Here is a 57671-nt window from a genome sequence, read left to right as displayed (position 1 = left end):
TAGCTGGTTAACGGCTGAATTTGCCGTGGATATTGATAACCTCGAAGCATTGCAGTCCGTATCAGACTGCTTGTTATCCGCTCGTGGTGAAGGACTCGGTCATGTGTCGAAGCCATTAAAGCCGGTTGCGCCGAGCTGGTTTGTTGATGATTGGACAAATGGTGACTTGTTGCTGTTTGAATTGGGCGAAAACTTGGCAACGTTAATTTTACGTCAAGCACGTGCTCATAAGAATAGAGTCATTATTGCCGACCAAAGTGGTGGGTGCCGAACATGGAAAAAACTGATGACAGGAGTGCTCGCATTACGCCCTGCTATCAAAGCGATGCCCGAAAGTTCGGTCGCAATTATGTTGCCAGCCTCGGGAGCTGCTTGTTTGTGTTGGTTGACCTTGGTGTTGTGTGGAAAAAGACCTGTGATGCTTAACTGGACCACTGGTGAACGCAATATGGCTCATGCTTTAGCGCAAACAGGCGCTAAAACAGTACTGACCTCGTCACTGTTAATTGATAAATTAAAAGGGCGTGGGATTCAACTTGATAGCGTGAACGCCAATTGGTTTGTCCTCGAATCTTTTGCCGCTAATCTATCTCCTTGGGCGAAATTTGTTGCTGCCACAAAAGGGCTAATGTTTTGGTGTTTTCTTAGTGATTCAAAAATTCATGACACCGCGGCTGTATTGTTTACCAGTGGCTCTGAATCGTTACCAAAATCAGTAGCGTTAAGTCATGCAAATATTCTAGCCAATATGCGCGATTTGACAACCGTTATCCCGTTGCGCCATCAAGATCGCTTATTAGGTATGTTGCCACCCTTTCATTCGCTCGGACTATCAGGGACATTGGTCATGCCTTTGTGTCTGGGACTTAAAACAGTTTATTACCCTAATCCGACAGATGGTGCTGTGTTGGCTCAACATGTTGAGAACTATCGGGCTAGTGTCGTGATCGGTACGCCGACATTTTTAGCGGGGATGGCGGGAGCTGCGCAACAAGATCAACTGAGTTCGTTGCGCATGATCTTTACTGGCGCGGAAAAATGTCCAAAATCCACCTATGCGCTCCTTGCCCAGCGTTGTCAACAGGCGACGGTATGTGAGGGCTATGGGGTGACGGAATGCTCGCCATTGATTAGTGTCAATCATCCCCAGCAACCGATTCCGGGGACGATTGGTCGTGTGATGCCATCGATGGATTATGTCCTTATCCATGCTGAGACGGGTGATCCTGTTGGGGACGGCGAGGTTGGGATTTTGCTGGTGCGCGGGCCGAATGTTTTCTCAGGTTATTTGGAGCAGGATGTCGATTCACCCTTTGTCCAACATGATGGTTATGATTGGTATAATACCGGTGATTTAGTGCAGGTGAACGAACATGGAGGACTCACATTTTGCGGACGCTTGAAACGATTTGTGAAAATGGGTGGCGAAATGATCTCATTGCCAGCGATAGAAGCGGTGTTATTGGAGGGGGTAGCAGCGCTGATGGATGGTGTGGTTCAGCACGACGGGCCAATGCTGGCAGTGAAAGCCGCCAATCCTGATAGCCAACCTGAAATCGTTTTGTTTAGCGCTGTTGATGTGACGCGCCAACAGGTGAACGAGATGATACGTGGCGCGGGTCTTTCACCGCTACACAATATTCGTAAGGTGATTGCCATCGATTCGATTCCTGTACTAGGCACTGGAAAGACCGATTACCGTCAACTGCGTGAGCTGTTGCAATAGGGCGAGCTAGGTTAAATATTACCGCTGTGCCAATGTCACTCGATTACGGCCATTCGCTTTTGAACGGTAAAGAGCATCATCGGCAGCTTTAATCAAATCGAGTGCGCGCGTTTCATCGTTAGGTACAATGCTAGAGACGCCAAGGCTTAATGTGACATGGGGGGCGACATCAGATCCGGCATGGGCAATCTTTAAATTTTCAATACCCTTACGGGCTAATTCGGCAATGTCGCACGCCGATTCGAGAGTGGTATTTGGGAGTAAAAAGATAAACTCTTCGCCACCATAGCGTGCCGCGAGTCCGGTGGTGTCAGGGAGGGTGTTGTTGAGGCCCTGAGCCACGGCGACAAGACAATCATCACCCTCTTGATGGCCGTAATGATCATTGTATTTTTTAAAAAAGTCAATATCGCATAGGATGATTGCAAGGGGTTGTTGTGCTGCGCTGAGTTGGTGCCATTGGCTGAGCAATGTCTCATCAAATGTGCGTCGATTGGGAATTTGAGTCAGGCCATCAATCTTAGCGATCCGCTCAAGAGCGGTATGTGCTTCAGCTAAATCACGCTCGGCTTGTTTCCGTTCGGTAATGTCTTTATACTGTGCCAGTGTCCCCGGCGTTCCATCGAGGGTAACGAGGCGTGAGGTGGTCATAATATAGCTGACCTGCTCCCCTTTGTTGTTGATGAGATCAATGTCTGTTTGCGTTGTTTTTCGGCTTGCAGTGGCGAGTTGACACTCTTTTTCTGTGAGGAGTTCTGAACATTCTAGACCGACGACCTGCTCGCGTGTTTTACCTAACAGGGTTAGCATTTGGCCGTTGACTCGGACGATAACACCATCAACACGAATCACAATCATTGGGTCGACACAGGCAGAGAATATTTGCTCTAATTCCATATCTGACATTTCAGATTTCAGGAGTTGTCCATTGACTCGACCGATGAAGTCTTCGAGGGCGGTTGCCATCTCCTCTAGTTCGAGACATTGAGGGCAGGAACTTTTCTCGCTGCTATCATCTTTGGTGGTGGCTGAGGCATGATTGTTATTCACGACACAAATCTCCTTGGTGATCATGGGGGCTTGGCTTCTTGATTAAAGTAAATTCTGCAACTTTTTAGCATAGAATGAAAGAAAATAGATGTTTGATTCAGGTTTGGTCTCTTTTTAATGATTATTTAAACTTGAATTTAATTCAGAACTTTTTGTTATTTTGGCTTAAATGGTATAGTGATTTATTCGATGAATAATGGGGAGTAGATGGAACATTATGGTTAAATTACTATTGTATGTGCATGATCTTGAAATTGCTAAAATATATTTGAAACTCGCTGCTGAAATAAATATTGAGTGCGAAGTGGTTCATTCTTTCGAGGAATTTTATAAGAATCGCAAAGGACAGCACTATAGTGGTCTTTTTGTTGATATTGTTAGCAGTATTCGTGCGAGTGCTTTTGATCGAGCTAAGTTAGTTGACCTTATGGAGGTCTATCCCTCTTTAAGATTACGTTGGGATCCTGTTGAAGAAAATATCCGTACCTATATGACAGGGGCTGGAACGGGGCAACGGATAACATTAAAGCAGTTTGTTGAGTCATATTGTCAGACGTTTAAAGCTCGATCAATACGATTCAACGTTCGTAAAGAGCTTTGTTGTAATGTGCTGTACTCCTCGTATGCCGATGTCGCAGATGAGTTTGTACAGAAGTCGGTAACGATTGATTTGTCCATTGGTGGATGTTTTCTGTTTTCGACTCAGCGACTCCCCCTCGGCTCAATCCTATGGTTACGTTTTATCGACCTTATCGATAATGCACCCATTCAGGTTGAGGTGCTTTGGTGTCGTGAATGGGGGAAAACGATGGATTTACCCGGTGTTGGTGTTCGATTTCTAACGATAAATCCTGAGCAGCTGCAAGAGATCACAGTTATGGTTGGTGGTGGCAGAGTGATTGATTCGCGTTGTTCGTGAAGAAGGTGTTGAGATGTCTGGTGAGGTGGTATGGCAAAAGCAGTATTTTTAGATCGTGATGGAACGATTAATGTCGAACGAGATTACCTCTTTCGTTGTGAAGATTTTGAGTTTATTTCTGGCGTACCTGAGGCGATTAAAAAATTAAATGATGCAGGTTTTTTGGTTGTTGTCGTCACGAATCAATCCGGTGTAGCGCGTGGCTATTATTCGGAAGCTGATGTGAAGTTGTTGCATGGTTTTGTTGAACAGCAGTTAGTTTTGCATGGTGCTCATGTTGACGGTTATTATTATTGTCCTCATCATCCAGATAAAGGGAATGCACCCTATCGCAAGTTATGTCGCTGTCGCAAAGGGGAGCCCGGAATGTTGCTCGACGCTGCGCGAGATTTAAATATTGATTTGACCCAATCTTTTATTGTTGGTGATAAGCTGGCAGATGTCGAAGCGGGATTGGCGGTTGAAAGCACGCCAATTTTGGTGCTTACAGGTCATGGTGAGTGTGAAAAAAGGAAAATATCATCCACCATTCAAGTGTGCGCGGATCTCTCGGCAGCTGTTGATGTCATTTGTGTCGATAATTAATTTTTATCTGTTTGTTGTCGCTATGCCAAAATTAGCTTTGGTGTTGATAATAACGATTATGTGTGAGGAACGATAATGGAGATCAGTTGTTTTAAGGCGTATGATATTCGTGGGCGATTACCTGATGAACTCAATGATGAGATTGCATACCTTATTGGCCGAGCTTATGCGGTTTTCTTGCAACCGAAGCGTGTGGTTGTTGGGCGCGATGTTCGTTTAAGCAGTGCCACTTTGTGTCAGGCCTTAACCAGAGGTTTGCTCGATGCGGGAGTGGATGTCTACGACATTGGGTTGTGCGGCACAGAAGAGGTTTATTTTGCTACGTTCAATGAAAAAATGGATGGTGGCATCATGGTGACTGCAAGTCATAACCCGCTCGACTATAACGGCTTGAAGTTGGTGCGTGAGCAATCGAAGCCTATTAGCGCCGATACCGGATTACAGCAGATTCGAGCTCTTGCTGAACAGGGTGATTTTCCTTCACCACAGCACATGGGTATGCAGCATTCTCTTAATATCCGTCCTGCTTATATCCAACATTTGCTAAGCTATATTGATGAGTGTTCTCTTGCACCTGTTAAGGTTGTCGTCAATGCTGGCAATGGGTGTGCTGGTCCCGTTATTGATCTGTTGCAACAGGCGCTACCCTTTGAATTGATACCGATCCATCATCAGCCTGATGGCACGTTCCCGAATGGAATTCCTAATCCGTTGCTGCCTGAAAATCGGGCTGCAACTGCCGATGCCGTAATTGCTCACAAGGCCGCGGCTGGCATTGCGTGGGACGGTGATTTTGATCGCTGTTTTCTCTTTGATGAAAACGGCCGCTTCATTGAAGGTTATTACATTGTTGGTTTGTTGGCTGCGGCATTTTTGGCCAAGCATCCCGGCGGCAAGATTGTTCATGATCCTCGCTTAGTTTGGAATACCTTCGACGTTGTTCGACAGGCAGGTGGTGAAGCCGTTGAGAGCAAGTCGGGACATTCATTTATCAAGGAAACAATGCGCGAAGTCGATGCTGTATATGGTGGCGAAATGAGTGCTCATCACTATTTCCGCGATTTTTCGTATTGCGATAGCGGAATGATTCCGTGGTTGTTGGTGCTCGAACTCATGGCAACTCGTGGTAAACCATTGTCGGCCTTAGTTGACGACATGATCGCAGCGTATCCATCCAGTGGTGAGATTAACCGTACTCTGGCCAATGCAACGGGGGCGATGGCAGCGTTAGAGCAGCACTATGGTGACAGTGCCGAATCCATTGAACATGTCGATGGCCTCAGTATGTCCTTTGCCGGGTGGCGCTTTAATCTCCGCAGTTCGAATACCGAACCTGTTGTTCGGTTAAATGTTGAATCACGCGGTGATAACCCTTTAATGGAAGAGAAAACAACGGAAATTTTGCACTGGTTGGATCTCTGGCAAAAAAACAATTGTGAGTGATTTAGCCGCAAGTTTTCCGTCACGATTTATGCTATCATAATCGTTTGTTCGCATTAGCAATTAAGGGTGACTTCTTCCCCATTTTTTTCTAAAAAGGTGGTTACGTGACGCGCCCTCTTATTCTTGCATCTACAAGCCCTTATCGTCAGCAATTGCTGCAACAATTGGGGCTTCCATTTACTGCCGTTGCACCGCTCGGTGAAGAATTTATTGATCAGAGTGTTGCGCCCGAACTACTGGTAAAGCATCTCGCGTTACAAAAGGCGAGCAGTTTACGCGGTAACTATGACGATGCATTGATTCTTGGTTCCGATCAGGTGTTTGCCAACCCGCGCGGCACCATTCTTGGCAAGCCGGGGTCGCCTGCTGGAGCAAGACGCCAACTGCAAGCGATGGCTGGGAAAACACACTGCTTCTATACAGGGATTGCTCTGTATGATTGTCGGACTAAGCGCTCTTTGACAGAGTATGTCTCCTATGCTGTCACCCTTCGTGAATTAACTTCTGAGCAAATTGCCTATTATGTTGAACAGGAGAATCCGATCGATTGTGCGGGTTCTTTTAAGATTGAAGGTCTAGGGATCAGTCTGATGGAAAAGATGGCTGGGGAAGATTATACCAGTTTGATCGGTTTACCTTTGATTCGCTTGACGCTGATGTTGCAGGACTTTGGTGTTGATGTTTTGTCTCCTGCTGGGTGTTTGTCACATCGTACCCCTATGTAACGAATACGAATTACTCTTACAACGTCCTTTACTACCTTTGGATCACTACCATTATGGAACATGCAAATTTTGTTCATCTTCATTTACATAGTCAATATAGCCTGCTCGATGGCGCCATTAAAATTCCAGACCTGATCAATCGTGTTAAAGAGTATAAAATGCCCGCTGTTGCTGTGACCGATCACGGTAACATGTTTGGAGCCATGGAATTTTTCACCAAAGCCACTGCTGCAGGGGTTAAGCCTGTTCTCGGGTGTGAAGTTTATGTGGCTCCTGGGAAGCGATTTGAAAAGAAAAATGCCAAGGGTTCTTCCGAAGCGTCCTACCACTTAGTCTTGTTATGTCAAAATAAAATTGGCTATCGTAATCTGTGCTATTTGGTGTCGGCAGCGTTTCGTGAGGGTTTTTATTACAAGCCTCGTATTGATTGGGATCTACTCGAAGAATATAACGAGGGCCTCATTGCCATGAGTGCTTGCCTTGGTGGTGAGATTCCGACTCTTATTAATTTGGGCCGTACTGATGATGCCTCGGCTCGTGTGCAGCAGATGGCTGAAATTTTTGACGATGGCCGGTTCTATCTTGAATTACAAGAGAATGGCATTCCGAAACAAACCGTTGCCAACAATGGCCTGATTCAACTCAGCGGCGATTTAGGCCTGCCCCTCGTTGCCACCAATGATTGCCATTATTTGACTCGTAAAGATGCCTATGCCCATGAGGTGTTGCTGTGTATCCAGACGGGTAAAACCATGGATGACGATAAGCGCATGCGTTTTGCAAACGATGGCTTTTACGTCCGCACCCCCGCAGAGATGTTTGAGTTGTTTAGTCATGTTCCGCAAGCTCTGGATAATACTGTTAAAATTGCCGAACGCTGCAATCTTGATTTTGATTTTAATACGTACCATTTTCCGCAGTATGAAAAACCGAAGGATAAAACCCTCAATGATGTTTTAGAGGAGATGTCGTGGCAGGGTCTTGATGAACGTCTTGTGACGATTCGGGAACTCAATCCTGACTTTAGTGCTGAGGACGAGAAGATCTACCGTGCACGGCTAGAGCGCGAGCTTAAAACCATCTTTGATATGGGATTTCCCGGTTATTTCATCATTGTTGCTGACTTCATCAACTGGGCAAAAAATAATGATATTCCTGTCGGTCCTGGTCGTGGTAGTGCCGCAGGTAGTCTTGTTGCTTTCTCGATGCGGATTACCGATATTGACCCCATCCCTTACGATCTTCTGTTTGAGCGTTTTCTCAACCCCGAGCGGATATCGATGCCTGATATCGACGTCGACTTCTGTATCTATGGTCGTGAAAAGGTGATCCAGTATGTACAAGATAAATATGGCAAACCAAACGTAGCCCAAATTATCACCTTTGGAACCTTGGGGGCAAAAGGGTGTATTAAAGATGTCGGTCGTGCACTCAATATTCCGTATGGCGAAGTCGATAAGTTATCTAAGTTAGTTCCAGCCGTTCTTAACATTACCTTGCAGGATGCGCTCAAGCAAGAGGAGCGCATGGGCGATATGGCCAAAGCTGACGTGCGAATTAAGGAATTATTGAACGTCGCCTTAAGCTTGGAAGGATTAACCCGTCATGCCTCAACGCACGCAGCGGGAGTGGTGGTCACACCGAATCCGCTAACCGATTATTTACCCCTGTATACCGATCAAAAATCGGGTGGACAGGTCACTCAGTTTCCTATGAAGTATGTCGAGGAAATTGGCTTGGTCAAGTTCGATTTTCTTGGACTTAAAACCTTAACCGTTATCAATAATGCTCTGCGCTTAATTCATAGTGCTAAAAATCCAGATTTTGATCTTGACGTGATCTCCACAGCTGATGACGCAACCTATGAATTGCTGGGACACGGTGATACCACAGGCGTTTTTCAGCTTGAATCCTCGGGGATGAAAGAGCTTCTCGTCAAGCTAAAGCCAAACTGTTTTGAAGATATCATTGCGGTCTGCGCACTGTACCGTCCTGGACCGCTCGGTTCGGGTATGGTGGATAACTTTATTTTGCGTAAACATGGCCAGCAAGAGATTGTCTACGATTTTCCAGAGATGGAACCGATCCTGAAGGATACCTATGGCGTAATTGTCTATCAAGAGCAAGTTATGCTGTTGGCGCAGGTGTTGGCCAACTATTCTCTTGGAGGTGCGGACTTGCTCCGCCGTGCCATGGGCAAGAAAAAAGCCGAAGAGATGGATAAGCAGAAAGTGCTGTTTTTGGCTGGTGCGAAGGAAAATAACCATGATGCGAAAAAAGCCGAAGCTGTTTTTGATCTCATGGCGATGTTTGCAGCGTATGGTTTTAATAAATCTCACTCTGCAGCATATGCCTTAGTTGCTTACCATACGGCTTACCTTAAGGCTCACTATCCCGTAGAATTTATGGCTGCATTGTTAACGGAGGATATGGAAAATACCGATAAGGTAATTAAAAATATCGCCGAAGTGCGCTCAATGGGGATCGATGTATTGCCACCTGACATCAACGAATCGATCCGATCGTTTACGGTTCATGATAAGGCTATGCGATTTGGCCTTGGTGCAGTAAAAGGCGTTGGTGCTGCCGCTCTCGAATCAATCATTAAAATTCGTGAAGAGGGGCCTTATCAATCTTTAAACGATTTTTGTGAACGTGTTGACCTGAGTAAGGTCAACAAGAAGGTGGTCGATGCCTTGATTAAATGTGGCGCTTTTGACTCTCTCGGTGGTAAGCGTGCACAATATTCTGCGGTGCTAGAAGGGGCGATGGAGATTGGCCAACAGGTTCAACGTGAACAGAATATTGGCCAAGATTCCCTCTTTGGTATGGAGGAAATGGTCAGTCACGATGGCAATAGTTATGGTGAATTGCCAGATATTGAAGAGTGGGACGACAAGCAGCGGTTGAATTTCGAAAAAGAATCGCTGGGCTTTTATATTACTGGGCATCCGTTGGCTCGCTTTAGCGAAGATATTAAGCGCTTTGCCACCTGTGATACGGCTGGATTATCCGAGTGTAAAGATAAAGAGGATGTCAAGGTCTGTGGAATTATTTCGGGAATTAAAGAGTTGGTTACCAAAAAAGGTGACCGGATGGCTTTTGTCACCCTCGAAGATCTAGCAGGTTCGCTCGAAATTGTGGTGTTCCCAGAAGTTTTTCAGGCCTCAAGTGATTATTTGAAGGGCGATGAACCGTTGATGGTGTATGGAACTCTTGATGCCGGCGGTGAGGCCTGTAAAATTTTAGCTACCGAGGTGATGCTGCTAACAGACGTCAAAGAGCGCCAAACGAAAAAAGTACATATCCGTTTGACAACAACGGGTTTAACAGAAGATCAATTACAACAACTCAAGCATACCATCGTCCGCTATGAGGGCACATGTCGCGTAAATTTACATATGGTGGTGCCGAATCGCAGTGAAACACAAATTATGGCGGCAAAAGAGCTAAGTGTCGCTGCTAGTGACGAATTTGTGGCGGCTGTTGAAAAATTGTTTGGATACAATGTTGTCACATTCGAGTGATTGATATAACATATACAGATTATTTATTTGGTAGCTGGTTATTGAACTTAAAGGTGACATCGATTTGGAGGCATTTAAGGGTAGAATTGTAGCCTACTTTAAATGTGGTGAATTCTTTAAATGGTAACTGCTGCATAGTCTGTTTGAAATAAATGCGAGGCGACGTTTGTTTGACCTTGCCACTAATAGGAAAAAGCCATGCAAGCTGAGGGGATCATTGCATGAGTTAAATTGGGAGAGAAAAATCATGCAAGCATATTTAGATTTTGAAAAACCATTGGTTGATTTAGAGCGAAAAATCCATGAACTCCGTGAATACTCAACCGAGAGTGTTGATTTTAGTAGTGAACTGCAAAAATTAGAAAAAAAGGCAGAGAAATTACGCGAAGAGATCTTTTCTAAATTGACTCGTTGGCAGCGTACACAGTTAGCTCGCCATCCTGGTCGTCCCTTTACCCTCGATTTTGTTGAACATGTGTTTACCGATTGGTTTGAGATGCATGGCGACCGAAACTTTGCTGATGATCCTGCATTAGTTTGTGGCTTTGCACGTCTTGATGGGCAACCCTGTGCGGTAATTGGTCATCAAAAAGGGCGCGACACGAAACAAAAAGTGATCCGTAATTTTGGTATGCCTAACCCTGAAGGTTACCGCAAAGCATTACGTGTTATGAAAATGGCAGAGCAGTTTGGCTTACCTATCTTTACTTTTGTTGATACTCCAGGTGCATATCCTGGAATTGGTGCTGAAGAGCGTGGGCAGGCCGAAGCGATTGCTCGTAATCTCCGTGAGATGGCTGCGCTGAAGGTTCCAGTTATCGTCACTGTAACGGGTGAGGGTGGTTCAGGTGGTGCCTTGGCCGTGGCGGTTGGTAATCGCGTATTGATGATGCAGTATTCAGTTTATGCCGTAATCTCACCAGAAGGTTGTGCTGCTATTTTATGGAATGACGGTGCAAAAGGGCCACAAGCTGCTGAAGCCCTTAAGTTGACCGCAACAGATATTGATGAGTTGGGTTGTATTATTGATGGAGTGATCGAAGAACCCGTCGGTGGTGCTCATAATGATGTTAAGAAAGCTGGCGAAATTGTTAAAGCAACTCTTAAAAAACACCTCGAAGAATTACAGCAACTCTCACCTGAAGAGCTTGTCGAGCAACGTTATCAAAAATTCCGTGCTATGACTGTTATGCAAGAAGAGATTTTGGAGTCTACTGAGGGGTAGTTTGATGCGTTGTCTCTGGCGAATATTTTTGTGTTTCTTGCTCGTGGTTGCTATAGGTTGTACACCAACCAAACCGCCCTTAAAACCAGATTCTGCGCCAGATGGAACACGTCTTAAGGGGTGGCAAAAAACCTATAATGAATTTGGTCAATCATACACCCCACTTTTGGACCATGAAGGCTTTGTTGAAAAAGGGTTAGCTAGCTGGTACGGTAAGAAGTTTCACGGTCGCAAAACCAGTAACGGTGAAACATACGATATGTATGCCATGACTGCAGCTCATAAAACTTTGCCGTTAGGTGTTTTTGTGCGTGTTGAGAATCAAACCAATGGTCGCAGCGAAGTGGTTCGAGTAAATGACCGTGGTCCTTTTGTTGAAGGACGGATTATTGATTTATCGTACACCGCAGCTCATAACCTTGGCGTTGTTGGCCCAGGTACAGCGCCTGTTATCGTAACGGCGTTAGGATATCAAGATCCCGCAGCAGATGGTTCGGTTCACTATCGTTTGCCACAGTCGATTCAGAGTGGTCCTTTTGCGGTTCAGGTTGGAGCTTTTACTCAGCAGTCTAATGCGCAACGACTTCAAGCCGAACTACAGCAGCGTTATGGTGCTGCTGATATCCGTCAGGTAGAGCTAGGAGGGCAAGTCTTTTATCGAGTGCGTTCTGGAAATTATACCTCGATGGCTCAGGCCATGACGGGGCAAGAGAATTTATTGCAAGCTGGTTACGGTTCTGGTTTTATCGTTGCAATTGATTGAAAATCGAATTGAGATCCATCGAAAAAAAAAGGCGATATCACCTCATGGAGATATCGCCTTTTTTTTATTACAGCTCAGACGCGTTAGTGTCTGTCTAGAAAGTCCTGAATCCACTGTTTCTGATTTGTTTTGAGGTGGTTAGAGTGGAGAAGGTTACGAACTTCCATTGTGGGTAAATGTGGGAGAAAATGGATAAACCAGACCTGTGGTGTGTGGTGGCATTTTAATATCGCACGTTGTAGATTTTTACGCCTACTCCAGCGTTGGTGGCGAGCAACCATTGAGATAGTTTCAGGTGACGTAGCGCCGCTGGTTAGGAACTGAAAAACCGCCGATTCTTGAAGGCGGGAGTTCTCTAGGCAAGCTTCAATAATATGCGGGTGCCCCTCTTTGAGTAATGGTAATAAAAGATTGCTTCTCGCCCGTTTCGACAAAGAGATCTTATTTCCTAATGGTTCAGTTGGTAGTCTTTGACAGATTGAACGTTCAGCGGCTATGCGAATATCTGAGGATTGACCAGGAAGGATACACAGGTTGAAGAGCTCAAATAGACGCAGTTTGCTCATTAGTTGTTTGGCTAGGGCAGGGGGGAGCGCTGCATTGCAAATAATTGATACAGTAACTTGGTGGCTTTGGCCTGATTTATGTTTACTGATTGTTTTGAGAATATCCGAACTGAGGTCTTGGCGCTTGAGAAGCAGGAGAAGGTGTTCTTCAGTTAGTGAAATATTTTTAAGTGCAGCATGGAGTACTTCGGCGGATGGGTCATTTAATACATTCTTTAAACCATTAACATCAGTCGTCAACGCCTTTTTAAGACGTTGAACTAGGTCTGTATCAAGCGTTGACGATGACATTGATTCTCCTTTAGTTGGGCGCTAAGCGTTATTTCTTATTGTTGAAAAAACCATACTCTTCAAGGAAGTTTTGTTTATAGTCTGCGTATTGGTCTTGTTCAATCGCTTTACGAGCCCCAGCAACCAAATTCATGTAAAAATGAACATTATGGATTGCCGCTAAAGTTGCCGATAAAATTTCGTTGGCATTGAAAAGATGGTGTAAGTACGCTCTGGTGAAATTGCGACAGCAGTAACAATCGCACGCGGGATCAACGGGATAAAAATCGCGGCGATAGTTTCGATTGGTTAAACGTAGTTTACCGCGTGAGGTAAAGAGCGTGGCGCTACGAGCATAACGAGTTGGGATAACACAATCAAACATATCCATCCCACGATCGATACTTTCTAAAATATCTTCTGGAAGACCAACACCCATGAGGTAACGTGGTTTGTCGACGGGTAAAAACGGTGCGGTATAATCAACTACTTTTTTGAGCAGTTCTAACCCTTCACCGACGCTGACACCGCCAATCGCATAACCTGGGAAATCCATTGCCGTAAGCTGTTCAGCACATTCGCGACGCAGGTCCTCATAAACACTTCCTTGGACTATTGCAAACAGTGCTTGATCTTTACTCGCGTGGTGTTCAAGGCAGGACTCTGCCCAACGCAACGTTTTCTGTACTGATTTTTTTGAGTAATCATGACTCGATGGGTAGGGGATACATTCATCAAAGGCCATGATAATGTCAGCACCTAACGTATTTTGGATATTCATCGCTTCTTTAGGGCCGAGAAAAATTTCATCACCATTTTGTTCATGACGAAAAAACACACCCGTTTCAGTAATTTTTTTCTTTGGTAGCGAAAATACTTGGAATCCACCACTGTCGGTCAAAATCGGCTTATCCCAGTTCATAAACTTGTGCAGTCCGCCCGCTTTCTTAACCAAGGCTTCGCCAGGCTTCAGGTGCAGATGGTAGGTGTTAGACAGGACGATCTGTGCTCCAGTCTCTTCGACCTGAGCCGGTGTTAAGGCTTTTAGTGCTCCGTGAGTCCCTACCGGCATGAAGATAGGCGTTTCTATTGTGCCGTGAGGTGTGTGGATCCGACCACGTCGGGCCTGTGTATTTTTATCAGTATGCAAAAGGTCGAACTTAAACATGAGAGTTGGGGTCTTTTCAGTGAAAGAGTTAGTGTGATTTTGCTACAATATAAGACGATGACTTTATTCAAAGTCTTTTATAACAGTATCAAAAGAGTAGAAAAATTGCAATGTGGGGCGTTTGTCAATATGGAGGGAAGGCTGAAATTATGGCAGGGAATACACAATTTAAACGGGCTGAATTTGTCGGACTTCAATTTCAGTTACGTTTCACAGAGTTGATAGTGGTTGATTTGGCCACATTACTCCGATTACGGCGCTCACTTCGTGCTGCAGCTAATTATTGCTTTATGGGGGACAATTTAAGCACCTGTAACCGCTTTGGTCGGTTATTTTCACCTGAACTCTCCTGTGATCCTGTTGCTAAGCGTCAATTTCAAAAAAGTGGTCCAGCCTTTGTATTTCATTTTGATTGTGGTCAAGTTGCTACGTATCAACGGGGTGATTTGATGATGCTAAATGTCATCGTGTGGGGAGGGAATCTTGAGATTATTAAGGATCTGACGCAGGTCATTGAAGCTTTAGGTCGGGCAGGGTTACGCCACGACACTGGGAGATTTGAGGTTGTTGAAATTTATGCCGAAAATTCTGCATGTCAGCCTCAAAAAATCTGGTCTAGAGGTGAGTCGTTTAATGCCTTAATGGTTCCTGTCCGCGATGGTGATTGGTGGCTTAATAGTTGTGTTCTTGAATGTGATCACCTTCAACTACGATTTATGACGCCATCACGGTTAATTGTAAAACAGCGGCCCATGTTTCATCCAACCTTTAAATTGATTTTTCCATTTATTTTAAGGCGGGTCACTTCGATGCTGTATGCGCATTGTTGTTTAGATTTAGAGGTTGATGCGCAGTCTTTGTTAGCAATGGCTGATTCCGTAGAGACTCAAAAAAATGATCTGAAGTGGAATGATTGGCGTGAACTACAAGGGGTTGATCATACTCTAGCATTGGGTGGTGTCGAGGGTACTATTGATCTGTATGGTTCGGCATTGATTGATCTTGTTCCATACCTATACCTTGGTAGTTTAATGAATTTAGGGAAAAACGCTGGTTATGGAGCTGGCAGCTACCGGGTTGTGCCATATGAGTTTAAGGATTAAGGTGCTGTTGCTAATTAAAAGTGTTCTTGTATACTGTAAATAAATCGGTATTCGTTTATTTCTATAATAGTGGAGGTGCACTATGAACGACGCATGGAAAGAACGTGAAAACGCATTCGAAAATCAGTATATCTATGAATTAGAGAAAAAAAACCGAACTAAAAAAAAAGCTCAAGAGCATGAACTTTTGGTTCGCGAGTTGAGCCATAATCGTTGCCCTAAATGTAGTGAACTGATTCAAGCTATAACCTTTCATGGTGTAGCAATGGATCAATGTCCGTCATGTGGTGGTGTGTGGCTTGGCGAAAATGACTTGAAACAGTTGGCTCAAAAAGACCATAGAACGTGGTTCGAGATGTGGTTTAAGCAGGGTGAAGTGGTCGAAAAATAGGTGATTGATGGTTCCTTAACATGATAAGGTGTGATAACTAGTTTTTAGAGCCATCCTGTTTTTAATCGCTGAGTTTTCTAAATATTAAGATAAATACTATTTTTTGTTTTAAATGAAGTGCAATGATTGCAAGGAGAACATTTATGGGGGATTTTTTGTTTGTTTTTTTAGTAGTTGGGGGCTTAGGTTCTTTTTTCTACTATAAAAGTCGGGATTCTGTTAGTCACTCTTCTGCTGACGAAGTTGTAGCTGACGAAGTTGTAACTGACGAAGTTGTAACTGACGAAGTTGTAACTGACGAGGTTGTAGCTGAAGAGGTTGTAGCTGAAGAGGTTGTAGTTGAAGAAGCTGTAGTTGAAGAAGCTGTAGTTGAAGAGGTTGTAGTTGAAGAAGCTGTAGTTGAAGAAGCTGTAGTTGAAGAATCTGTAGTTGAAGAATCTGTAGTTGAAGAAGCTGTAGCTGAAGAAGCTGTAGTTGAAGAAGCTGTAGTTGAAGAAGCTGAGCATAATGCTTTGGCGTGGCGTGTACTACAGCGTGTGTTGGAAAACCCCGGAATTCTTCAAGTTGAGTTATATAAGTTGTTTCCACATGAGAATCGCAAGCAACTTCAATCAACGTTGTTGCAACTGGATAAGGAAAACGTTTTAAAACGGGAAAAAGTTGGTAATTCGTACCGATTATTTCCAGTTTAGTCTATCAAATATAACAATGTATAAAAAAGAGCAACGAGGTTTCGTTGCTCTTTTTTAGTTTGAACTATTCCCATCTGATGAGTTGGTTTTTGTAGTCGATATTGAAGGGGTGGTGACGTAAGACGTCAAGTCCGAGAAGTCCATCAGTTTCTTCACGTCGGCCCTGATTCTCAATAATGGCTATAGGTGTGTTTAGGAGCTTTATTGGCCCAACTGTTAATTCTGAGACTTTTGCTACATTAATATCGATTGTACTACCATCTGCTAAGCGGGCTCGTTGTGTTCGAACTTTGCCAATTTTTAATTTTTTTATGCTCTGTTCGTGGAGTAGAGTAATAGATGCTCCCGTATCGAGCAGAAGGTTGAGTTGTACTTTTCTCCGCTTTTGTTTAACTCGTACGGGGATGATCACGCGGTTGTTGATAATCCGTACTGGTGTTGTACCTGCGAAATCTTGGTCGGCTGGTTGGCTGTCGATGACAAGTTCCTGCCATCGAGCATCCAAGTCTGTTGAGTTTTGTCGAGCTTTGTCCGGTGTTGAATAGGTAGGTTCATCGTTTTCGGTTTGTTCATCAATAAACTTTTGTCGGTGTTGTGAAGGAACCGAAGCTAAGTTGTCGACATAAACTGAATGACCATTTTTATCAATATAGCGATAAATTTCTGCCTGCACAGTTGTTGAGATGAGTACGATAGGTATTATGATCAATAACAAACTGAATCGCATACTGATACCACTCTTTATTTATTCGGTGTGGATAAATCGCCGCATAGGATAATTGTTCGTCCCTCAAGTTTAATAGAACCTTCAGCCGCCAGTTTTTTTAATAAACGGGAAAATGTTTCGGGTGTCGTTCCCAAAAGTAGAGCAATTTCACCTTTTGGTGCAGGTAGCTCGATTCGATTCGTTGGGCTTTTGTCACGCAAGGCAAGTAGGTAATTAATGAATCGTTGGCGAATGTCCGCAAGGGTTAATTGCTCAACCATTCCAAGTAGGTATTTAATTCGTTGTGATAATGCACCAATGAAATGCATCGCCACATCAGGGTTTTGCTCAATGTGGTGGAGCATTTTTTTTGCATCAATCGCCAGAAGCTGAGAGGGCTCTATGGCAATGGAGCTGACAGGATAGCGACCTTTGAGCTGTAATAAGATCTCAGCAAAATACTCACCAGGGCTGATGAAACGGATTGTGGCTTCTTTGCCGTCACTTGTGGAACGGAAGAGTTTTATTTTACCCGAAGCAAGAAAGTAAAACTCACTCCCCTGTTCCCCTTCTGAAAAAAGAAGTTGCTTCTTACTAATAGTTTCGAAGCGACTAATTTCTTCAATAAAGTTAAAGCGGGGATCTTCCGCATCACCAAAAAAAGTTTGCAGAAAAAGCTTAACAGCGTGTTTTTTTTCCATGTTAGGTTATTAACCTCTTAAGGGATCGTTAAGGTACTGGCTTGCCCTGATTTAGTTATTTTTATTTTCTATGTCAATTGTTTGTGGTTCGAGTAGCTCAACAGCTTGTTCAAGTGATTCGATGAGTGGAATTAGGTTTAATTCTTGTCCAAGAAATTTATCGGGTAACCCTCCGATTGCCGATTGTAGTCGTCGTGCAGCACTGAGGGCGCTTTTAAATTCAGCGCGTTGGCGAACTGCTTGATCTGCAACTTCCATCGACATCTCTTTAAAACGTTTTGCGATGGTAGGGTGGCTAAGTTTTCCTTCAAAAACAGCATTGTGAAGCTCTTGCTGTTGATCCGTGTTGAAGTTTTTGTCGGCATCTGCTTGAAGAAGTAGGTCAATGGAACGAAAGTCGGGCAATGGATTTAGATTGTCGTTTTGTGCAATTAATGCGGGGTTTTTTTGTTCTAAATAGTGGTAAGCCATCGTTAATTTATCGGCAGTTTGGCGACGAATGCGGATTTCTCGGCTGCAATAGTCCTCGAAACATTCGTATCCCCATTGCGCATAGAGGCGGTCGCGACGAACTTCTTGGAGTTGTTGGCCGAGATCGACCCATGATGATTTAAATTGTTTTGCAGAACTTAGGATGCGATAACGTTCACTTCCTGGTGCGAGTTGGCTTAATAGCTGTTCAATTTTTTGTTCGGCTTGTGTTTGTGGTGCTTCGTTCATAGGTGCTCCTTGTTTCTTTTTTGACTTTATCAGGACAATTTTGGTGATAGTATCATTCTTGAGAATTTGTTGAAGTGCTTTTTGTTTAAATTTAATCTGAAGTGAATGGATAATAAATATGGTGAAACAGGGCAAGTTAAGCTGCATTGTTGGTAAACAAACGGTTCAAATGTTGAAATTGAGGCACCCCTGGGTGCTGAAGGATCGTTTTACGCAGCAGTGGCCAGCAGGTGATGTGGGTGATTTAGTATCTTTAGTGTCTGAATCTGGTGAACAAATAGCCACGGCATTACGGGATGAAGATCGAATCGTTGCTCGGGTCGTGGCGACTGATATTGATACGCTTGACTATCAGTGGTTTGAAAAGAAAATTAAGTCAGCCGAAGCATTACGTCGGCAACATGTTGATCTTGATGGAACAACGGCTTATCGCGTGGTGAATGGTGAAGGAGATGGTTTGCCAGGCTTAACAGTTGAACGTTACGATGATTATTTGATGATTCAACTCTATACGGCAAGTTGGGATCGCTATGTTCCGATAATTGTTAAGGCGTTGCAATCGGTTTTCAATCCCGCTGGAATTTATGAAAAGTTCCGTCCGCAAAAAACAAGGGAGCTTGAAAAGAAAGGTTCTAAGCGTTATAGCCGACTACTCTGTGGCGTTGCGGCACCCAATATTTATCATGTATTGGAAAATGATTTGACCTATCAGGTGACCTTGGCGGAGGGACTCAATACTGGTCTGTTCATGGATCAACGTGAAAATCGCCGTGATTTGATGACTCGTGTGGCGGGTAAAAAAGTACTCAATCTTTTCGCTTACACGGGAGCATTCTCTGTTGCTGCTGCAACTGCTGGAGCCAGCAAGGTAACAACGGTTGATGTGTCACCCCATTATTTAGAGTGGGCACGGCAAAATTTTGGTTTAAATCGAATGAACCCCAAGCGTCATCAATTTATAGCTGGAGATTGTTTTGAAGTGTTGGCGCAACAGATTCAGAAACAACGCTATGATATTATATTGATGGATCCGCCAAGCTTTTCAACGACAACTAAAAATAAGTTTACTACAAGCGGTGGAACGTCACGTCTGGTGGCGTTAGCGCTAAAGTTGCTGGAACCTGGTGGTTTACTTATTACGTCATCAAATCACCAGAAAGTTGATTTGGCTGATTATCTTAAAGAGTTGCGTCGCGGTGCATTAGAATCAGGGTGTGAGCTGCAGGTTGTAAAAACAGCAGGGCAGGCAGGCGATTTCCCTTATCCGGTGACGTTTCCAGAGGGGCGATATCTTAAATATGTTATCGCTGCAAAAGGGGAGGCATTTTAAGAAGCTTAGTTCTTTTTGAAGCTATTCCATCTATGAAAAAGGCTGTGTGCATCCAATTTGATGTACACAGCCTTTTTACATTTGAGACAGTGAGAAGAGCTATTATTCTTCTATACGAGTTACCGCTGTAATTATAACGGGCTCAACAGGAACATCTTGATGGTGTCCTTTGTTGCCAGTGGTAACAGATTCAATCTGTTTAACGACATCCATTCCGTCAACTACTTTACCAAATACGGCATAACCAAACGCTTCAGCTCGAGTATCGCGGTGATCGAGAAACTCATTATCGTTTAAGTTAATAAAAAATTGTGAAGTAGCACTGTCAACAATTTGTGTGCGAGCCATAGCAATTGAGCCGCAAACATTTTTCAGGCCATTTGCTGCCTCATTCTTAATCGGTTGCTTACCGCTAGTTTCTTCCATGTCACTATTCATGCCGCCACATTGAACCATGAAATTTTTGATGACACGGTGGAAAATGGTTCCTTCATAGTAGCCACTGTCCACATAGGATAAAAAATTTTCTACAGTAATAGGGGCAAGCTCTTGATTTAGTTCAAGGGTGATGTCACCGAGACTGGTTTGGAATAAGACTTTAGGTGCTGCGCTCATATGGTACTCCTTTAGTTTTGGAAAATTTACTATAGTTACTGAATACAATTTCTAATTTTTTTGGACACTAACATATTTAAAGAGAAAAATTCAAACATTGGACGTTCTATTTAAGAACTCTTTATTTAGTGTTTGACCTGTCTACGTTTCCTGTTATAGTTGCCGCCGCAGTTACAGATTGAAGCTAGTGGGCAGATCGGTTTCTCGCCATAGTTTTTTACGATATATGTAGGGTGACATGCCATGGGACATTCAAGCGGCGAAGATGGTATCGCTAAAAATATTTTCATCGGCTACTTTGTCCTGATATTACATGTACTGCTGTTGGTACTGCTGGGAGTCTTTATCGTCTTTTTCCGTGGCTTGATTGTTTATATGCCTTGGATCGTTGGCGGAGGTCTTTTTTTGTTGACCGTATCAGGGCTATTGTTTTATCGGAAAATGAAAAAGAGTCAGTCAGGCTTAGCCGAAACACTTAATAGTGGGATGCCGAAAGATCGACCCATTGAGATCAGTTTGCTTGGTGGATTAGCATCGGTTCGGCTCGGAACAACCCGATCTGGCTCAGATGGATATGTGGCTGAAGCTCCGCTGCAGTTGGAAGATTCTGAGACCTCACGCTTAAGAAGTCTCGATCGTTTGGTTAAAATGTATAATAATGACCTTATAAGCAAAGAAGAGTTTGCTTTATTGAAGCAAGACGTGTTACAAGGTTCCTCGCTGGCCGTTGAAGAGAACAAAGAGGTCATTGACGTCGATTTTACGAGTCATTGATTTTGGTAATCCAACGAGTCGGTCGAATGAAAAAATAAAAAATAAAATGTGTTTTTAAGTTGCAATTTTGAATCCAGAATGATAGAAAACAGCGTCTTGTATGTCGGGGTGTAGCGCAGCCTGGTAGCGCACCTGCCTTGGGAGCAGGGGGTCGGAGGTTCGAATCCTCTCGCCCCGACCATAACAAGCGCCAGTAGCTCAGCTGGATAGAGCATGTGACTTCTAATCACAGGGTCGAGGGTTCGAGTCCTTCCTGGCGCGCCATTTACTTGGCCGCTTTTAGTTCTTCAATCGGCCACCTATTGTGGTGGGTGTAGCTCAGTTGGTAGAGCGCCGGATTGTGACTCCGGTTGTCGAGGGTTCAATCCCCTTCACTCACCCCATTTTACTTTAATCAAGGCGATTACTTGTTTCATATTCGTTCTTGATTGTTTTAAAGATTTAGAAAAATATTCTCATGACTTTTCGGTTTTGAGATCAAATAGAATTTGCGAGAGTGGCGGAATTGGCAGACGCACTGGTTTTAGGAACCAGCGGGCAACCGTGGGAGTTCGAGTCTCCCCTCTCGCACCAAACAATGACAGGGGCATACGTGCCCCTGTTTTGTTCTATCTTTTTTAATCTAATTATTGGTTTGTCCAGTCTTTCTATTATTTTTATGTTTATCAAGTGAGGTTTATTTAGCATGAACGTTCAAGTTGAAGAAATTAGTTCTGTAAAGAAGAAGATTTGTGTTGAAGTCAGTGCTGACCGTGTATCTGATGAAATTGCAAAAGCTTATAAGAAGATTGCTAAAACAGCTAAGATCAAGGGCTTCCGTCAAGGAAAGATCCCTATGAAAGTGGTTGAGCAATACTATGCAGAACAAATGGAGCAAGAAGTTATTGGCGGCCTAATCAATGAGTCTTATTATAAAGCTTTGATGGATCACAAGGTGCCCGCAATTTCTGACCCATCAATTGAAAACAACAGCGGACTTGAAAAAGGTAAGCCGTTTACATTTGAAGCTCACGTAGAGGTTAAGCCTGAGGTCGTGGCAAAAGACTATACTGGGTTTAAATTACAAAAAGAGATTATCGAATTAGATGATCAGACTGTTGAGGACCGTATTGCTGAAATGATCGGTTCACGTGATTCTCAAGAAGTTGCTGATCGTGATGATGTGCAAAATGGCGATTTTGTAACGATTGATTTTGAAGGATTTGTTGATGGTGTTGCCTTTGCAGGTGGCGCGGCACAAGAGCATGTCCTTGAATTAGGTTCAGGTAGTTTTATCCCAGGATTCGAAGAGCAACTTGTTGGCGCGAACCGTGGTGATGATAAAGAAATTTGTGTTACATTTCCTGCTGAATATGGCAATGAAGAATTAGCGGGAAAAGAAGCAACGTTTAAGGTTTCTGTCAAAGAGATCAAGGTGAAGGTTACTGCTGAACTTACAGATGAACTCGCTAAAGAGTTTGATGCAGAATCAGTAGCAGAACTGCGCCAGAAAGTTGCTGATAGCTATAAAGAGCAAGAGGAAAAGCGTATTGAAGAGGATCTCAAAGAGCGCCTCATGACAGCTTTGGTTGAAGGTAATGCAGTTGAAGTTCCCGATACGATGATTTCTCGTCAACTTGACTTTATGCACCGTAATATTGGTAACCGCCTAAAGCAACAGGGCATGACCCTTGAGATGATGGGTATGACTGATGAGTCTTTCCGTTCTATGTACCGTGATACTGCGATTAAGCAAGTTCAGGGCAGTTTGGTTCTGGAAGCAATTGGCCAGCAAGAAAATATCTCAGTCGATGATTCAGAAATTGATGGTCGATTGGAAGAGATTGCAACGATGGCCAATGCGCCACTCGATGAAGTAAAAAAATATTATGCTGCAGACGAAGCACGTAAAAATCTATTGGCACAAATTGAAGAAGAGAAAGTGATCACTTTCTTACTTGGCCAATCTAAGGTTGAAGAGGTAACTAAGGAATCCCTTGTTGAAGCACCAAGCGACGAAGAACAGGAGTAGCGAATGAGCCTCGTCCCGATAGTTGTTGAACAGACTGGTCGCGGAGAACGGTCGTATGATATTTATTCACGGCTGTTGAAGGACCGAATTATTTTTCTCGGTGGTGGCATTGATGATCAAATCTCTAATCTCATCATTGCGCAACTTCTGTTTTTAGAATCTGAAAACCCTGAAAAAGATATTCATCTGTATATCAATTCGCCTGGCGGTGTTGTGACAGCTGGGATGGCAATATACGATACGATGCAATACATTAAAGCACCTGTTTCAACGATTTGTGTTGGACAAGCTGCAAGTATGGGAGCTCTTCTGTTGGCTGCTGGTGAAAAAGGAAAGCGTTATTCTCTGCCTAATTCACGCATTATGATTCATCAACCACTTGGTGGTTTTCAGGGCCAAGCCTCAGATATTAGCATCCACGCAAAAGAGATTTTACGTTTGCGTGAAGAGCTTAATGGTATTTTGGCACATCATACTGGTCAGGAAATTGAAACCATAGGGATTGACACTGAGCGTGATTTTTTTATGGGCGCAACTCAAGCAAAACAGTACGGATTGATTGACGATATTGTTACTCGAGACAAGGTCTGATAGCGGGGAATTTTATGGATCACACTGAAGACCAATCTGATGACTTAATTTGTTCATTTTGTGGAAAATCACAAGATGAAGTAAAAAAACTTATAGCTGGCCCATCTGTTTATATCTGTGATGAATGCATTGGCTTGTGCCAAGAGATCATTGTGGAAGAGGTTGAGTCAACTGAAGAGGAAGAGGCCACCCCTCTTCCGACACCGATAGAGATTCGTGAAAACCTTGATGATTATGTTATCGGTCAGGACTGGGCAAAAAAGGTATTATCCGTTGCGGTATATAACCACTATAAGCGGGTAAAATATGCAGCTAAATCTGGGGATGTTGAAATTCAAAAGAGTAATATTCTGTTGCTAGGTCCTACTGGTAGTGGAAAAACTCTTTTAGCTCAAACTTTGGCTCGAGTACTTGACGTACCTTTTGCTATGGCTGATGCAACAAACTTAACTGAAGCGGGTTACGTTGGAGAAGATGTAGAGAATATTATTCTAGGTCTTGTTCAGGCAGCTGATTACGATGTTGAAAAAGCCCAACGGGGCATTATCTATATCGATGAGATTGATAAAATTGCTCGGAAAAGCGAATCGCCTTCCATTACGCGTGATGTGTCAGGTGAAGGTGTGCAGCAGGCACTTTTGAAAATCATTGAGGGAACCACGGCTAGTGTTCCACCAAAGGGTGGTCGCAAGCATCCGCAACAAGAATTTATTAAGGTTGATACAACTAATATCCTGTTTATTTGTGGTGGTGCTTTTTCCGGGCTCGAGGATGTGATTAGCCAACGTGTAGGTAAGAAAGCGATGGGCTTTGGTGCTGAAATTCGGCTGCCAAGTGAGACTACGCTGGGCAAGTTGTTGAAAAATATTGAACCTGGTGATTTGTTGAAGTATGGGCTAATTCCTGAGTTTATTGGCCGCTTACCCGTTATTGCAACGCTTGAGGAGCTTGATGAAGAGGCTTTGGTTCGTATTCTCAAAGAACCTAAGAATGCCCTTGTCCGTCAATATCAAAAATTGATGGATCTTGAAGGGGTGGCATTGACCTTTACTGATGAAGCCTTAGTTGCGATAGCTAAAGAAGCAGCACGTAGAAAAACAGGTGCTCGTGGCCTTCGTTCCATTCTTGAGGAGTCGATGTTGGATATTATGTATGATATCCCTTCTCAGGAACAGGTTAAGGAAGTTGTTGTCAGTGAGGATGTTATTTTGAAAAAAAATGTCCCACTTATTATGTATGACTGTGCTGAATCAGCTTAAAGGTTTACTTTAATGACTCAACCTTTAGAAAATATACCTGAGGTAAATGAGGGAGCAGGGGCAATCCCCCTGCTCCCTTTGCGTGATATTGTAATTTTCCCAGAAATGGTCACTCCGTTATTTGTTGGTCGGCCTCGATCAATTAAAGCTCTGGAAGAGGCGATGGAGGGGGAGCGACATATCTTTCTTGTTGCTCAAAATGATTCTGATATTGATGAACCTGTCAAAGAAGATCTTTATTCCGTTGGTACTATTGCAAAAATTTCTCAGCTGTTAAAACTTCCAGATGGAACCGTTAAATTACTTGTTGAGGGAGTCAGTCGTGCTACGGTCGACCGTCTTATTGAACAAGATGATTATACTCTCGTTACTTACGATGAGATCGAAGAAATCCAAGCTGATACACTCGAGGCAGAAGCACTTGTTAGAAGTGTGCGGGCATTGTTTGAAGCCTATGTGGGTTTTAGTCGAAAAATACCCTCTGAGGTTGTTGCAGCGGTTGAAAATGTCACTCTTCCTGGTGTGTTGGCTGACACCATCGCTGCACATTTGAGTTTAAGGGTTGATGAAAAACAAGAACTGCTTGAACTTGTCGATGTTAATTCTCGGCTCGAATTGCTCCTTGAGTTGATGGAGCGCGAACTTGAAATTCTTAAAATCGAGCGTAAAATACGCAAACGAGTTAAGGGTCAGATGGAACGGACGCAAAAAGAGTACTATTTGAATGAGCAGATGCGTGCTATTCAAAAAGAACTTGGTGATAAGGACGAATTTAAGCAAGAGATAAAAGAGCTTGAAGAGCTTATTACAAAGCGCAAGATGTCCCAAGAAGCGACAGAAAAAGCAACTTCGGAGTTGAAAAAGCTCAAGATGATGTCGCCGATGTCTGCTGAAGCAACAGTCGTGCGTAATTATATTGATTGGTTGGTAAGTTTACCATGGCAAAAATCAACGCGTGATAGTGCTAACCTTGAACGTTCTGAAGCTGTGCTCAATAAGGACCACTATGGCTTAGAAAAAGTCAAAGAGCGGATACTCGAGCATCTCGCGGTTCAAACTTTAGTTAAAAAAGTTAAGGGACCGATTTTGTGTCTTGTTGGTCCTCCTGGCGTTGGTAAAACCTCACTTGGCCAGTCGATTGCTAAAGCAATTAATCGAAAATTTGTTCGAATTTCGCTGGGCGGTGTACGAGATGAGGCTGAAATTCGTGGTCATCGTCGTACCTATATTGGTGCTATGCCCGGAAAGATTATCCAAAGTATAAAAAAATCAGGGGTGCGTAATCCTGTTTTTCTTTTGGATGAGATTGACAAGATGGCGACCGATTTCCGCGGAGACCCATCTTCTGCTTTACTAGAAGTTCTTGATCCAGAACAAAATGTGACATTTGGCGATCATTTTCTTGATTTGGATTATGATCTTTCACATGTAATGTTTATTACCACTGCCAATTCTTTGCAAGGAATACCGTCTCCATTACTTGACCGGATGGAGATTGTTCAGCTCGATGGCTATTCTGAAGATGAGAAAACACATATTGCCCGTGGACATTTAATTGATAAGCAATTAAAGGAACACGGTCTGGCAGAAAAAAATGTATCTTTTTCACCGGCTGCCCTTACTGAAGTTATTCGACGCTATACTAGGGAGTCTGGAGTACGTGATTTGGAGCGGCGTATAGCCGCGATTTGCCGTAAAATTGCTCGACAGATGCTGAATTCAAAGACAAAAAATAAAAAGTGGAGTGTTGGGGTTAGTCAAATCCATAATTATTTAGGTGTCGCTCCTTATAGTTATGGCCTTAAAGATCAAAATCCACGCTGCGGTGTTTCAACTGGTTTGGCATGGACTTCTGCTGGTGGTGAGATTCTGATGATTGAAGTTCTTAAGCTAGCTGGACAGGGAAAATTAACCGTCACAGGTAAGCTTGGTGAGGTGATGCAAGAGTCAGCACAGGCCGCATTTGCATATGTTCGTTCACGCTGGAATGAATTAGGTCTTGAAGCTGATTTCTATCGTACCGTAGATATTCACATTCACGTCCCAGAGGGCGCTATACCGAAAGATGGTCCTTCTGCTGGCATTACGATTGCGACGGCCTTAGCGTCTGCTTTAACGGGTCGATTTGTCGATTGTAATTTAGGCATGACGGGTGAGATAAACTTACGTGGTGAAGTGTTGCCGATTGGCGGTCTTAAAGAGAAGATTTTGGCTTCTCGTCGTGCTGGCCTTGAACGCATTCTGATACCAGCTGAAAATAAACGCCACCTTAGTGAAATACCACCAGCAATCCGAAACGGGCTTGAAATTATTTGTGTTAAACATATGGATGAGGTTTTGGCACAGGCTTTGCTTTAGAAATCCTGTTTGCTTAACGTTGTGTCACACAAATGTAAATCACAAAATGTTCTGTGTAACTTACGTTTAGCACTTGTACTCATCATTTAACTTTGCTATAACTGGCGCGTCTTCAACAGACGCAAAAACTTATCGATAACTTGGAGGTTACACGTGACGAAAACTGAACTGGTAAATGCTATTGCAGAGAAATCCGAATTGAGCAAGTCTGATTCAGAGAAAGCTTTAAAAGCTTTTGTAGACACGGTCACAGAGGTACTGCAACAAGGTGACAAGATTGCTATGGTTGGTTTTGGTACTTTCAGTGTTGGTGATCGTGCTGCACGTGTTGGTAAGAATCCACAGACTGGTGCCGCAATCAATATTCCTGCTGCTAAGGTACCTAAATTTAAAGCTGGTAAGGCTTTGAAGGACGCTGTAAATTAAGTTGTAAAAAAGCGCTGTTAGATGTGAATTAACCCTTTACATCGAGAAGTTATTCTGTTACTTTTCAGCGCGTTGATCAAGTGGGGCTGTAGTAGAGTCGGTTACAACATCGGCCTGTCACGCCGGAGGTCGCGGGTTCGAGTCCCGTCAGCCCCGCCATTTGATCACCAGTTAATATGGGCGAATAGCTCAGCTGGGAGAGCATCGGTCTTACACACCGAGGGTCACAGGTTCGAGCCCTGTTTCGCCCACCATATTAAGTACGGGGCTGTAGTAGAGTCGGTTACAACATCGGCCTGTCACGCCGGAGGTCGCGGGTTCGAGTCCCGTCAGCCCCGCCATTATAAAAAAAGGAAGTGGATAATTATCCACTTCCTTTTTTTGTGTTTTATTTAAGAACTATTTTGAGGTTAATTATTAATAAGTAGCTCTATGTGCTCAATATATGCCTCAGCTCCACCCCGTCGGTAGCCTGTCATTGAAACAAGTTCTCCTTTAGGGTTAAGTAGTGCGACAGAAGGAAATCCTCGTACTCTGTATTGTCGAGAGAGTTCTTCATTTTTTAATTTCTGTTCTTTCGACTGTTTTTTTCGTTTTGGGAAATCGACTAGTACCATGACGAGATTTTCCTCGGCATAACTTTGAAATTGTTTGGTATTGAATACTTCTTCATCTAGCTTAATGCACCAATGGCACCAGTCGGAACCACTAAAACTCACAAATATAAACTTGTTTGTTTCGATTGCTTCAATCTTTGCTTGCTCTAGGTCTTCTGTCCAATTTAAATCACTTGCAAGGATTGAACTTGGGATCAGTAACAGTAATGCCAAACATGCCATTATCATCTTTTTGTACATCTAATTCTCCTTTTGAAGGGTGTACGTGTTGTCACATACTCTTTGGTCATAATTTATTCTCTCTTTTTGCTGCCATTGTTCCGTTGGAACCCCGATAGGCAGGATGATTTGGATTTTTTTCTCCGCAGGGATATTGAGTAGTTTTGCAATCTGTGCCGCGCGATTTTCAACGCGCAGCCAGCCGTCAATCCAAACGCTGGCATAGCCGAGTGCTGTAATGGCTAATAGCATGTTTTCCGTAGCTGCCGCACAATCTTCAAGTTGGAAATTGTAACCTTCATATATTTGTTCGGGTTGATCATCAATGATGCAGGCAATCATAGCTGTTGCTTGGTTCATTGTTTGGTTGGCAGGGTGAAGTGCATTTAGTTGTTGAATGACGGTAGGATCGTCAATGATGATAAATTGAGTTGTTTGTGCATTTTTTCCTGATGGTGCACAAATCCCTGCTTCGACAATCTTACGTAAATCGTGTTGTTTAACAGGTTGGCTTGATAATGGACCACGATAACTGTGTCTTTTTTTTATAACTTCAAATAAATCCAAAATTTCCTCCATTTAAAGTTAAATAATAACATGGTTACTTGTTACAATCGAATGGAGTTTTGATGAAAAAAGGGCTATCTGTTGATAGCCCCTTTATTGATCTTACTGTTTGTTATAGTTTGTCAGCATTTTTAGCAAGGTATTCGGCAACACCTGTTGGAGTCGCTGTCATTCCACTGTCCCCCTTATTCCAGCCAGCGGGGCATACCTCACCGTATTCTTCAAAAAATTGTAAGGCATCAATCATGCGGATCATTTCATCTATGTTGCGACCAAGGGGTAGGTTGTTGACGACTTGGTGTTGCACAATCCCTTTCTGGTCAATGATAAAGGATGCGCGCAGGGCAACACCTGCATCGGGGTGCTCAATGCCGTAGGCTTGGCAGATCTCGTGCTTGATGTCCGATACCATTGGAAATTCTACTGGACCGATCCCGCCGTCCTCAATAGCGGTGTTGCGCCATGCGAGATGGGTAAATTGTGAGTCAACTGAAATACCAACAACCTCAACGCCGCGTTCTCTGAGTTGTTCAACTCGGTGGTTGTGGGCTATGATCTCTGAAGGGCAAACAAATGTGAAATCAAGGGGCCAGAAAAACAAAATAATATACTTCCCTTTGAGCTCACTAAGCTTAAAATCTGGCACGATAGTACCGTCGGCGAGAACGGCTGCAGAACAAAAATCAGGGGCTTCTTTTGCAACAAGTACGCTCATATTGTTTCTCCTGTTCTTTGCACTTTTTACGTGCATTTATAATGAAGTGAAATCTGTCTATAATGCTAACTACATTTAAGAGAATATCAAGTATGACCAATGTGGTCAACAATTAATGTTTTGCAAGTGAATCACGTTGACCAAAAAGTGCTGGAAGCTTACATTGTGTACCTTAAAGTTCTTATTTTGAAGGATATATATTATGACAAATAATAGTGAAATGACATCATCCGTCGATAAAGCCGCTCAACTTGCTGCTATGCGTTGCTTAAGTGGCCGTAAAAAATATCAATATCTCATTGCTTCCGCGAATAATACTGAGCTTGTACAAAGTATTCCTCCGCAGGAGTTGTTTTTGTTGATAAAGGAAGTTGGTATCCGTGATGTTACGGATCTAATCGGTCTCGCAACTCCAGAACAGATCACACTGTGTGTTGATATGGATTGCTGGATCAAGGATGAACTAGATACAGAGGAATCTCTACAGTGGATTCAGTTACTCATGCTTCAGGATGAAGAGGAATTCTTACGTCTTATTGAGGGTGTTGATTTTGAACTATTGGTAATGATGGTGAAGCGCCAATTGACGATTTTGACTGGTATGGAATCATTGTGTGATGATGAAGACCTCATGGCGGAACGTAAGCGTTTTGATCAGGTTTACGATTGTGACTATCGTAATGACGATGTGGCAAAGATCATGAGTGCCTTTCAGGATATCTTATTTCGTGAGCGGCAAGAATTTTTCTTGCGGGTGATGGAAGCTGTACGACATGAATTTGACCTTGCGTTGCAAGAGGATGTGTTTGTCGCACGCAAGGGCCGACTTGAAGACCTTGGTTTTGTTGAGTCTTTTGAAGCGCGCTCGTTGTATAGTTATGTTGATCCCACAACATTTAATCCAGACCATCATTCTAATGCGCAGTGTGTTTATTCCGTTCACAATACTGGATTTGAACCACCAGCATTCATGTTGACGATTACTCAACCTCAGGATCTTCTCGGTGAGCTATTGTCTGGTAATGTGAGTTCTCAACTCGGCCATGATTTGAGCTTTTTACTGAACAGAGCATTGAGTGCCGACAATGTTGATTTTGGTGACCCAGATCAGGTTCGTCAAACGATGGAAGGGGTGTACCATACTTTAAATATTGCTTTAGGCTATCTTTGCGGAGCTGATTTATCTCAAGCCGACACGCACTTAAATGGAGTGTATCTGCATCGACTTTACCAACTAGGCTTTAGTTTAACGGTAAACCAGCGACGTCGTGCTGAAAAAATCAAAACAACACCAATTGGTGCGTACCTTGATGGACCAGATGCCGCGCTCATCAGTGCCTTGTGCCAACCTAAGCCGCAATTTTACCATGGACTGATTGATCCAACTCGTGCAGATTCACGCCCTTTTCATTCGTGGGCGGAAGTCCAACAGGTTCAAAATGAATTGGAATATGTCGAGTTGTTGCAGACTTTGTTTAGTGAAAAAGGATTGTTTGCACTGCCTTCCCATGATGAATTAGATCTTGATGGTTGTTCACCTGGTGAGCCAAGTGAAGTGACCTTGTCAGAGTTGTTTTTGACCGCTCTTGCAAATCAAGTCATGGGACGAGAGTTTAGTCCTCAACCAATCGCTGTCGATGAATTATTAAGCTTGCAGCAAAAAATATCGCAAGAGGATGACACGTTTGAGTCGTTACGCCAACAGACCTGTGATTGGGTTGAAGGTCAATTCGCTGGCACTGAGTCATTTGTCAATTTTTGTCTTGATATCTGGCAATATGAATTTAGCGGTTTAGAGGTTGATGAACTGAATGAACAACACATTGGTGGTTTATTGATCCGCCTTTAAAACATCCTGATCGTAAGCATCGCTGATATGTATTATGTCAGCGGTGTTTATGATCCGTTCAAGAATACGCATCTTTTTTCCTGTTCCAGTTAAGTAGAAAAAGAGGTGTACCCGCCGTTTCTCTATTTCACCGTTATTTTCGCCACAATGAAACCACGCTGCAAAAAATTGCAATTTAACACCTAGGCCTTTGAGGGATTCACGCTGTTTATTCACGTTGTGTTTAACCCATAATTGCTCAGTATCAGATAGATCGACGTTGAAAAAAGAGGGTGCTTTACTGAGAATAATACGTTCACTTAAGGCAAAATCACGGCAAAGAGTTTCGGTTACCCCTTCTTGACGTGCTTCGGGGATAGCGACCTGTATAAATCGTGCTAACTGCTCATATATCTCTTTTTGACTTAACGGGAAACGGAGAAGACCTTCATTGTGCCAAAATTCTTCAAGTGCCGCTAATCCATGAGCCATGCTGCCGAAGTGTTGTTTTAATTGCGCGATGAAACGCTTACCACGGTTACTGTTCCAGGTAATATCGAGTAATCGACTAATACCTCTTACACGTTCAAGGGCATTAAAGTCCATGTCTGGCGTGCTTACAGTGCGATACGGAGGGTTGGGGTCAAATTGAAGCCCTAACTCTTGTGCTTGAAGGCGTAGTGGCGCACCTGGAAGAAGTTTAACGGTTTCAATTTGTAGATGATTTGGGTCAAGATCCATCACATGATCAATGCCGTTAAGCATTTGGGTAAATGTTTCGCCGGGTAATCCAGCGATCAGGTCTAAATGAAGGTGGATTTTGGTGTGCTGTAGCAGAAAACGGACATTGCTCTCTAGTTGTTCAAGTGGCGCGTTGCGCTGAATTCTCTTAAGTGTTTCGGGTAGAACAGACTGTACGCCGATCTCGAATTGAAACATATCCTCTGGAACCTGTTTGAGGAAGTTTAACGTTTCGTCATTGAGAAGATGTGCGCCAATTTCGAAATGGATGTGACTACAGCGGTTGTGTTTTAAGATGAATTTAAATAGGTGTAGTGCCCGTTTCGTATCGTAATTGAAAGTGCGGTCGACCAGTTTTATCTTCGCCGTCTCATTATCTAGTAGCCACAATAGATCACTTTCGATCCGTTCCATTGAAAAAGAACGAACGTTATCGTCAAGTGCACTCATACAGAAAGCGCAACGGTATGGGCAACCTCGGCTGGTTTCGTAGTAAACAAAACCACGAGTACAATCCATAAGGCCGTTCTTGTAAGGCGAAGGAATGCTATCGAGATCAGTCAGGGTAGGGCCGTCCTCACCGTGAAGTAGGGTCTCGTTGTTGCGCTGTATTACGCGGGGGATGGCGGATATTTCGCTCTCCGTATGCCACTGTTGGAGAAGGTCGTGTAGCGGTTGTTCACCTTCTCCGCGAATGATGGCAGTAATCCCCGCGTGCTCACGCCATAGATGATCGTCTTGCTCAAAACTAATTTCAGGGCCACCGAGAACGATCCGCTGATGCGGATTGATTGCATGTAATGCATCCACCACTTCAAGGGTCGCGGTTCTATTCCAGATGTAAACGGAAAAGGCGATCACATCAGGTTGTTGGCGCAACAGTTCGGAGATAATGTTTTCACGTGGTTCGTGGATGGTGAACTCAGCAATGGAGAGTTCGCCGCATCTCTTTGATGAGCAAAAGCTCGCCAAGTAAGGTAAGGCGAGGCTCGGATGAATATATTTACTGTGTAATGTCGTCAATAAGGTTTTCATGCCGGTTAGTTTAACCGACTGCATCAACTGTTTGAAGTAAATTCCTGAAATTTAACATAATATTCTGAATAAACGATGTTGCTATGACGCATTTTGCGGTAGCATGTAGGTTTGAAATGAAAGGATTAAGATGAAACACTCTAAAACAATATATATGCTAGTCGCGACCCCTGATGGTGAGGTCTTTGAACATCCCGAGCTATTGATGGCAGGGATGAACGGCATGACCGTTTGTCGCCCCGGTATTGATGAATTAATACCGTTACCTGAGGGGAGTCGTCTGTTCACGGTTCCCAATACGCCACCGATTGGTTTTGATGCCAAAAGGGGGAGTTTTGTTACTGCGACACACTTGCCACGTAGTTGGGGTGGCGATAAAGTTGAAGCGGTCAGCGCTTTTATGGCTCCTGCGTACACTCGAACTCTGTTGCCTGCTGCGAGTTATCAAAAGAAGCGCGAAATCCTCCCATTGTGGGCCTATACGGCTGTGGGTTGGTGTGTTGAAGAGGAACGTTTCTATGTTGCTGCGCAACAGGTTGATCGAAATGTTCAGTGGGAGCCTGACCATTTTGATGACCGTGAGGTTGCACCAGGAGTTGATCGCTATTTAGCCCAATATCCTGACAACCGATTGTTGCAGCAATTATCACGCTGTGCTCTTGATTATCACTGTTTTGCAGCTAAAAACCTCTTTTTGGGTCGCTGGGAAGCTCCATTACCCACCTCTCCAGTGTGTAATTCAAGTTGTCTTGGTTGTTTATCTTATCAAGCTGAAGAGAATGAATGTTGTCCATCCAGTCAGGAGCGTTTAACCTTCGTACCAACTGTGCAAGAGTTATGTGAGACCGCTATCCCTCACTTAGAACAAGCTGAAAATGCCATTGTCTCTTTTGGCCAAGGTTGCGAAGGTGATCCGATCATGCAGTCCGATACAATCTGTCAGGCGGTGACAGAGATGCGGCGTAAAACATCGCGCGGAACAATCAATTTCAATTCAAATTCGTCATTACCAGACAAAGTTGAATTGCTGGCAAAGTCGGGCTTAGATTCGATCCGTGTGTCACTGAACTCGCTTCGTGAACCTTTTTATAGCGCCTATTATCGTCCACGTGGTTATCAGTTTAACGATGTGTTAGAGTCTTTGAAATGTGCGAAAGATCAGGGCCTCTTTGTGATGTTGAATTATTTGGTTTTTCCGGGAATTACCGATCAGCAGGCTGAAATCGATGCGCTGGTAAAAGTGATTGATGACGGTCAAGTTGATTTGATTCAAATGCGGAACTTGTGTCTAGATCCCGTTATGTATTTTCAAGCAATGCCAGATGGCGACAATGGTATCGGCATGAAAAATATGCTTGATCAAGTGAAGCAACGGGTACCAAAGATTCAATACGGTTATTTTAACCGCACTAAGGATAATTTTTTTCCGCAAGGTTTTGAAAGTGATTGGCCAATTCGTTAGTTGATTTGGCTGAGGAGTTTTGATCGTTTACCGAATACAGTGTTTGGGAGTTGAATGATGAAATTACGATTTATGGTTGGTCTCATCGTGTTGTCTGTGTTGATTGGTCAGCTAGTTTGTGCTGAAACGCGTTATGTGTCAGATCAGTTGGTGATTACGTTGCGTGAGGGTATGGGAAATCAATTTAAAGTGATCAAAACCTTACCGACGGATAGCCGTTTAGAGGTGTTATCTGAACAGGATAACTATTTGTATGTTCAGGCTGAAGATGGTGTCGAAGGTTATGTCCTTAAACAATATATTTCGAGTAAAAAACCCAAAACGATGACCATTGCTCAATTAAGAGCTGAGCTGGCAACGGTAAACAAAAAATTGACGGATTTGCTTCAATCGGCGGCTGGCTCAGGCAAAAAATTGCAAACTTTTCAGGACCGCACTGCTGAGTTGAGTGAGGCGTTAAAATTGAGTGAAGAGCTTCTGGAAACAACGAAAACCGAGTTGCTTGATCTGCAAGTTAAGTCTGAAAATGTTGTGCTAATTGATGAAGAGCGGCAACGGTTAAAGACTGATTTAAGTGCTGTCCGCAAGGAATTAGAGCATTTTCGTCAAGAAAACCATTCGATGCTCAATGAGGCCATGATTAAATGGTTTCTTGCTGGTGGCGGCGTGATGTTTTTTGGTTGGATTGCGGGGAAGTTTTCTCGTAAAAAGAAACGGGGCTTGGGCAGCTTTTAGTATCAGTCAAGACTGGGGCGTGCAACGTTATCGCCCCAGTGAACGCTTAGAATGCTGCTGATTGCTATGTTTAATTGATACAATGGCATTTTCTACGATTAATAAATAGTGAGTTGCCGTTGGTTTTGCTATTTTCCCTTCCCCACAAACGAAGTTAGTTCATGTTCGCTGCTTTGACTCTGCTTACCATCGTAATGTGTGGCACCGATTGATAAACTGCTGATCGCATAGAAAACGGTCACACCTATCTCTGAAACCAACTTGAGTTCCGATTCAAGTTGGCCATCCATTATTGAAATATTTATTTCACTCGAATTAATATTGATGGCAGGTTCTGCCTCATCTAGCTGCTATAAAAATGGTTTTATGTTTGGATGCTATGGGCTGATGGTTAAATAAACGGTTGACAATTTATTTTTGTCGAATATGCTATGTACACTTGCATTAAGAGAGGCATAGGTGTTTTACACTGAATGCCCGGCAACCTGACAACCAAGGTGCCAAGCTTGTTCCAGCGTAAGCGGAATGGCAATGCGCCCCGAAAGGGGAACGTTGAAGATGATTTTATTCATTGAGACAGATCATCTGTCACACCATTCATACTTTTCTAGTATCGCTTACAGCCTCTCTTGCGTTTAACTTTCATCAGAGAGGATGAATCATTATGAGTAAGCATATCGAAACCCAAGTTCTCCACGCCGGTTATCAATCAGACCCAACAACGTTAAGTCGAGCTGTACCCATCTATCGTACCAGCTCGTTTGAGTTCAAGAGCACTGAACATGCGGCGAACCTTTTTGCTTTAAAAGAAGCGGGTAATATCTATACGCGGTTGATGAATCCAACCACGGACGTTCTTGAGAAACGTGTTGCTGAACTTGAGGGTGGTGCGGCGGCATTGGCATTATCCTCTGGCACCAGTGCTATTTTTTATAGCATTATCAATTTGGCCCAGCATGGCGATGAAATTGTTGCCTCAAGTAATTTATACGGTGGCAGCTATACCCAATTTAACGATATTTTGCCGCAATTTGGTATTACCGTTAAGTTCGTTGATCCTTCAGATCCAGATAACTTTGCTGCCGCAATAACAGATAAGACCAAGGCCATTTTTACTGAAGTGATCGGCAATCCAAAGCTCAATGTCGCCGATATTGAAGCGTTGGCAACTATTGCTCACGATCATGGTTTACCGCTCATAGTTGATAGCACGTTCGCAACCCCTTATCTGTTACGGCCCATAGAGCATGGCGCTGATATTGTCATTCATTCGCTGACAAAATGGTTGGGTGGTCACGGTGCTGGCATTGGTGGTATTGTTGTTGATGCAGGTACCTTTGATTGGACCACGGGAAAACACCCTTTACTAAGTGAACCCGATCCAAGTTATCATGGTATTCGCTATGCGACCGATTTAGGTGATCTGAATCCTGTTGCTTATATTGTCAGAATGAGGTTGGTTCCTTTGCGTAATCTCGGTGCATGTATTGCTCCTGATAATTCGTGGTTTTTTCTTCAAGGAATCGAAACTTTGCCGCTACGGATGGCTCGCCATAGTGAAAATGCATTAGCTGTAGCCCGCTATTTGGACCAACACCCACAGATCGATTGGGTCCGATATCCAGGTCTTGAAAGTGATCCCTCATATGGTCTTGCCAAAAAGTATTACACTCGAGGTTTTGGTGCGATGGTGGTTTTTGGAATTAATGGCGGAGAGCAAGCGGGACGATCGTTTATTGAAGGTCTTGAGCTATTCTCCCATCTTGCGAATGTTGGCGATGCTCGAAGTTTGGCAATTCATCCGACTTCGACGACCCATGCTCAGCTAACAACAGAGCAGCAGGCTTCTGGTGGAATAACACCTGAATTGATTCGTCTTTCGATTGGTGTTGAACATATTGATGATATTTTGGCTGATTTAGACCGAGCGTTAAAGGCTTAATAGCGTCTTAATTTGTAATAGAAAAGGGTGGGGCTGGTGATCATATCCTGATCACCAGACTCACAGTAATTATTTATGGCTTTATCGATATACCCATCTAAAATTGTTTTACCGCAAATTTCTCCATCTTCACCGCTATTGTTTGATTTTATGTGTCAACGTTTTGAAAAAATAGCCAAGGAAATATGGCAACAACGATTTTTAGACGGTAAAATTCTCGATGGAAATCAGCAACCGCTGTCGATTGATGCCCTCTATGTGCCACAGAGCACCATTTATTATTTTCGTGAAGTTGTTGCTGAGACACCAATTCCTTTCTACGAAGAAATACTCTACCAAGATGAAGAGCTTTTGGTCGCGTGTAAGCCCCACTTTCTACCCGTTACACCTGGTGGTCGTTTTGTTAAGGAATGTCTCGTTTACCGGCTGCGTGCGGCGACGGGCAATGATCATGTCGCACCATTGCACCGTTTAGATCGCCATACTGCAGGACTGGTGATGTTTTCGATGAACCCAGAGACACGTGGACACTATGGGGCCCTGTTTAGTCAGGGGACAATAACTAAAAAGTATTTGGCCATGGGCCATTATCAAACACCATCGGCTCAGCAATCATGGGATGTTAAAAATCGCATTGAACCTGGGCAGCCGTGGTTTTTGCGCCATGTGGTTGAGGGCAACACTAACGCTCACTCGACGATTTATCTGGATCAAACGCAGCAGGGCAGGGCACGTTTTGTCCTCTATCCACATACCGGTAAAACGCACCAATTACGGATTCATATGAGTGACTTAGGGTTTCCCATTGTCAATGATCTCTATTATCCAACATTACAACCCGAGCAGGTGGATGATTTTGAACGACCTCTGCAGCTCATTGCCAAACAACTGCAATTTAAAGATCCCTTGACGGGAAAACAGCATCAATTTGAATCCAATCGCGAATTACGGTAAAATGAAAATATCTTTTTGATTTTTTTAGAGCAATGATGCTTTGAAAATAAGAGAGAGGGAGTTATTTATGGTTTTGTTACGCATTGGTATTACAGTGGTACTGTTTCAATTATTGCTGGCGGGGTGCAGCATGGTGGAGCCGATGAATGGTTCTGAGGGACCCGGATTAGACGGGTGTTGTGGCTCGTTGAACGTTGAATATCAGAAGGTTGTATGATTTCTTTGAAGAAGCCAACCATCTAACAGTAGATGGTTGGCTTCTTGTTGATCTTGTTCATTATTTACTTAGAGTTTGTCGGCTTCTTTCTGCTGACAACATATCCCCGTTTATTCGAACCACTGGTTGTCTCTTTTGCTGAATTCCCTTTATCTCCAGAACGGTTCGGACGTTGGTTGGTCCGTTTGGTCTGGTTTGAGCGATTATTCTTATTCTGTGCTCCTGAACTGTTATTGCGGCCATTTTTTATTGGTTCTGCCGCAATGTTTGGATCAGGTTCGTAGCCGTCGATCTTTTCGACAATGATTTTACGTTTAAGCAGTTTTTCAATGTCACTAAGCAGTTTTATCTCATCGATACACACTAAAGAGATCGCTGAGCCTTCGTTTCCTGCGCGACCTGTTCGACCAATTCGGTGAACATAATCTTCCGATACGTTAGGTAGTTCATAGTTAACAACGTGAGGAAGGTGGTCAATGTCAAGCCCACGCGCTGCAATATCAGTTGCCACCAAAACACGGACAGAACCCTTTTTGAAGTCAGCAAGCGCTCGAGTTCGAGCCCCCTGACTCTTGTTACCGTGAATCGCTGTCGAACTAATACCATCTTGCTCTAGTTGGCGAGAAAGACGATTAGCGCCATGTTTTGTGCGCGTGAATACCAATACTTGCTGCCAGTTACGAGAACCAATGATGAAAGAGAGAAGCTCGCGCTTTCTTTTCTTATCAACATGATATACCGCTTGATCTACGGACTCAGCTGCAGTGTTTCGCCGTGCTACCTCTATTAGTGTTGGGGTATTGAGCATCCCATCAGCTAATTTTTTAATTTCGTCGGAGAAAGTAGCTGAGAAAAGGAGGTTTTGGCGTTTTTTTGGTAGTAAAGCTATCACCTTACGAATGTCATGAATAAAGCCCATATCTAACATGCGGTCGGCTTCGTCAAGGACAAGAATTTCAACTTTGGATAAATCGAGAGTCTTTTGGCTGACGTGATCTAGAAGTCGGCCAGGTGTGGCAACAAGAATGTCAACGCCACGGCGCAGGGTTTGGATTTGGGGGTTAATTTTAACACCGCCAAAAATGACTGCTGAACGAAGCGGGAGATAGTTTCCATAAAGTTCGACACTTTCACCAACCTGCGCAGCTAGTTCACGTGTTGGTGTTAGTACGAGTGCCCGAACAGGACGCTTATCACTCTCACATTTTCGTTGGCTTAAAAGTTGTAGTAACGGCAAAGTGAAACCAGCGGTTTTACCTGTACCGGTTTGGGCGCCGCCTAAAACGTCATGTCCCTTTAGTATCAGAGGGATGGCTTTAGCTTGAATAGGGGTTGGTTCACTGTAGCCTTGTTTGGTTACAGCTTGAAGCAGTTCGGTCATAAGACCGAGATCGTTGAACGACATGTAGGATTAAACTCCGAAATTGAATCGGCCTACCCAGTTTTAATAATCTGGGAACGGTTTTAGGCTGGAAACATTTGATTGTGGTGTCTGAGGAATTGGAAAAAGAACTTATCTGGGACACAAAAAGATGCCAACCGATGGACATCAAGAAACTTAAACACTATCAGTCTTTAATGGTATTGTCCAACAGTTTAGCTCGTCCATTGCGTGTGCCTGAGTAATAATGCCGCGCTGATGACCGTGATCTATAAAACGGTGCCTTGAATGGGCGACGTAATTCTGTTTGTTTTAATCGTTGACGGCTCAATCCACTACCAATGAGAAATAGCGTTACTGATAAGCATTGCTTTGCCGCCATTGATAGAAAACACCAACTGGGTTCGAGGGCAGGTGTTTGGCTTCTGAATAGTGCTGCCAGAATAAACCCGCCAATGAACATGGGGAAACTGGGCCGTTGATCTGATTTGAGCAGTAGCACTGCAAAACCATAGGGCGTGATTTATTTTACCGTGGTGGCACAATGTAAGGCTTTATTTCCGTAACGCGCTGCGGCACCGACAACACTACTGGTCTCGTGGATGGACATTCCTGATTAGGGTCCAATTGCTGGTGGCCATACTTAATTTGTCTTAGTTGTTTTGGGTAGATAGGTAAACTAATGTTTATTTTTCATTGGCAAAAAAGCTAAGTATTTTCTTGATATCGTGCTTATGTGTAGAATCAAGCTGATCAAGCTTTTTGTATGATTTGTAAAACTTCAATCGTTGCGTACGGGTTAAAATTTTACTACCAACCTTATCAAGGCAAGCAAGGTCCTTAATGATACCGCGTTTGCGTAGCCAACTATATTGTTTACGACCAAGTGGACAATCGAAAAAATAGACCTGAGGTTCAACATCGTTGCTGACAAGAATATTTCGCCATTTTAGATCCCAATGGACAAAACCGTGATCATGAAGTCGCTTCGTGTAATCCGCACATTGGTTGATAACGCGATTAAGCCAGTTAGGGGTGTGAAACAAAGAGCGTCCAGTTTTAGCCAAGGTCGCCAAATCTTCGGATTGTATTTCTTCAGTAATTAATGCACCAAGGCTGAATTGACCGAATTCAAATTTTTGACCATAGGCCACGAGTCGTGGTGTCGGAATACCGAGTTGCTGAAAATAGAGCAGGTTTTCCCATTCGCCCCGAATACGGCCACGGCCCAAGTAGTGGCGGATCCCTTTTCCGTTGCGGTGGTAAATTTTGACATAGTAGGTCGTGCCGTTTACCGATATTTTTTTAACGTGACTGATTGGATCTCGAGAAATAATATCCCCATGCTGTTCAACCGCATCTTGTAATGTGTTAAAGGCGGAACTTTCTTGTTTGTTGCCAAGAACGTTCCAAAAACTCGTACGATTGTTTTTACCCATTAGGGCCCCCCCCCAATTATATTTTGTCATGACAAAATATCGTATAAACCATTTCAGAATATCGATAGGATTGGATGTGATAAATATGTAGGATTATTTGTCGCTGATGTCTAAATTTTAGATTATGAGATTAGGGTGCCTCGTGTTGCTGAAGCATTGAAATGAGGTAGTCATGTATTTTAACAGTGCTACCCATTTTTAGAACTTCATTGGCAATTTGTGTTGCTCTGGCACACGAAAGGTCTGACAGGAACGCTTTAGTCCGTGGAATAAATGGAGAGACCATCGAGAATTCTCGAATTCCAATTCCTAAAAGAACTGTAAAACTAAGCGGATCCGCAGCCATTTCTCCACACAAGCAAACTCCTTTTCCAAGTCGCTTTGCCGTGTCATTCACATATTTGATCGCTTGTAAAATGGACGGATGAAGAGGGTTGTAATATTTGTTAACTAACGGATTGTTACGGTCTGCTGCCAACATGTATTGCACAAGATCATTGGTACCAAGGGCGAAAAAATCAACCTCTTCAGCAAGAAATTTACACATTTGGACTGCGGCAGGAACCTCAATCATGACACCGATGGGGATATTCTCTGCAAAAGGTATTTTCTCGCTACGTAAATTGTCTTCGGCTTCTTTGATTACCTCTTTGCACGCATGAACTTCCTCGATGCCTGAAATCATAGGGAAAAGAAGTTTCACTGAGCCGTGAATACCAGCCATGAGAATCGCTTCAATTTGGGTACGAAAAATATCACGATTATCAAGTGATACGCGCACTGATCTCCAGCCCATAAAAGGGTTATCTTCTACTGGTGGTGGGAAGTAGGGCAGTGCTTTATCACCACCAATATCTAAAGTACGAATCGTTACCGGCCCGTCAAAACTTTCTACGATTTTACGACACAACTGGTATTGGTCGTTCCGATCAGGAAAATTGGTACGAGTCATATAGGGAAATTCAGTACGGTAGAGTCCCACACCGTTCGCACCGTTACGTTGAGCAATGGCGACATCACTTATTAATCCGATGTTAGCGCGCAATGTTACTGGAACCCCATCTTTAGAAACCGCTGGCCGGCGACGATACTTATTGAGTCGGTGAACTTCTTTACTGCTGTCATCCTCTAGTCGACGGTATTCATCGATAATTGCTTCAGCAGGGTTGATAAATAGACAACCTGAATTAGCATCTAAGATAACGTGGCTGTCATGTTTGACGGCTTTTAATGCCCCTTTTACCGCAACTAATGCTGGGATGCCAAGCGACTTTGCCATGATAACAGCGTGGGAATTTTGTTCACCCGCTTCGGTGACAATCCCTAGCAGTTTCTCGTGGTCAAGAATAGCCATATCGGATGGCAGGACTTCACGGGCAAAGAGAATACCGGGTCGTTTAAGCTGAATTGTTTTATTTTTTTTACCCGTAATATTACTGAGCAGGCGGCGACCAATATCAAGCGTATCCGTGGCACGTTCACGCAAATAAGCATCATCCATCTTGGTAAATGCTTCAGTGTATTGTCCGATCACTTTCTTTAGGGCGTAGGGGGCACTGTGTCCGCGATTGATCTCATTCGTCATCTGATCAATAAAACTGCGGTCTTCGAGAATCATAAGGTGGGTGTGGAAAATTGCAGCATCTTCTTCCGATAGCCGTTCGGCAACCCTCTTTTTAAGAGATAATGTCTGGATTCGTGTTTCTTCGAGTGCTGCATTTAAACGAGAAACCTCTTTTTTGATGTCGATATCGTGTTCATCGAATATATCAGCAAGACCGCATTTGTCGTCGAGAACATGCACAGCCCCTGACACAACTCCGGGGTATGCCACCGTGCCACGTAGTGCAACGGCAGCCATCGATTCTTCTATATTTTCATCAATTGTGGTGTTGATGTGAGGTTCGTTTTTGTTTTTAATCGAATTCAATAATTTAGCGTTGATGACAACTGCTGATATTTGAAAGCCAATCGTTGAAAGAGTACTGATTTCAGTCGGTGAAAACGCTCTTTTTTTAGTGCTTTGCAGAGTAATAACACCAATCGGGGTGCGGCGATCAAAGAGTGGAATAGCGAGAAAGCTGTGGAACCGCTCTTCGCCAGTTTCATGAAAGTAAAGATAGCGTGGATGGTCTTCAGGATCGATGATGGAGACAGGGTGGCCGTGTTCAATGGCCATCGTTGATAGACCTTCGCCGAGCTCCATTTTAACTCGACCTACGGCTCCTTGAGTTAGCCCTTGTGAGGCGCGTAACCAGAGTGTTTGTCCTGTATCATCTAGTAAATAAATGGAGCATACTTCTGAACCCATTCGACGGGCAACCAACGTAACGACATTGTTTAGAGTTTCGTCTAAATTGTGTGATTGAAGAATTAAGTTACTGATATCTTCAAGTGTACTGAGTCCTGAATGTACTGAAGTATGTTCGTTCATTATAGCAAATTTGCCCACGATGATTTGACACCATCAACCACCAAGGTGTCGTGAGCTCTCCAGAAGGGGTATCAAAGAAGCATTTAGCTCTCTTTAGGATTAATGTGATATGCAAAGACCTTAAGTTGGTCATTGATTGTTGCATCAGACGCTAAACCGGAGATGATTGTGTGAATTGCTTCTCGCTCTGCATCGCTGTGAACATGGCCCTCAAGGGTGATGGTACCCGAATTAACGGATATTTGTAGGTGGTAGCCGTCAACACATTGAGACTTCATAATCTCAATCTCAATTTGTTTGCATTGGATTAAGTCAATGAGCTTGGTCTTGCAGCGTTCGCGGTTTTCGGTTAGATTTGTTTCTGTGATTCCCTGACAAATTAATTCCACCGTTTTTTCTTCTGAAAGTTTTGAGGTGTTGACAGTTAAATCATAGTAATAGGGGTCGTTCCAATCACGGTCAAAATAATATTTAATAAAACCAGCGCGTTGCTGATCGCTCTTACGTACTAAGATACGAGACAAATCAGGATCTAACCATTCGCGCTCAGCCCAACGTTCGACACGGGTGTCAAAGGGAGCAATAATACGAACCCTAAAAACGCTACTGACATCTTCTAAAAGATCTTGGCCACCACGACCATATATAACGACATTGCCTTTTAGGGCATACTCAAGAACAATTTGTTCGATGCGGTGGAGGTCAATTTCAAGACTTGTATCAAGACTTTCGACGAATGCAGGCGGTTTTTCGTCTGCCTTTTCAACTGCGGCCGCAGTGAGTCCATGTTGATCAGCGACTTTAAGGATTGCTTCGCCATCGATGAGAGTGTATCCCAGTGTATCTGCGAGATTACGAGCAACGATTTGTCCACCACTACCCATTTCGCGCGAAATTGTGATTATAGCCATCAGTGACTCCCAGCATTTGATTAAATTAAATTTGAGCTGAATTCTAGCAATTACTTATAGTGTTTACAAGATATTAGTCACAGACTAAGCCATTCATAAGGTTAGAGCTGTGCCGCTGGAACTAATTTGTTCAGTTGGTGTCGTTGTTAACTAAATTTGAATAGCTCGATGAAACCACGGCGCAGAAATTATTTGTATGCTGGCTTGTGGTCAAAATAGTGCAGTGTGTCTAAAAAGCGGATGGTGCGGCTTTTGGAGCGCATAACGATGGTGTGTGTCTCAGCACCACCGGAAAAATAGCGTACACCGCGCAGTAGATCACCACTGGTAACGCCTGTGGCGGCAAAAAATACATCGCCTTGAGCCATCTCTTCGGCGGTGTAAATTTTATCAAAGTCAGTGATTCCCATTTTCGGTGCGCGTTGTCGCTCTTCATCAGTTGTGAAAACCAGACGTCCTTGCATATCGCCACCAAAGCATTTAACTGCTGCCGCGGCGAGCACACCTTCGGGGGCACCTCCCATACCTAAAACCATGTCAATGCCACTATCGAGAATTCCCGTAGCAACAGCTGGAGCGACATCGCCATCTGAGATCAGTTTGATTCGGGCGCCACACTGACGAATATCGGCTACCGCTTCATCATGGCGAGGGCGGTCGAGTAGCACAACGGTTAAATCTTCAAGTTTACAGTTTTTAGCTTGAGCAATTCGTTTAAGGTTAACGCTTGGGGCATCATTAATATTGATGCAACCATGACCCGCGGGGCCTACGATAATTTTATCCATATACATATCTGGTGCATGAAGAAAACCACCTTCAGGAGCAATCGCAATGGTGGCAATGGCTCCAGGTCCACCTTTTGAACAGAGGATAGTGCCCTCGAGGGGGTCAACTGCGATGTCAACTTTACGGTGTCCTTCAGAGCCTACTTTTTCGCCAATGTAGAGCATTGGAGCTTCGTCCATCTCCCCTTCACCAATAACAACGGTTCCGTCAATCAGGAGTGTGCTTAATGTTTGTCTCATGGCAGTCGTGGCAGCGTCATCAGCAGAAATTTTGTCTCCTCTACCAACCCAGCGTCCGCACGCTAGTGCTGCTGCTTCAGTGACTCGTGCCAGATCCAGTGCTAAGCTTCTATCCATTGTTGATACTCCTGAACGATAAGGGGGGATTTACGTCTAGTATTGCCATTTAAAGCGGTGTTATGATTGCATAGATGATCGATTGAAACAATTGCTAATTCCAGTCCGTACAATCCAACGTATAATTATAATGATATGTAACATATAGGAGCTGAACTTTCACATGACTAACTCAATCCAAAACAACCAACAAGGTTGTGGCAACGAAGCTCTCGAAGAGTTTGTCCACAAGAAGATTTCTGAATGTGGTGGCATCCCTTTTTCAGAGTTTATGCAACATTGTTTATATCACCCGCAATATGGTTATTACATGCATTCGCGTTCACGGATTGGTTCACAGGGCGATTTTTTCACCTCATCTTCCGTTCATCGCATGTTTGGTATCTTAATTTCTCATCAACTCAAGCAGATGTGGCAACTACTTGGCTCGACAGATTTTACCGTGGTTGAGCAAGGAGCTGGAGAAGGGCATCTGGCTGCTGATATCTTAGATGCTTTGCGAACTGAGGAGCCAGACTTTTATCAATCCCTGCGCTATCGTATCGTTGAGATCAGCCCTGATAATCGTCAACGGCAAGCGGAAACATTATCCGCCCATAAAGATCGTATTGACTGGTGTAGTTTTGATGAGCTAAACGCGATTCAGGGTTGTTTTTTGAGTAATGAACTGATTGATGCTTTCGCTGTTGCTGTGGTTGAAAAGCACGAGGCACAGCTCCATGAAGTGTTTGTTGTAGAGAAAAATGGGGGGTTGTGTGAAGAGCTCAGGTCGCCTATCTGTCCTGAGATACAACAGCACTTCGATGATCTTGGCGTTGAACCCGTAGAGGGCAACCGGGCTGAGGTGTGTCTGGAAGCTTCTCAATGGATGACTGCGGTTTCAGAGAAATTAGAGCGAGGGTTTGTGATGACCATTGATTACGGTTACCCTGCCGAAGAGTTATATGCTCCGTTTCGTCGTCAAGGTACTCTGATGTGTTATCATCAACACGTTGCAAACGACAACCCCTATCTAAATATCGGTTGCCAAGATATTACCGCTCATGTTGACTTTACATTATTGCAGCAAGGTGGTGAGAACAATGGCTTAGAAACCTTATATTTTGCTGAGCAATATCGTTTTTTGATCGGCTTGGGGTTTGTTGAAGAGATCGTCCGTTTGCAACAGCAAGAACAAGATGAAAAGAAAGCATTGGCTCTGCGGATGACATTGAAAAACCTCATTCTTCCTGACGGTGGTATGGGTGAAATTTTTAAAGTATTGATACAGGGTAAAGGGGTTGGAACGCCTCAGTTGGCGTGCTCAAGATCGTTGCGCGATATACCGGTTGAAGCATTTGCTGGACTATAGATGACACACTAAAACATAGAGGAGACGAGTATGTTAAAAGAGCAAATTGAGGCTGTATTAGATGAAGTTCGTCCGACATTGTTAGCCGATGGTGGAAATGTTGAATTGGTTGATGTGACGGATGATGGTGTTGTTAGTGTAAAGTTGGTGGGTGCATGTAGTACATGCCCTATGGCAACAGTCACCCTGAAAATGGGGATTGAACGAGCGCTGATGGAGAAGATTCCAGCTGTTACCGAGGTTGTACAGGTTCGCTAACACCGACTGGTTAATGTAAAAGAGAGGGGCCATTGATTGGCCCCTTTTTAGTGTGTGGTAATCTGAATGCTCTAGTGTTAAGTGTGGCGAGTACTTTATTCAAGAGAGTAGGCGGTAGAGCGTTGGCCGTATGCTTTATTTTGTGTCAGAATTAGTATGTAACTGAGCCTTTAATTAACTCTAAGGGGAGGGGCGATGTCAACGTGGTTAGATGAATTTTCCACCTATTTAGCTGTTGAAAGAAATATGTCACCGCACACCTGTTGTGCTTACCTGAGCGATATTAATGCTTTTATTGCTTTCTTGATTCCAGAGCAGAGCGACATCGATGTAGATCAGGCTATAGCAGGTGTTGATAAATTATGTTTTCGGCACTGGATGGCTGAGCTGATGAAGGAGCGTAAAAAAATAACAGTTGCTCGTAAGTTAGCATCTTTACGTTGCTTTTATCTTTATTTGACTCGTCAAGGCTATTTGTCGGCTAACCCCACAGAGACTATATCGTCACCACGTTATGAACATTATTTGCCAACCACTCTTGATATCGATGATATCTATCATTTGCTCGACCATCAAATTGAAAAAACGCCTAAAAATATTCGAGATCGAGCTATTTTTGAACTCATTTATTCAAGTGGTTTGCGCGTGAGTGAGTTGATTGGGTTGAATGTTGGTGATCTTCAGGTTCGTCAGCAGGTTGTTCGTGTGCTTGGTAAGGGGGGTAAAACTAGAATTGTCCCTGTTGGCAGCAAGGCGTTAGCGCGTGTTGCAGAATACTTGGAGCATCGTCGTTGTTATGAGCCCGAAGATCCACTTTTCGTAAATCGAAGTTCAGGACGGTTAAGCTCACGTACCGTGCAACGTAATTTAAAGCAACAACTCTTACAGGCAGGGTTGCCCGCTGCCGTTACTCCACACTCCTTACGTCACAGCTTTGCGACACACCTTCTTGGTGGCGGAGCTGATTTGCGAGCGATTCAAGAGATGCTCGGACATAGCTCCTTGTCCTCAACTCAAAAGTACACCCACGTGAGTGTTGAACAAGTGATGGGGGTCTACGATAAGGCTCATCCTCGGAGCCGAAAAAAAGATAAATAAAAAGCCCTGCTGGTATTCCAGCAGGGCTTTTTATTGTGCAATCTATACAAACTATTTAGTCTTCACAGAGATCAATTTTAATGTCCCAGTTCTTAATCAACATTGTGCCATTTTCTGCCAAGTTTTGTTGCATCTTGAAGCAGCGGTCAAACAGTTGAGGCTCATGACCAACACCTTTTTCGATACACACTTTTGTTGCCAGATCCAAGTACTCTTGCATGATTGGCTTGTAAGAAGGATGCACGCATTTATCAATAACAAGTTGTGCCCGCTCTTTTGGCGCTAAACCACGCAAGTCAGCAAGACCTTGCTCAGTGACCAACACATCAAGGTCGTGCTCAGTGTGATCAATGTGTGGCGCCTTAGGAACAACGCAAGTGATACCGATCGGATCTGTCTTGCTTGGGCGAGTTGAAGGAGAGTGCATAATCTTCAAGAAGCCGTTACGTAAGTAGTCGCCAGAACCACCAAGACCGTTGATCATACGAGTACCACCAACCAATGTTGAGTTAGCGTGTGCATACATGTCAAATTCAACAGGTGTGTTCATCGCAATAACCCCTAGACGACGGATCGGCTCAGGTGCATTGGAGATTGAAAGAGGACGCATGATCACTTTGTCCGCATATTTATCCCAGTTTTTAAAGAAGCGTGGGAAACCTTCAGTCTCGGAAAGAGAGAGTGAGCAGGCTGAAGCGTATTCAAGTTTACCTGAGTCTAAGAAGTCAAGCATGGTGTCCTGGAGAACCTCTGTAAATACAGTTAGGTTCTTAAAAGGACCATTAGCTAAGCCACCGACAACAGCGTTAGCGATTGATCCAACACCTGATTGAAGTGGGAGGAGGTTCTTAGGTAGGCGGCCAGCTGCAACTTCTTCGGAGAAGAAATTCATGATGTGACCAGCAATGGCTTCTGATGTTTCGTCAGCGCCAGCAAATGCACGACCTTTATCACGGCTCTTTGACTCAACAACTGCGATAACTTTTTCAGGATCACATGCGAAAGACTCTGTACCGATCCGGTCACTCGCCTTGCTGATCAACATGGGTTGACGCATAGGTGGCTTTTGTGGGACGAGGCAGTCGTGCATGCCGCGGAATGAAGGCTGTCCAGTGTTAACTTCAAGGATAACCTTATCAGCGATCATTAAGATCTCACCGATAACACCACAAGAAGAAGTCGGTACGAGAGAACCATCTTCGAGGATCTCTGAAACTTCGATGATAGCAATATCAATTTGTGGTGTATAGAAACCGTAACCTAGATCTTGAGCAAACAGGGAAAGGTGCTTGTCGCCCATACGGATCTTACCAGTATTGATCCCTTTAGCGATGTTCTTACCTGTTTGATAAGGCCAGCGACGATCGATCATATCAAGAGTTGCCCAACGATCTTCTGTTTCAGCACCGACAGAAGCACCGATGAACAAGTTAAATTTTAGCTCACCTTGAAGATTATTCTTCTCAACGTGATCAGCTAATGCGATGGGTACCGCTTTTGGGTAGCCAGCAGGGGTGAAGCCAGACCAACCGAGGTCCATACCGTTTTTGAAAAATTTGACGCAATCTTCAGCGGACATTACTTTGTCCATCATTGACTTGCGATGAACACGACTTTCTAAAGTACCGAATTCTGACATTGACTGTTCCTCCTTGAAATTAAATAAAATAAAGGTGTGTTGTACTCATTTAGCGAAACTAGTTACAGGGATAATGTTTAAATAATGAGAACGTCTCAGCTAAACAACAGATTTCGTTGGTGCAACAGAAGAAAGGATCTCAATAAAGTAAGTATTCTGTAAATAGAATAGCGTTATAGTTTTCTTGTATAGTATGAGGTGATGTTTTAGTCAAGTGAAAAACTTGGTAGTTTTTTTCTAATAACGTTTAGTTTTCTAGGCTCTGTATACGAATATTGTTGGGTTGAATATTCTCTAACATGCCGATATGCCGATATAAGTATAGTATGGAGGTAGGGTAGTATTATTGTGAGTGGGTATGGGTTAAATTGTTGAAAAGTTAAGTATGTGTAAAAAAAATTACAGATATGGTGTTTTATTATCGTCATGGTCGACTGTTGCAGATTGTGGTAAATAATTACATATGGTGTTTTATTTGGAGTGTATTCTAATAAAAAAAGCTCTACTGGGAAACCAGTAGAGCTTTTTTGTTGAGCTATTTTGGGTCAATTTAGTCTTCGCAGAGGTCGACTTTGATGTCCCAGTTTTTGATCTTCATGGTACCGTTTTGAGCTAAGTTTTGTTGCATCTTGAAGCAACGGTCAAACAGTTGAGGCTCGTGACCAATACCTTTCGCGATACATATTTCTGTAGCCGTGTCCAAGTACTCTTGAATGATTGGCTTGTACTCAGGGTGTACGCATTTATCAATAATAAGTTGTGCCCGCTCTTTTGGCGCTAAGCCACGTAGGTCAGCAAGACCTTGCTCAGTGACCAACACATCAAGGTCGTGCTCAGTGTGGTCAACGTGAGGTGCTTTAGGCACGATGCAAGTGATACCGATTGGATCAGTCTTACTTGGGCGAGTTGAAGGTGAGTGCATAATCTTCAAGTAACCGTTACGCAAGAAGTCACCAGAACCACCAAGGCCGTTGATCATACGAGTACCACCAACAAGAGTTGAGTTGGCGTGTGCGTACATGTCGAATTCAACAGGTGTATTCATCGCAATGACCCCTAATCGACGGATCGGCTCAGGTGCATTAGCAATTGATAGTGGGCGCAGGGTGATTTTGTCTGCATACTTGTCCCAGTTGTCTAAGAAACGTGGAAAACCTGGTGTTTCAGAGAGAGAAAGGGAGCAAGAAGATGCTGCATCCAATTTACCTGAATCAAAAAGATCCAGCATGGTGTCTTGGAGAACTTCTGTGTAGACAGTTAGGTTTTTAAAGGGACCTTTTGCCAGCCCACCAACAACAGCATTAGCAATAGAACCAACACCCGATTGAAGAGGGAGGAGGTTCTCTGGTAAACGGCCAGCTTTAACTTCTTCGGAGAAGAAATTCATGATGTGACCAGCAATGGCTTCTGATGTTTCGTCAGCGCCAGCAAATGCACGACCTTTATCACGATTCTTTGATTCGACAACGGCAATTACTTTGTCAGGATCACATGCAAAAGACTCTGTGCCGATCCGGTCACTCGCTTTGCTGATCAACATGGGTTGACGCATAGGTGGCTTTTGTGGAACGTAGCAGTCATGCATGCCGCGGAATGAAGGCTGTCCAGTATTTACCTCAATAATAATTTTATCAGCGATCATCAAAATTTCGCCGATAACACCACAAGAAGAAGTTGGTACGAGAGAACCATCAGCGAGGATCTCTGAAACTTCGATAATCGCAATGTCGATTTGAGGTGTGTAGAAACCGTAACCTAAGTCCTGAGCAAACAAAGAAAGGTGCTTGTCGCCCATGCGGATCTTACCAGTATTGATCCCTTTAGCGATGTTCTTGCCTGTTTGGTAAGGCCAGCGACGGTCGATCATATCAAGAGTGGCCCAACGATCTTCTGTTTCAGCACCGACAGAAGCACCAATGAACAAGTTGAATTTTAGCTCACCTTGAAGATTATTCTTCTCAACGTGATCAGCTAATGCAATGGGTACCGCTTTTGGGTAGCCAGCAGGGGTAAAACCAGACCAACCGAGGTCCATACCGTTTTTGAAAAACTTGATGCAATCTTCTGCGGACATTACTTTGTCCATCATTGACTTGCGATGAACACGACTTTCTAAAGTACCGAATTCAGACATTGAAAAATTCCTCCTTGAACAGAATTTAAGAAAAACCCATAGAGTCGAATCGTCGACAGGGCGAATTGAAAAAACATAGTAAAAATTTTATTTTTAATTCGTATTTAACAGATGGCGAACTTTAGAACACATTTTTGTATACGGCGTTATTTTTAGTATACTTATATAGCTATGTCAAACGAAATGTGGGAGATTATGAGATGAAAGGTTTTTTATTTATTGTAGAATATTCTTGGGATGTTGTTGTGGTAACTCTTTGAAAATATGAAGTTTTTTGTTTGGGGTATCTATTCTGAAGATGTTTATTCCCCAAAGGTTTGTTTCTGTTTTGAGTCTGTTGTGTGCATTCTTCTTTAATGAGTTAGGTGTGTAGCTGAACAAATTAACTTACGCTGTTAGATTCTTGCATAAACAGCAAAAGCCCATTCTCTTTAGAAAATGGGCTTTTGAGGTGAAATATATAATGTTGCTAATCGTTGTTAGATATTAAATTTTTTGCGCAACTTTTTTGATTTTTTATTCAGTTTTTCATCGTTGTAACGAACTACGTCATCAAAAAGAGAACTTGCTGTTTCAGTGTCACCTTTATGATAATAGGCCTGTGCAAGATAAAACTGAACGTGTCCCATGTCGTAAAATTCGGGGTAGTCATTGCGCAATTTCTCGAGGCGGCTAATTGCAGCTTGGTAGCGTTTCGTTTTGAGATAAAAATGGCCGATATAAATTTCATTTTCAGCTAAACGACTGCGACACTGTAAAATTAAATTGTCGAGTTCTTGTGGGGTAACTTTGCTTGGAAAATTCTTTTGCAACTGCTCAAATGTTGCTAGAGCATTGCGGGTGGCCGTTTGATCACGGTCCGCTGCAAGAATTTGGTTGAAGTGTGCTTTTCCCAAACGCAACAAAATATCGCTTTTACGAACACTTGCAGGGTGTTGTTTCAGAAAGTCTTCGTATGAAGCAATTGCCTCAATATATAGTTCGTCTGCCAGTTGTGCGTCGGCAATTTTCAATTCAGATAAAGCCGTCAGCTCAGGTGATGTGAAGCTGTCGCGTACTCGTTGCCAATGTTCTATCGCTTTTGTGTATTCCTCTTCTTCAAAAGCCATTTCACCTTGTTGAAAATAATATAAAGCATCTTTTGTGATGGGTTCTACTGATTTAGAGGCACAAGCACTCAGTGTAAGGGCGACTATGCATAAAATGATACAGTTTCTCATAGTGTAATTTATCCTGTTAAAGAAGGATGACAAGTTGAAGAACTAAAAGAGTATATTAAAACATGCAGCAAGAGGACTCAAGAATTATTCTCTGCTTAAATGGTCTGTCACATTTAATTGATCTTTTAATTTTTCTAAAGCTCTTTTCTCGAGTTGGCGAACCCTCTCTTTACTGATTCCATAATAGTCCGCAAGTTGCTGTAATGTCATTGAATCATCATCCAGCAGCCGCTTTGTTATGATGTGTTGCTCGCGCTCATTGAGAGCTGAGATGGCTACCTGAATTGTTTGGTTACGTAATAGAGTTGATTCAAAAGTGATAAGGTTTTGTTCTTGGTCGCAACGTTGATCCGCTAAGTTTTCAATGTGGCTAGTGTCACTGTCTGGTGTTAGGGTCATATCGAGAGAGCTATCTCTTCCACTCATCCGCGCGCTCATCTCTTCTACAGCCCGACAGCTTACATTTAATTGTTTGGCAATTTCTGTCGTATCGTCACCATGCTGATCAGAACCTGCAAGTTGCTTGATGGCATCACGTGTTTGACGCAATTTAAAGAACAGTTTCTTTTGCGCTTGCGTCGTACCGATTTTAACCAAAGACCAACTACTCATAATGTAATTATGCATGTAGGCACGAATCCACCACACCGCATAACTTATCAATCGAATATTTCTTGATGGATCAAATTTTCTGATGGCCATCATGAGGCCAATGTTTCCTTCTTGAATTAAATCGATTAATTTTAAGCCGTAGGCGCGGTATTCGTAGGCTACTTTGACAACAAAGCGCAAGTTAGCGCAGGTAAGTCGATGTGCCGCATCAAGATCGTTGTTTTTTTTGTACTGCCACGCAAGTTCCGCCTCAGTTTCGCGATCTAGCGGTTCAACATGGCTGATTTGAGACATATACTGTTCAAACGAATCTAACGCTACAGGTAAATGATTCATTGATAGCCCCTCTCCTCAGTAATTGTGTGAGTATCAAAACTCTATTTTAGCACTCTCGGGTGTAGAGTGCTAATGAAATTTCACATGCTGGGAGTAAGCTGAATTTACTGGCTTTGCTGCGGTGTCGTAACGGTCGCGGCTGAACTACTTTGACAGGGGATAATCAGGGAGATGATTTGACCACGCCGAGCAATAAGGACGTTTTTTTGATCAATAGTAGGTTGAAACTCAGCCGTTCCCTGACAACTAATCTTGTATCGCGCATTGTAATCAAGGGCAGGGATAAACGCTGGGATCAGGTAGTCAATATCATCTAATGTGCAGGAGATTGCATCGTAGAGATTTGGTTCAGCTTCATCTCGTTGTTGGTTTTTGTTGAGATCGAGAAAGGCTTCAATTACTAGCGTGCCCCGCTCAGTAGAGATAACAGGTGCTTTATCTAAAATAATATTGAGAATGTTCCCTTTTTTTTCAAGGGGCATAGCATCGCTTCGTGAAAAAGATTCTTCTGCTTGTTGTTGATTTAATTGAGCGTTCTCAGGTTCTGCGCTGCTAACGGTTGGAATAAAAAGTGTGGCGCAGAGCAGCAAGATGACAATATTAAGTTGTTTGCAATAATTTTTCATATAGCTAAAATTGCATGAACACTTTAAACGTGTCAACTAGTGAAATGGAATAAAATGATATTGTTGCTGCGCAACAAAAAAAAGTTGTAATGTATACTGAAATGGTTATAATGATTTTTTTAATGGTGTCGTCAAGTGGTGATGCTTTGTTTTAATGCAAAATGGAGGCTAATAAAGTTATGCGATTTTTTAAGTTTTGTGGTATTTGCTTACTTTTACTCGTGAGTGTTACGTTTGCGAGTGCATCTGATGCTGAACTGCGGACGATGGCAAAAGCGATGTTTCAACCTGTTCCTACCGTAGCACCCATTTTGAAAGGGAATGTTGCTAGTGATGCTAAGCTAACGCTAGGTCACATGTTATATTTTGAGCCGAGATTATCGGCATCACAATTAATTAGCTGTCAAACATGTCACAATGTCGGACTTGCTGGAGGCGATTTACAAGAAACATCGACAGGTCATGGTTGGCAAAAAGGGCCTCGTAACGCACCAACAACCTATAATGCTGTATTTAATAGTGTGCAATTTTGGGATGGTCGGGCGAAGGACCTTGCTGATCAAGCTAAAGGGCCAGTTCAGGCTTCTGTTGAGATGAACAATACACCTGAGGCTGTTGTGACACTTCTAACATCTATTCCAGATTATGTTGAACTGTTTAAACAAGCATTCCCGACAGAGAAAAGTCCTGTTACCTTTGACAATATGGCTAAGGCCATTGAAGTGTTTGAAGCAACACTCATTACACCCAATGATGGCTTAGACCGTTTTATGGCAGGTGATGACAAGGCTCTCACTGCAGACCAAAAAGCTGGACTTGATCTTTTTGTAAATAATGGCTGTGTTGGTTGTCATGATGGCCTTAATCTAGGTGGAACCGACTACTTCCCATTTGGTGTTGTCGAACAGCCTGGTGCCGAAGTTTTACCTGTTGGCGATAAAGGTCGTTTTAAGGTGACAAACACCGCATCAGATGAGTACGTGTTCCGTTCACCGCCATTACGCAATATTGCACTGACAGCCCCTTATTTTCATTCTGGTAAAGTGTGGACGTTAACGCAAGCTGTTGCCATTATGGGTACGTCACAGTTAGGCATGGAGTTGACTGATCAAGAAGTTGAGTTGATCGTTAACCTCCTTGAAGGTTTAACTGGCGACCAACCACTGGTGATGCATCCTCTGCTTCCAGCTAGTACAGCATCAACTCCACAACCTGTATTGCAGGTTAAACTGAGTCCTACACACTAAATTGTTTGATTCACTAGCGGGCTGTCTGAATAGATGGGCCGTAGCGAAAATAGACTGCTTAAGACCCGTTATTCGAAAATGATCGGCAATATGGGCTAAGTCAGGCTGTTTCGCAGCAGTGTTCTACACAAGAACCAAAAAGGCCATCGCATAACTGCGATGGCCTTTTTGGTTGTGTTATAGGGGCAGTATTACTGAGCCCAACGATCAGTAATCAGTTGCTGTAGGTGCTTAACGTAGATATTTGCCCAGGCTGGGTTTTCACCTAAGCCTTTAAGAACAGCAGTGACGTTGATACCCATGTGTTCAAATTGGGTTTTCCACGAGTCTTCCTCATTACTGGCCATGTCGTTGCTGGCATGGTCTCCGGCAACAATCATCAGGGGCTTGAGCATAACATTAGAAATACGTTGCTCTTTTAGCCCCTCTTTAACAACCTCTGGGGAGGGGAAGCCTTCAACAACACCAATGAATATTGGTACGTCGGGATACATTTCACGCATAGCATGTTGCAATTCGACATAGCAACCGGTACTAAAATACTCGTTGCCATGGCCCATGTAAACTAAAGCCTGACCGTTTTTACGAGCTATAGCGATATCGCTGGCTAACGCTTTAGCCGCTTGGTGGATGTCCTCATGATAGGGAAATACATCACCATGGGTGCCAAGTGCTGGACGGCCAATAGCCAGCGTTTTAAACGGCATAAAGCGTTTTTTAATGGTTTTAATGCTATTGAGACCTGTTATATAGGCGCTTAGGTCCTGAAATTCTTCGCCAGAAAAAATATGGGTCGGTTGTACGTAGATGGTGCGGTACCCAGCATCCTGTAGGTTGGCAATCGTCGCCAATGGCCCCTGAACGTAAAGGATCTGTTTAGGGATTTCGGGGTGAGCTTTTTGGAACGCTAGATCTGTCTGACGTTCATGCCAGATTTTACGAATGATGTTGGAGGTAAAAGCCAATTCCACCTTAGCTTCAGGGAACGCCTGTTGCACCTTGGCCTGAATATTGGTGAGAGATTTCAGCGCCCGCGGGTAGCTGGTGCCGAAGTTGGCTAGAACAATGGCGGTTTTATCCTGAGCCGATGCACTCAGGGCACAACCGAGTAGTAGCAGGGTAGAGATAAGAATAGCCCATGTCTTTTTCATTGTATCGCTCCTT

General features: G+C 43.5%; 50 protein-coding genes, 7 tRNA genes and 1 riboswitch (1 of these 58 cut by a window edge). Of the genes, 35 read left to right on the top strand and 22 right to left on the bottom strand.

The annotated features are described in order from the left end of the window. On the top strand, positions 1-1726 hold the 3' portion of the coding sequence (locus ACZ5KY_RS13735; RefSeq protein WP_464244459.1) for an AMP-binding protein. It extends 926 nt beyond the left edge of the window; the window shows 1726 of its 2652 coding nt (coding positions 927-2652); the start codon falls outside the window, past its left edge; it ends in the stop codon at positions 1724-1726. Positions 1727-1744: 18 nt separating this feature from the next. Here the strand turns inward: ACZ5KY_RS13735 and ACZ5KY_RS13730 are convergent, their stop codons facing one another. After that, the gene (locus ACZ5KY_RS13730) at positions 1745-2776 is read right to left on the bottom strand and encodes a diguanylate cyclase domain-containing protein (RefSeq protein ID WP_464244458.1); all 1032 of its coding nucleotides are present in this window, start codon (positions 2774-2776) and stop codon (positions 1745-1747) included. Positions 2777-2993: 217 nt separating this feature from the next. On the opposite strand from ACZ5KY_RS13730, the gene ACZ5KY_RS13725 reads away from it, so the two are divergent. The 7 genes from ACZ5KY_RS13725 (at position 2994) to ACZ5KY_RS13695 (ending at position 11963) form a co-directional block, all read left to right on the top strand. Beyond that, complete coding sequence (locus tag ACZ5KY_RS13725) at positions 2994-3695, top strand: PilZ domain-containing protein (protein WP_464244457.1); 702 nt, start codon at positions 2994-2996, stop codon at positions 3693-3695. Between the two features lie 30 nt (positions 3696-3725). Continuing rightward, on the top strand, positions 3726-4280 hold the full coding sequence (gene gmhB, locus ACZ5KY_RS13720) for a D-glycero-beta-D-manno-heptose 1,7-bisphosphate 7-phosphatase (RefSeq protein WP_464244456.1): 555 nt from the start codon (positions 3726-3728) through the stop codon (positions 4278-4280). A 75-nt stretch (positions 4281-4355) separates the two neighbouring features. Continuing rightward, the gene (locus ACZ5KY_RS13715) at positions 4356-5723 is read left to right on the top strand and encodes a phosphohexomutase domain-containing protein (RefSeq protein WP_464244455.1); all 1368 of its coding nucleotides are present in this window, start codon (positions 4356-4358) and stop codon (positions 5721-5723) included. Between the two features lie 104 nt (positions 5724-5827). Further along, the gene (locus ACZ5KY_RS13710; RefSeq protein ID WP_464244454.1) at positions 5828-6448 is read left to right on the top strand and encodes a Maf family protein; all 621 of its coding nucleotides are present in this window, start codon (positions 5828-5830) and stop codon (positions 6446-6448) included. 53 nt (positions 6449-6501) lie between these two features. After that, positions 6502-9975, top strand: coding sequence for a DNA polymerase III subunit alpha (gene dnaE / locus ACZ5KY_RS13705; protein WP_464244453.1), 3474 nt, complete (start codon positions 6502-6504; stop codon positions 9973-9975). Positions 9976-10222: 247 nt separating this feature from the next. Then, positions 10223-11200, top strand: coding sequence for an acetyl-CoA carboxylase carboxyltransferase subunit alpha (locus tag ACZ5KY_RS13700; protein WP_464244452.1), 978 nt, complete (start codon positions 10223-10225; stop codon positions 11198-11200). A 4-nt stretch (positions 11201-11204) separates the two neighbouring features. Further along, on the top strand, positions 11205-11963 hold the full coding sequence (locus tag ACZ5KY_RS13695) for a septal ring lytic transglycosylase RlpA family protein (protein ID WP_464244451.1): 759 nt from the start codon (positions 11205-11207) through the stop codon (positions 11961-11963). Positions 11964-12046: 83 nt separating this feature from the next. Here ACZ5KY_RS13695 and ACZ5KY_RS13690 read toward each other — a convergent pair whose 3' ends face one another. Further along, positions 12047-12820 carry a hypothetical protein gene (locus ACZ5KY_RS13690; protein ID WP_464244450.1) on the bottom strand — a complete coding sequence of 258 codons (774 nt, stop codon included), beginning with the start codon at positions 12818-12820 and terminating at the stop codon, positions 12047-12049. Positions 12821-12848: 28 nt separating this feature from the next. Beyond that, entirely contained in the window at positions 12849-13967 is a 1119-nt protein-coding gene (tgt, locus tag ACZ5KY_RS13685; RefSeq protein WP_464244449.1) for a tRNA guanosine(34) transglycosylase Tgt, read from the bottom strand. A gap of 149 nt (positions 13968-14116) precedes the next feature. Between tgt and cas6 the strand changes: the two genes are divergently transcribed. The 3 genes from cas6 to ACZ5KY_RS13670 all read left to right on the top strand — a co-directional run bounded on the left by cas6 (position 14117) and on the right by ACZ5KY_RS13670 (position 16153). Continuing rightward, positions 14117-15070 carry a CRISPR system precrRNA processing endoribonuclease RAMP protein Cas6 gene (cas6, locus tag ACZ5KY_RS13680; protein ID WP_464244448.1) on the top strand — a complete coding sequence of 318 codons (954 nt, stop codon included), beginning with the start codon at positions 14117-14119 and terminating at the stop codon, positions 15068-15070. 82 nt (positions 15071-15152) lie between these two features. After that, the gene (locus ACZ5KY_RS13675) at positions 15153-15461 is read left to right on the top strand and encodes a TFIIB-type zinc ribbon-containing protein (protein WP_464244447.1); all 309 of its coding nucleotides are present in this window, start codon (positions 15153-15155) and stop codon (positions 15459-15461) included. Between the two features lie 143 nt (positions 15462-15604). Continuing rightward, on the top strand, positions 15605-16153 hold the full coding sequence (locus tag ACZ5KY_RS13670) for a hypothetical protein (RefSeq protein WP_464244446.1): 549 nt from the start codon (positions 15605-15607) through the stop codon (positions 16151-16153). Between the two features lie 64 nt (positions 16154-16217). Here ACZ5KY_RS13670 and ACZ5KY_RS13665 read toward each other — a convergent pair whose 3' ends face one another. From ACZ5KY_RS13665 to ACZ5KY_RS13655, 3 genes are read right to left on the bottom strand one after another with little or no spacing between them, the layout of a single operon-like run. Continuing rightward, the gene (locus ACZ5KY_RS13665; RefSeq protein WP_464244445.1) at positions 16218-16880 is read right to left on the bottom strand and encodes a retropepsin-like aspartic protease; all 663 of its coding nucleotides are present in this window, start codon (positions 16878-16880) and stop codon (positions 16218-16220) included. 14 nt (positions 16881-16894) lie between these two features. Next, positions 16895-17560, bottom strand: coding sequence for a Crp/Fnr family transcriptional regulator (locus tag ACZ5KY_RS13660; protein WP_464244444.1), 666 nt, complete (start codon positions 17558-17560; stop codon positions 16895-16897). A gap of 51 nt (positions 17561-17611) precedes the next feature. Next, entirely contained in the window at positions 17612-18280 is a 669-nt protein-coding gene (locus ACZ5KY_RS13655; RefSeq protein WP_464244443.1) for a hypothetical protein, read from the bottom strand. Between the two features lie 118 nt (positions 18281-18398). On the opposite strand from ACZ5KY_RS13655, the gene ACZ5KY_RS13650 reads away from it, so the two are divergent. After that, on the top strand, positions 18399-19610 hold the full coding sequence (locus ACZ5KY_RS13650; RefSeq protein ID WP_464244442.1) for a class I SAM-dependent rRNA methyltransferase: 1212 nt from the start codon (positions 18399-18401) through the stop codon (positions 19608-19610). A gap of 102 nt (positions 19611-19712) precedes the next feature. Here the strand turns inward: ACZ5KY_RS13650 and ACZ5KY_RS13645 are convergent, their stop codons facing one another. Then, the gene (locus ACZ5KY_RS13645; protein ID WP_464244441.1) at positions 19713-20225 is read right to left on the bottom strand and encodes a peptidylprolyl isomerase; all 513 of its coding nucleotides are present in this window, start codon (positions 20223-20225) and stop codon (positions 19713-19715) included. Positions 20226-20468: 243 nt separating this feature from the next. Here ACZ5KY_RS13645 and ACZ5KY_RS13640 point away from each other — a divergent pair, with 243 nt between their 5' ends. From ACZ5KY_RS13640 to ACZ5KY_RS13580, 13 genes are all read left to right on the top strand, one after another. Then, positions 20469-20999, top strand: coding sequence for a hypothetical protein (locus ACZ5KY_RS13640; RefSeq protein ID WP_464244440.1), 531 nt, complete (start codon positions 20469-20471; stop codon positions 20997-20999). A 104-nt stretch (positions 21000-21103) separates the two neighbouring features. Beyond that, positions 21104-21180 (top strand) — tRNA-Pro (locus ACZ5KY_RS13635). A gap of 6 nt (positions 21181-21186) precedes the next feature. After that, positions 21187-21263, top strand: a tRNA-Arg gene (locus ACZ5KY_RS13630). 43 nt (positions 21264-21306) lie between these two features. Beyond that, positions 21307-21382 (top strand) — tRNA-His (locus ACZ5KY_RS13625). A 107-nt stretch (positions 21383-21489) separates the two neighbouring features. Then, positions 21490-21572: transfer RNA gene (locus ACZ5KY_RS13620), tRNA-Leu, on the top strand. 112 nt (positions 21573-21684) lie between these two features. Then, entirely contained in the window at positions 21685-23010 is a 1326-nt protein-coding gene (gene tig / locus ACZ5KY_RS13615; protein ID WP_464244439.1) for a trigger factor, read from the top strand. Positions 23011-23013: 3 nt separating this feature from the next. Then, entirely contained in the window at positions 23014-23601 is a 588-nt protein-coding gene (gene clpP, locus ACZ5KY_RS13610; RefSeq protein WP_464244438.1) for an ATP-dependent Clp endopeptidase proteolytic subunit ClpP, read from the top strand. Positions 23602-23615: 14 nt separating this feature from the next. Continuing rightward, positions 23616-24860 carry an ATP-dependent Clp protease ATP-binding subunit ClpX gene (gene clpX / locus ACZ5KY_RS13605; RefSeq protein WP_464244437.1) on the top strand — a complete coding sequence of 415 codons (1245 nt, stop codon included), beginning with the start codon at positions 23616-23618 and terminating at the stop codon, positions 24858-24860. 12 nt (positions 24861-24872) lie between these two features. Next, the gene (lon, locus tag ACZ5KY_RS13600) at positions 24873-27218 is read left to right on the top strand and encodes an endopeptidase La (protein ID WP_464244436.1); all 2346 of its coding nucleotides are present in this window, start codon (positions 24873-24875) and stop codon (positions 27216-27218) included. A 153-nt stretch (positions 27219-27371) separates the two neighbouring features. Beyond that, on the top strand, positions 27372-27644 hold the full coding sequence (locus ACZ5KY_RS13595; RefSeq protein WP_464244435.1) for an HU family DNA-binding protein: 273 nt from the start codon (positions 27372-27374) through the stop codon (positions 27642-27644). An 82-nt stretch (positions 27645-27726) separates the two neighbouring features. Next, positions 27727-27803: transfer RNA gene (locus ACZ5KY_RS13590), tRNA-Asp, on the top strand. Positions 27804-27822: 19 nt separating this feature from the next. Beyond that, positions 27823-27898: transfer RNA gene (locus ACZ5KY_RS13585), tRNA-Val, on the top strand. A gap of 10 nt (positions 27899-27908) precedes the next feature. Beyond that, positions 27909-27985: transfer RNA gene (locus ACZ5KY_RS13580), tRNA-Asp, on the top strand. Positions 27986-28054: 69 nt separating this feature from the next. Here ACZ5KY_RS13580 and ACZ5KY_RS13575 read toward each other — a convergent pair. From ACZ5KY_RS13575 to ACZ5KY_RS13565, 3 genes are all read right to left on the bottom strand, one after another. After that, entirely contained in the window at positions 28055-28501 is a 447-nt protein-coding gene (locus ACZ5KY_RS13575) for a thioredoxin family protein (protein WP_464244434.1), read from the bottom strand. Then, positions 28502-29047: a nitroreductase family protein gene (locus ACZ5KY_RS13570; RefSeq protein WP_464244433.1), complete on the bottom strand. Its 546-nt coding sequence runs from the start codon at positions 29045-29047 to the stop codon at positions 28502-28504. 112 nt (positions 29048-29159) lie between these two features. Beyond that, positions 29160-29762 carry a peroxiredoxin gene (locus ACZ5KY_RS13565; protein WP_464244432.1) on the bottom strand — a complete coding sequence of 201 codons (603 nt, stop codon included), beginning with the start codon at positions 29760-29762 and terminating at the stop codon, positions 29160-29162. A 202-nt stretch (positions 29763-29964) separates the two neighbouring features. Here ACZ5KY_RS13565 and ACZ5KY_RS13560 point away from each other — a divergent pair, with 202 nt between their 5' ends. Then, on the top strand, positions 29965-31611 hold the full coding sequence (locus ACZ5KY_RS13560) for a DUF6178 family protein (protein ID WP_464244431.1): 1647 nt from the start codon (positions 29965-29967) through the stop codon (positions 31609-31611). Here the strand turns inward: ACZ5KY_RS13560 and ACZ5KY_RS13555 are convergent. Then, positions 31594-33366 carry a B12-binding domain-containing radical SAM protein gene (locus ACZ5KY_RS13555; RefSeq protein ID WP_464244430.1) on the bottom strand — a complete coding sequence of 591 codons (1773 nt, stop codon included), beginning with the start codon at positions 33364-33366 and terminating at the stop codon, positions 31594-31596. The two genes, ACZ5KY_RS13560 and ACZ5KY_RS13555, sit on opposite strands and share 18 nt — an antisense overlap. A 130-nt stretch (positions 33367-33496) precedes the next feature. Here ACZ5KY_RS13555 and ACZ5KY_RS13550 point away from each other — a divergent pair, with 130 nt between their 5' ends. The 5 genes from ACZ5KY_RS13550 (at position 33497) to ACZ5KY_RS13530 (ending at position 38676) form a co-directional block, all read left to right on the top strand. Further along, the gene (locus tag ACZ5KY_RS13550) at positions 33497-34828 is read left to right on the top strand and encodes a radical SAM family protein (RefSeq protein WP_464244429.1); all 1332 of its coding nucleotides are present in this window, start codon (positions 33497-33499) and stop codon (positions 34826-34828) included. A gap of 57 nt (positions 34829-34885) precedes the next feature. Further along, positions 34886-35563 (top strand): TIGR04211 family SH3 domain-containing protein, encoded by a 678-nt coding sequence (locus ACZ5KY_RS13545; RefSeq protein ID WP_464244428.1) that lies wholly within the window; start codon positions 34886-34888, stop codon positions 35561-35563. 436 nt (positions 35564-35999) lie between these two features. Further along, positions 36000-36127, top strand: a riboswitch (SAM-I-IV-variant riboswitch). A gap of 100 nt (positions 36128-36227) precedes the next feature. Further along, positions 36228-37505 (top strand): O-acetylhomoserine aminocarboxypropyltransferase/cysteine synthase family protein, encoded by a 1278-nt coding sequence (locus ACZ5KY_RS13540; protein ID WP_464244427.1) that lies wholly within the window; start codon positions 36228-36230, stop codon positions 37503-37505. A gap of 75 nt (positions 37506-37580) precedes the next feature. Then, the gene (locus tag ACZ5KY_RS13535) at positions 37581-38459 is read left to right on the top strand and encodes a pseudouridine synthase (RefSeq protein ID WP_464244426.1); all 879 of its coding nucleotides are present in this window, start codon (positions 37581-37583) and stop codon (positions 38457-38459) included. A 67-nt stretch (positions 38460-38526) separates the two neighbouring features. Beyond that, the gene (locus ACZ5KY_RS13530) at positions 38527-38676 is read left to right on the top strand and encodes a hypothetical protein (RefSeq protein WP_464244425.1); all 150 of its coding nucleotides are present in this window, start codon (positions 38527-38529) and stop codon (positions 38674-38676) included. A gap of 64 nt (positions 38677-38740) precedes the next feature. Here the strand turns inward: ACZ5KY_RS13530 and ACZ5KY_RS13525 are convergent, their stop codons facing one another. From ACZ5KY_RS13525 to glpX, 5 genes are all read right to left on the bottom strand, one after another. Continuing rightward, entirely contained in the window at positions 38741-40081 is a 1341-nt protein-coding gene (locus ACZ5KY_RS13525) for a DEAD/DEAH box helicase (RefSeq protein WP_464244424.1), read from the bottom strand. A 662-nt stretch (positions 40082-40743) separates the two neighbouring features. Further along, positions 40744-41496, bottom strand: coding sequence for a lipopolysaccharide kinase InaA family protein (locus ACZ5KY_RS13520; protein WP_464244423.1), 753 nt, complete (start codon positions 41494-41496; stop codon positions 40744-40746). A 130-nt stretch (positions 41497-41626) separates the two neighbouring features. Further along, a complete protein-coding gene (ptsP, locus tag ACZ5KY_RS13515; RefSeq protein ID WP_464244422.1) occupies positions 41627-43930 on the bottom strand; it encodes a phosphoenolpyruvate--protein phosphotransferase in 2304 nt (767 codons plus the stop codon). A gap of 83 nt (positions 43931-44013) precedes the next feature. Then, entirely contained in the window at positions 44014-44841 is an 828-nt protein-coding gene (locus ACZ5KY_RS13510) for a cytidylate kinase family protein (protein ID WP_464244421.1), read from the bottom strand. A gap of 188 nt (positions 44842-45029) precedes the next feature. Continuing rightward, a complete protein-coding gene (gene glpX / locus ACZ5KY_RS13505) occupies positions 45030-45986 on the bottom strand; it encodes a class II fructose-bisphosphatase (protein ID WP_464244420.1) in 957 nt (318 codons plus the stop codon). A 163-nt stretch (positions 45987-46149) separates the two neighbouring features. Between glpX and ACZ5KY_RS13500 the strand changes: the two genes are divergently transcribed. The 3 genes from ACZ5KY_RS13500 (at position 46150) to xerA (ending at position 48693) form a co-directional block, all read left to right on the top strand. Beyond that, positions 46150-47337 carry a class I SAM-dependent methyltransferase gene (locus tag ACZ5KY_RS13500; RefSeq protein ID WP_464244419.1) on the top strand — a complete coding sequence of 396 codons (1188 nt, stop codon included), beginning with the start codon at positions 46150-46152 and terminating at the stop codon, positions 47335-47337. Between the two features lie 30 nt (positions 47338-47367). Next, positions 47368-47595, top strand: a complete 228-nt coding sequence (locus tag ACZ5KY_RS13495; protein ID WP_464244418.1) for a NifU family protein — start codon at positions 47368-47370, stop codon at positions 47593-47595. Between the two features lie 195 nt (positions 47596-47790). Then, positions 47791-48693, top strand: a complete 903-nt coding sequence (gene xerA / locus ACZ5KY_RS13490) for a site-specific tyrosine recombinase/integron integrase (RefSeq protein WP_464244417.1) — start codon at positions 47791-47793, stop codon at positions 48691-48693. A gap of 55 nt (positions 48694-48748) precedes the next feature. Here xerA and ACZ5KY_RS13485 read toward each other — a convergent pair whose 3' ends face one another. The 5 genes from ACZ5KY_RS13485 to ACZ5KY_RS13465 all read right to left on the bottom strand — a co-directional run bounded on the left by ACZ5KY_RS13485 (position 48749) and on the right by ACZ5KY_RS13465 (position 55260). Beyond that, on the bottom strand, positions 48749-50332 hold the full coding sequence (locus tag ACZ5KY_RS13485; RefSeq protein WP_464244416.1) for an acetyl-CoA hydrolase/transferase C-terminal domain-containing protein: 1584 nt from the start codon (positions 50330-50332) through the stop codon (positions 48749-48751). Positions 50333-50882: 550 nt separating this feature from the next. Further along, complete coding sequence (locus ACZ5KY_RS13480; RefSeq protein ID WP_464244415.1) at positions 50883-52466, bottom strand: acetyl-CoA hydrolase/transferase C-terminal domain-containing protein; 1584 nt, start codon at positions 52464-52466, stop codon at positions 50883-50885. Between the two features lie 479 nt (positions 52467-52945). Then, entirely contained in the window at positions 52946-53686 is a 741-nt protein-coding gene (bamD, locus tag ACZ5KY_RS13475; protein ID WP_464244414.1) for an outer membrane protein assembly factor BamD, read from the bottom strand. Between the two features lie 84 nt (positions 53687-53770). Continuing rightward, positions 53771-54634, bottom strand: a complete 864-nt coding sequence (gene rpoH, locus ACZ5KY_RS13470; RefSeq protein ID WP_464244413.1) for an RNA polymerase sigma factor RpoH — start codon at positions 54632-54634, stop codon at positions 53771-53773. A 104-nt stretch (positions 54635-54738) separates the two neighbouring features. Beyond that, complete coding sequence (locus tag ACZ5KY_RS13465) at positions 54739-55260, bottom strand: hypothetical protein (protein ID WP_464244412.1); 522 nt, start codon at positions 55258-55260, stop codon at positions 54739-54741. A gap of 179 nt (positions 55261-55439) precedes the next feature. Between ACZ5KY_RS13465 and ACZ5KY_RS13460 the strand changes: the two genes are divergently transcribed. Next, positions 55440-56507 (top strand): cytochrome-c peroxidase, encoded by a 1068-nt coding sequence (locus tag ACZ5KY_RS13460; RefSeq protein WP_464244411.1) that lies wholly within the window; start codon positions 55440-55442, stop codon positions 56505-56507. A 191-nt stretch (positions 56508-56698) separates the two neighbouring features. On the opposite strand, the gene ACZ5KY_RS13455 is transcribed toward ACZ5KY_RS13460, so the two are convergent. Then, the gene (locus ACZ5KY_RS13455) at positions 56699-57658 is read right to left on the bottom strand and encodes a sirohydrochlorin cobaltochelatase (RefSeq protein ID WP_464244410.1); all 960 of its coding nucleotides are present in this window, start codon (positions 57656-57658) and stop codon (positions 56699-56701) included. Positions 57659-57671 lie beyond the last annotated feature (13 nt).

The sequence above is a fragment of the Desulfuromonas svalbardensis genome (assembly GCF_055389415.1).
This window is presented reverse-complemented; position numbering and strand designations above follow the sequence as displayed.

What these genes read in the sequence shown, in the direction of transcription:
- ACZ5KY_RS13725 (WP_464244457.1), top strand. Translation starts at nt 2,994, where the DNA reads ATGGTTAAATTACTATTGTATGTGCATGATCTTGAAATTGCTAAAATA.
- gmhB (WP_464244456.1), top strand. Translation starts at nt 3,726, where the DNA reads ATGGCAAAAGCAGTATTTTTAGATCGTGATGGAACGATTAATGTCGAA.
- ACZ5KY_RS13715 (WP_464244455.1), top strand. Translation starts at nt 4,356, where the DNA reads ATGGAGATCAGTTGTTTTAAGGCGTATGATATTCGTGGGCGATTACCT.
- dnaE (WP_464244453.1), top strand. Translation starts at nt 6,502, where the DNA reads ATGGAACATGCAAATTTTGTTCATCTTCATTTACATAGTCAATATAGC.
- ACZ5KY_RS13700 (WP_464244452.1), top strand. Translation starts at nt 10,223, where the DNA reads ATGCAAGCATATTTAGATTTTGAAAAACCATTGGTTGATTTAGAGCGA.
- ACZ5KY_RS13695 (WP_464244451.1), top strand. Translation starts at nt 11,205, where the DNA reads ATGCGTTGTCTCTGGCGAATATTTTTGTGTTTCTTGCTCGTGGTTGCT.
- ACZ5KY_RS13690 (WP_464244450.1), bottom strand. Translation starts at nt 12,820, where the DNA reads ATGTCATCGTCAACGCTTGATACAGACCTAGTTCAACGTCTTAAAAAG.
- tgt (WP_464244449.1), bottom strand. Translation starts at nt 13,967, where the DNA reads ATGTTTAAGTTCGACCTTTTGCATACTGATAAAAATACACAGGCCCGA.
- cas6 (WP_464244448.1), top strand. Translation starts at nt 14,117, where the DNA reads ATGGCAGGGAATACACAATTTAAACGGGCTGAATTTGTCGGACTTCAA.
- ACZ5KY_RS13675 (WP_464244447.1), top strand. Translation starts at nt 15,153, where the DNA reads ATGAACGACGCATGGAAAGAACGTGAAAACGCATTCGAAAATCAGTAT.
- ACZ5KY_RS13670 (WP_464244446.1), top strand. Translation starts at nt 15,605, where the DNA reads ATGGGGGATTTTTTGTTTGTTTTTTTAGTAGTTGGGGGCTTAGGTTCT.
- ACZ5KY_RS13665 (WP_464244445.1), bottom strand. Translation starts at nt 16,880, where the DNA reads ATGCGATTCAGTTTGTTATTGATCATAATACCTATCGTACTCATCTCA.
- ACZ5KY_RS13660 (WP_464244444.1), bottom strand. Translation starts at nt 17,560, where the DNA reads ATGGAAAAAAAACACGCTGTTAAGCTTTTTCTGCAAACTTTTTTTGGT.
- ACZ5KY_RS13655 (WP_464244443.1), bottom strand. Translation starts at nt 18,280, where the DNA reads ATGAACGAAGCACCACAAACACAAGCCGAACAAAAAATTGAACAGCTA.
- ACZ5KY_RS13650 (WP_464244442.1), top strand. Translation starts at nt 18,399, where the DNA reads ATGGTGAAACAGGGCAAGTTAAGCTGCATTGTTGGTAAACAAACGGTT.
- ACZ5KY_RS13645 (WP_464244441.1), bottom strand. Translation starts at nt 20,225, where the DNA reads ATGAGCGCAGCACCTAAAGTCTTATTCCAAACCAGTCTCGGTGACATC.
- ACZ5KY_RS13640 (WP_464244440.1), top strand. Translation starts at nt 20,469, where the DNA reads ATGGGACATTCAAGCGGCGAAGATGGTATCGCTAAAAATATTTTCATC.
- tig (WP_464244439.1), top strand. Translation starts at nt 21,685, where the DNA reads ATGAACGTTCAAGTTGAAGAAATTAGTTCTGTAAAGAAGAAGATTTGT.
- clpP (WP_464244438.1), top strand. Translation starts at nt 23,014, where the DNA reads ATGAGCCTCGTCCCGATAGTTGTTGAACAGACTGGTCGCGGAGAACGG.
- clpX (WP_464244437.1), top strand. Translation starts at nt 23,616, where the DNA reads ATGGATCACACTGAAGACCAATCTGATGACTTAATTTGTTCATTTTGT.
- lon (WP_464244436.1), top strand. Translation starts at nt 24,873, where the DNA reads ATGACTCAACCTTTAGAAAATATACCTGAGGTAAATGAGGGAGCAGGG.
- ACZ5KY_RS13575 (WP_464244434.1), bottom strand. Translation starts at nt 28,501, where the DNA reads ATGTACAAAAAGATGATAATGGCATGTTTGGCATTACTGTTACTGATC.
- ACZ5KY_RS13565 (WP_464244432.1), bottom strand. Translation starts at nt 29,762, where the DNA reads ATGAGCGTACTTGTTGCAAAAGAAGCCCCTGATTTTTGTTCTGCAGCC.
- ACZ5KY_RS13560 (WP_464244431.1), top strand. Translation starts at nt 29,965, where the DNA reads ATGACAAATAATAGTGAAATGACATCATCCGTCGATAAAGCCGCTCAA.
- ACZ5KY_RS13555 (WP_464244430.1), bottom strand. Translation starts at nt 33,366, where the DNA reads ATGAAAACCTTATTGACGACATTACACAGTAAATATATTCATCCGAGC.
- ACZ5KY_RS13550 (WP_464244429.1), top strand. Translation starts at nt 33,497, where the DNA reads ATGAAACACTCTAAAACAATATATATGCTAGTCGCGACCCCTGATGGT.
- ACZ5KY_RS13545 (WP_464244428.1), top strand. Translation starts at nt 34,886, where the DNA reads ATGAAATTACGATTTATGGTTGGTCTCATCGTGTTGTCTGTGTTGATT.
- ACZ5KY_RS13540 (WP_464244427.1), top strand. Translation starts at nt 36,228, where the DNA reads ATGAGTAAGCATATCGAAACCCAAGTTCTCCACGCCGGTTATCAATCA.
- ACZ5KY_RS13535 (WP_464244426.1), top strand. Translation starts at nt 37,581, where the DNA reads ATGGCTTTATCGATATACCCATCTAAAATTGTTTTACCGCAAATTTCT.
- ACZ5KY_RS13530 (WP_464244425.1), top strand. Translation starts at nt 38,527, where the DNA reads ATGGTTTTGTTACGCATTGGTATTACAGTGGTACTGTTTCAATTATTG.
- ACZ5KY_RS13525 (WP_464244424.1), bottom strand. Translation starts at nt 40,081, where the DNA reads ATGTCGTTCAACGATCTCGGTCTTATGACCGAACTGCTTCAAGCTGTA.
- ACZ5KY_RS13520 (WP_464244423.1), bottom strand. Translation starts at nt 41,496, where the DNA reads ATGGGTAAAAACAATCGTACGAGTTTTTGGAACGTTCTTGGCAACAAA.
- ptsP (WP_464244422.1), bottom strand. Translation starts at nt 43,930, where the DNA reads ATGAACGAACATACTTCAGTACATTCAGGACTCAGTACACTTGAAGAT.
- ACZ5KY_RS13510 (WP_464244421.1), bottom strand. Translation starts at nt 44,841, where the DNA reads ATGGCTATAATCACAATTTCGCGCGAAATGGGTAGTGGTGGACAAATC.
- glpX (WP_464244420.1), bottom strand. Translation starts at nt 45,986, where the DNA reads ATGGATAGAAGCTTAGCACTGGATCTGGCACGAGTCACTGAAGCAGCA.
- ACZ5KY_RS13500 (WP_464244419.1), top strand. Translation starts at nt 46,150, where the DNA reads ATGACTAACTCAATCCAAAACAACCAACAAGGTTGTGGCAACGAAGCT.
- ACZ5KY_RS13495 (WP_464244418.1), top strand. Translation starts at nt 47,368, where the DNA reads ATGTTAAAAGAGCAAATTGAGGCTGTATTAGATGAAGTTCGTCCGACA.
- xerA (WP_464244417.1), top strand. Translation starts at nt 47,791, where the DNA reads ATGTCAACGTGGTTAGATGAATTTTCCACCTATTTAGCTGTTGAAAGA.
- ACZ5KY_RS13485 (WP_464244416.1), bottom strand. Translation starts at nt 50,332, where the DNA reads ATGTCAGAATTCGGTACTTTAGAAAGTCGTGTTCATCGCAAGTCAATG.
- ACZ5KY_RS13480 (WP_464244415.1), bottom strand. Translation starts at nt 52,466, where the DNA reads ATGTCTGAATTCGGTACTTTAGAAAGTCGTGTTCATCGCAAGTCAATG.
- bamD (WP_464244414.1), bottom strand. Translation starts at nt 53,686, where the DNA reads ATGAGAAACTGTATCATTTTATGCATAGTCGCCCTTACACTGAGTGCT.
- rpoH (WP_464244413.1), bottom strand. Translation starts at nt 54,634, where the DNA reads ATGAATCATTTACCTGTAGCGTTAGATTCGTTTGAACAGTATATGTCT.
- ACZ5KY_RS13465 (WP_464244412.1), bottom strand. Translation starts at nt 55,260, where the DNA reads ATGAAAAATTATTGCAAACAACTTAATATTGTCATCTTGCTGCTCTGC.
- ACZ5KY_RS13460 (WP_464244411.1), top strand. Translation starts at nt 55,440, where the DNA reads ATGCGATTTTTTAAGTTTTGTGGTATTTGCTTACTTTTACTCGTGAGT.
- ACZ5KY_RS13455 (WP_464244410.1), bottom strand. Translation starts at nt 57,658, where the DNA reads ATGAAAAAGACATGGGCTATTCTTATCTCTACCCTGCTACTACTCGGT.